The 56,100-nt window shown below is 72.2% G+C and carries 52 protein-coding genes (1 of these 52 cut by a window edge); 18 read left to right on the top strand and 34 right to left on the bottom strand.

The window, feature by feature from the left end; genetic code table 11:
* The 3 genes in view from ACZ63D_RS24445 to ACZ63D_RS24435 are tightly spaced (each overlapping or abutting the next) and all read right to left on the bottom strand, a layout consistent with a single transcriptional unit that may run on beyond the window.
* Positions 1-661, bottom strand: the 5' portion of a protein-coding gene (locus ACZ63D_RS24445) for an NADH-quinone oxidoreductase subunit B family protein (RefSeq protein ID WP_465356657.1). It extends 98 nt beyond the left edge of the window; the window shows 661 of its 759 coding nt (coding positions 1-661); the start codon lies at positions 659-661; its stop codon lies beyond the left edge, outside the window.
* On the bottom strand, positions 661-1,473 hold the full coding sequence (locus ACZ63D_RS24440) for an FAD/NAD(P)-binding protein (protein ID WP_465356656.1): 813 nt from the start codon (positions 1,471-1,473) through the stop codon (positions 661-663). Before ACZ63D_RS24440 ends, ACZ63D_RS24445 begins: the two co-directional genes overlap by 1 nt.
* Positions 1,470-2,591, bottom strand: a complete 1,122-nt coding sequence (locus ACZ63D_RS24435) for a 4Fe-4S dicluster domain-containing protein (RefSeq protein ID WP_465356655.1) — start codon at positions 2,589-2,591, stop codon at positions 1,470-1,472. Before ACZ63D_RS24435 ends, ACZ63D_RS24440 begins: the two co-directional genes overlap by 4 nt.
* Before the next feature lie 161 nt (positions 2,592-2,752).
* On the opposite strand from ACZ63D_RS24435, the gene hypF reads away from it, so the two are divergent.
* Genes hypF through hypE form a run of 4 tightly spaced genes read left to right on the top strand, consistent with a single transcriptional unit; the run spans position 2,753 to position 7,467 of the window.
* Complete coding sequence (gene hypF, locus ACZ63D_RS24430) at positions 2,753-5,035, top strand: carbamoyltransferase HypF (RefSeq protein WP_465356654.1); 2,283 nt, start codon at positions 2,753-2,755, stop codon at positions 5,033-5,035.
* A complete protein-coding gene (locus ACZ63D_RS24425; RefSeq protein WP_465356653.1) occupies positions 5,032-5,301 on the top strand; it encodes a HypC/HybG/HupF family hydrogenase formation chaperone in 270 nt (89 codons plus the stop codon). The genes hypF and ACZ63D_RS24425 overlap by 4 nt, the downstream gene beginning before the upstream one ends.
* A complete protein-coding gene (hypD, locus tag ACZ63D_RS24420; protein ID WP_465356652.1) occupies positions 5,298-6,407 on the top strand; it encodes a hydrogenase formation protein HypD in 1,110 nt (369 codons plus the stop codon). Before ACZ63D_RS24425 ends, hypD begins: the two co-directional genes overlap by 4 nt.
* 13 nt (positions 6,408-6,420) lie before the next feature.
* A complete protein-coding gene (gene hypE / locus ACZ63D_RS24415; protein ID WP_465356651.1) occupies positions 6,421-7,467 on the top strand; it encodes a hydrogenase expression/formation protein HypE in 1,047 nt (348 codons plus the stop codon).
* A gap of 9 nt (positions 7,468-7,476) precedes the next feature.
* Here hypE and ACZ63D_RS24410 read toward each other — a convergent pair whose 3' ends face one another.
* Positions 7,477-8,076: an Rv1733c family protein gene (locus ACZ63D_RS24410; protein WP_465356650.1), complete on the bottom strand. Its 600-nt coding sequence runs from the start codon at positions 8,074-8,076 to the stop codon at positions 7,477-7,479.
* A gap of 200 nt (positions 8,077-8,276) precedes the next feature.
* On the opposite strand from ACZ63D_RS24410, the gene ACZ63D_RS24405 reads away from it, so the two are divergent.
* Entirely contained in the window at positions 8,277-8,684 is a 408-nt protein-coding gene (locus ACZ63D_RS24405) for a CBS domain-containing protein (protein WP_465356649.1), read from the top strand.
* A gap of 250 nt (positions 8,685-8,934) precedes the next feature.
* On the opposite strand, the gene ACZ63D_RS24400 is transcribed toward ACZ63D_RS24405, so the two are convergent.
* The 4 genes from ACZ63D_RS24400 to ACZ63D_RS24385 form a co-directional block, all read right to left on the bottom strand.
* Positions 8,935-9,945 carry an Acg family FMN-binding oxidoreductase gene (locus ACZ63D_RS24400; RefSeq protein WP_465356648.1) on the bottom strand — a complete coding sequence of 337 codons (1,011 nt, stop codon included), beginning with the start codon at positions 9,943-9,945 and terminating at the stop codon, positions 8,935-8,937.
* A 95-nt stretch (positions 9,946-10,040) separates the two neighbouring features.
* Entirely contained in the window at positions 10,041-11,606 is a 1,566-nt protein-coding gene (locus ACZ63D_RS24395) for an ABC transporter permease (protein WP_465356647.1), read from the bottom strand.
* A complete protein-coding gene (locus tag ACZ63D_RS24390; RefSeq protein ID WP_465356646.1) occupies positions 11,603-12,502 on the bottom strand; it encodes an ABC transporter ATP-binding protein in 900 nt (299 codons plus the stop codon). Before ACZ63D_RS24390 ends, ACZ63D_RS24395 begins: the two co-directional genes overlap by 4 nt.
* Positions 12,499-13,494, bottom strand: coding sequence for an Acg family FMN-binding oxidoreductase (locus ACZ63D_RS24385; protein WP_465356645.1), 996 nt, complete (start codon positions 13,492-13,494; stop codon positions 12,499-12,501). The genes ACZ63D_RS24390 and ACZ63D_RS24385 overlap by 4 nt, the downstream gene beginning before the upstream one ends.
* A 190-nt stretch (positions 13,495-13,684) precedes the next feature.
* Between ACZ63D_RS24385 and ACZ63D_RS24380 the strand changes: the two genes are divergently transcribed.
* Positions 13,685-14,152 carry a universal stress protein gene (locus tag ACZ63D_RS24380; protein WP_465356644.1) on the top strand — a complete coding sequence of 156 codons (468 nt, stop codon included), beginning with the start codon at positions 13,685-13,687 and terminating at the stop codon, positions 14,150-14,152.
* Between the two features lie 58 nt (positions 14,153-14,210).
* The gene (locus ACZ63D_RS24375; protein WP_465356643.1) at positions 14,211-15,221 is read left to right on the top strand and encodes an Acg family FMN-binding oxidoreductase; all 1,011 of its coding nucleotides are present in this window, start codon (positions 14,211-14,213) and stop codon (positions 15,219-15,221) included.
* 6 nt (positions 15,222-15,227) lie between these two features.
* Here the strand turns inward: ACZ63D_RS24375 and ACZ63D_RS24370 are convergent, their stop codons facing one another.
* Complete coding sequence (locus ACZ63D_RS24370) at positions 15,228-15,869, bottom strand: response regulator transcription factor (RefSeq protein ID WP_465356642.1); 642 nt, start codon at positions 15,867-15,869, stop codon at positions 15,228-15,230.
* A gap of 91 nt (positions 15,870-15,960) precedes the next feature.
* Positions 15,961-17,676 (bottom strand): GAF domain-containing protein, encoded by a 1,716-nt coding sequence (locus tag ACZ63D_RS24365; RefSeq protein ID WP_465356641.1) that lies wholly within the window; start codon positions 17,674-17,676, stop codon positions 15,961-15,963.
* Positions 17,677-17,876: 200 nt separating this feature from the next.
* On the opposite strand from ACZ63D_RS24365, the gene ACZ63D_RS24360 reads away from it, so the two are divergent.
* From ACZ63D_RS24360 to cydD, 3 genes are read left to right on the top strand one after another with little or no spacing between them, the layout of a single operon-like run.
* On the top strand, positions 17,877-19,274 hold the full coding sequence (locus tag ACZ63D_RS24360; protein ID WP_465356640.1) for a cytochrome ubiquinol oxidase subunit I: 1,398 nt from the start codon (positions 17,877-17,879) through the stop codon (positions 19,272-19,274).
* A 14-nt stretch (positions 19,275-19,288) separates the two neighbouring features.
* Positions 19,289-20,305, top strand: a complete 1,017-nt coding sequence (cydB, locus tag ACZ63D_RS24355; protein ID WP_465356639.1) for a cytochrome d ubiquinol oxidase subunit II — start codon at positions 19,289-19,291, stop codon at positions 20,303-20,305.
* Positions 20,305-23,673: a thiol reductant ABC exporter subunit CydD gene (gene cydD, locus ACZ63D_RS24350; protein ID WP_465356638.1), complete on the top strand. Its 3,369-nt coding sequence runs from the start codon at positions 20,305-20,307 to the stop codon at positions 23,671-23,673. Before cydB ends, cydD begins: the two co-directional genes overlap by 1 nt.
* Positions 23,674-23,997: 324 nt before the next feature.
* On the opposite strand, the gene ACZ63D_RS24345 is transcribed toward cydD, so the two are convergent.
* The 14 genes from ACZ63D_RS24345 to ACZ63D_RS24280 all read right to left on the bottom strand — a co-directional run bounded on the left by ACZ63D_RS24345 (position 23,998) and on the right by ACZ63D_RS24280 (position 36,409).
* Complete coding sequence (locus ACZ63D_RS24345) at positions 23,998-26,358, bottom strand: phosphoketolase family protein (RefSeq protein WP_465356637.1); 2,361 nt, start codon at positions 26,356-26,358, stop codon at positions 23,998-24,000.
* Positions 26,355-27,254 (bottom strand): universal stress protein, encoded by a 900-nt coding sequence (locus tag ACZ63D_RS24340; protein ID WP_465356636.1) that lies wholly within the window; start codon positions 27,252-27,254, stop codon positions 26,355-26,357. The genes ACZ63D_RS24345 and ACZ63D_RS24340 overlap by 4 nt, the downstream gene beginning before the upstream one ends.
* The gene (locus ACZ63D_RS24335; RefSeq protein WP_465356635.1) at positions 27,251-27,865 is read right to left on the bottom strand and encodes a CBS domain-containing protein; all 615 of its coding nucleotides are present in this window, start codon (positions 27,863-27,865) and stop codon (positions 27,251-27,253) included. Before ACZ63D_RS24335 ends, ACZ63D_RS24340 begins: the two co-directional genes overlap by 4 nt.
* A gap of 94 nt (positions 27,866-27,959) precedes the next feature.
* The gene (locus ACZ63D_RS24330) at positions 27,960-29,084 is read right to left on the bottom strand and encodes a CHAD domain-containing protein (RefSeq protein WP_465356634.1); all 1,125 of its coding nucleotides are present in this window, start codon (positions 29,082-29,084) and stop codon (positions 27,960-27,962) included.
* Positions 29,081-29,485, bottom strand: coding sequence for a hypothetical protein (locus ACZ63D_RS24325; RefSeq protein WP_465356633.1), 405 nt, complete (start codon positions 29,483-29,485; stop codon positions 29,081-29,083). Before ACZ63D_RS24325 ends, ACZ63D_RS24330 begins: the two co-directional genes overlap by 4 nt.
* Positions 29,482-30,372 carry a universal stress protein gene (locus tag ACZ63D_RS24320; RefSeq protein ID WP_465356632.1) on the bottom strand — a complete coding sequence of 297 codons (891 nt, stop codon included), beginning with the start codon at positions 30,370-30,372 and terminating at the stop codon, positions 29,482-29,484. The genes ACZ63D_RS24325 and ACZ63D_RS24320 overlap by 4 nt, the downstream gene beginning before the upstream one ends.
* On the bottom strand, positions 30,359-30,640 hold the full coding sequence (locus tag ACZ63D_RS24315) for a DUF1918 domain-containing protein (protein WP_465356631.1): 282 nt from the start codon (positions 30,638-30,640) through the stop codon (positions 30,359-30,361). Before ACZ63D_RS24315 ends, ACZ63D_RS24320 begins: the two co-directional genes overlap by 14 nt.
* Positions 30,641-30,671: 31 nt before the next feature.
* Positions 30,672-31,244 (bottom strand): CBS domain-containing protein, encoded by a 573-nt coding sequence (locus tag ACZ63D_RS24310; protein WP_465356630.1) that lies wholly within the window; start codon positions 31,242-31,244, stop codon positions 30,672-30,674.
* Positions 31,245-31,277: 33 nt separating this feature from the next.
* Entirely contained in the window at positions 31,278-32,108 is an 831-nt protein-coding gene (locus ACZ63D_RS24305; protein ID WP_465356629.1) for a universal stress protein, read from the bottom strand.
* Between the two features lie 70 nt (positions 32,109-32,178).
* Positions 32,179-33,033, bottom strand: coding sequence for a polyphosphate kinase 2 (gene ppk2, locus ACZ63D_RS24300; RefSeq protein ID WP_465356628.1), 855 nt, complete (start codon positions 33,031-33,033; stop codon positions 32,179-32,181).
* Positions 33,034-33,038: 5 nt separating this feature from the next.
* Positions 33,039-33,677: a CBS domain-containing protein gene (locus ACZ63D_RS24295; protein ID WP_465356627.1), complete on the bottom strand. Its 639-nt coding sequence runs from the start codon at positions 33,675-33,677 to the stop codon at positions 33,039-33,041.
* A 142-nt stretch (positions 33,678-33,819) separates the two neighbouring features.
* Positions 33,820-34,536, bottom strand: coding sequence for a TylF/MycF/NovP-related O-methyltransferase (locus ACZ63D_RS24290; RefSeq protein ID WP_465356626.1), 717 nt, complete (start codon positions 34,534-34,536; stop codon positions 33,820-33,822).
* A complete protein-coding gene (locus tag ACZ63D_RS24285) occupies positions 34,524-35,399 on the bottom strand; it encodes a universal stress protein (RefSeq protein WP_465356625.1) in 876 nt (291 codons plus the stop codon). The genes ACZ63D_RS24290 and ACZ63D_RS24285 overlap by 13 nt, the downstream gene beginning before the upstream one ends.
* Complete coding sequence (locus ACZ63D_RS24280) at positions 35,399-36,409, bottom strand: Acg family FMN-binding oxidoreductase (protein WP_465356624.1); 1,011 nt, start codon at positions 36,407-36,409, stop codon at positions 35,399-35,401. Before ACZ63D_RS24280 ends, ACZ63D_RS24285 begins: the two co-directional genes overlap by 1 nt.
* A 445-nt stretch (positions 36,410-36,854) precedes the next feature.
* Here ACZ63D_RS24280 and ACZ63D_RS24275 point away from each other — a divergent pair, with 445 nt between their 5' ends.
* The 5 genes from ACZ63D_RS24275 to gap all read left to right on the top strand — a co-directional run bounded on the left by ACZ63D_RS24275 (position 36,855) and on the right by gap (position 41,041).
* Positions 36,855-37,115, top strand: a complete 261-nt coding sequence (locus ACZ63D_RS24275) for a hypothetical protein (protein WP_465356623.1) — start codon at positions 36,855-36,857, stop codon at positions 37,113-37,115.
* A 100-nt stretch (positions 37,116-37,215) separates the two neighbouring features.
* On the top strand, positions 37,216-38,673 hold the full coding sequence (locus ACZ63D_RS24270) for a bifunctional aminoglycoside phosphotransferase/ATP-binding protein (protein WP_465356622.1): 1,458 nt from the start codon (positions 37,216-37,218) through the stop codon (positions 38,671-38,673).
* Positions 38,674-38,769: 96 nt separating this feature from the next.
* The gene (locus tag ACZ63D_RS24265; protein ID WP_465356621.1) at positions 38,770-39,285 is read left to right on the top strand and encodes an FAD-dependent oxidoreductase; all 516 of its coding nucleotides are present in this window, start codon (positions 38,770-38,772) and stop codon (positions 39,283-39,285) included.
* Positions 39,225-40,028: a hypothetical protein gene (locus ACZ63D_RS24260; protein WP_465356620.1), complete on the top strand. Its 804-nt coding sequence runs from the start codon at positions 39,225-39,227 to the stop codon at positions 40,026-40,028. Before ACZ63D_RS24265 ends, ACZ63D_RS24260 begins: the two co-directional genes overlap by 61 nt.
* A complete protein-coding gene (gene gap / locus ACZ63D_RS24255; protein WP_465356619.1) occupies positions 40,025-41,041 on the top strand; it encodes a type I glyceraldehyde-3-phosphate dehydrogenase in 1,017 nt (338 codons plus the stop codon). The genes ACZ63D_RS24260 and gap overlap by 4 nt, the downstream gene beginning before the upstream one ends.
* 47 nt (positions 41,042-41,088) lie before the next feature.
* Here gap and ACZ63D_RS24250 read toward each other — a convergent pair whose 3' ends face one another.
* Complete coding sequence (locus ACZ63D_RS24250; protein WP_465356618.1) at positions 41,089-41,760, bottom strand: CBS domain-containing protein; 672 nt, start codon at positions 41,758-41,760, stop codon at positions 41,089-41,091.
* 145 nt (positions 41,761-41,905) lie between these two features.
* On the opposite strand from ACZ63D_RS24250, the gene ACZ63D_RS24245 reads away from it, so the two are divergent.
* A complete protein-coding gene (locus ACZ63D_RS24245) occupies positions 41,906-42,145 on the top strand; it encodes a PLDc N-terminal domain-containing protein (protein ID WP_465356617.1) in 240 nt (79 codons plus the stop codon).
* Here the strand turns inward: ACZ63D_RS24245 and ACZ63D_RS24240 are convergent.
* Positions 42,075-43,004 carry a universal stress protein gene (locus tag ACZ63D_RS24240; protein WP_465356616.1) on the bottom strand — a complete coding sequence of 310 codons (930 nt, stop codon included), beginning with the start codon at positions 43,002-43,004 and terminating at the stop codon, positions 42,075-42,077. The two genes, ACZ63D_RS24245 and ACZ63D_RS24240, sit on opposite strands and share 71 nt — an antisense overlap.
* A gap of 211 nt (positions 43,005-43,215) precedes the next feature.
* Here ACZ63D_RS24240 and ACZ63D_RS24235 point away from each other — a divergent pair, with 211 nt between their 5' ends.
* Together ACZ63D_RS24235 and ACZ63D_RS24230 are read left to right on the top strand one after the other, a co-directional pair.
* Positions 43,216-43,812, top strand: a complete 597-nt coding sequence (locus ACZ63D_RS24235) for a hypothetical protein (protein ID WP_465356615.1) — start codon at positions 43,216-43,218, stop codon at positions 43,810-43,812.
* Positions 43,813-43,870: 58 nt separating this feature from the next.
* A complete protein-coding gene (locus tag ACZ63D_RS24230) occupies positions 43,871-44,908 on the top strand; it encodes an alcohol dehydrogenase catalytic domain-containing protein (protein ID WP_465356614.1) in 1,038 nt (345 codons plus the stop codon).
* A gap of 85 nt (positions 44,909-44,993) precedes the next feature.
* Here the strand turns inward: ACZ63D_RS24230 and ACZ63D_RS24225 are convergent, their stop codons facing one another.
* From ACZ63D_RS24225 to ACZ63D_RS24190, 8 genes are read right to left on the bottom strand one after another with little or no spacing between them, the layout of a single operon-like run.
* Positions 44,994-45,695, bottom strand: a complete 702-nt coding sequence (locus ACZ63D_RS24225; protein WP_465356613.1) for a CBS domain-containing protein — start codon at positions 45,693-45,695, stop codon at positions 44,994-44,996.
* 10 nt (positions 45,696-45,705) lie between these two features.
* Positions 45,706-46,209 carry a universal stress protein gene (locus ACZ63D_RS24220; RefSeq protein ID WP_465356612.1) on the bottom strand — a complete coding sequence of 168 codons (504 nt, stop codon included), beginning with the start codon at positions 46,207-46,209 and terminating at the stop codon, positions 45,706-45,708.
* A gap of 26 nt (positions 46,210-46,235) precedes the next feature.
* On the bottom strand, positions 46,236-48,479 hold the full coding sequence (ppsA, locus tag ACZ63D_RS24215) for a phosphoenolpyruvate synthase (protein ID WP_465356611.1): 2,244 nt from the start codon (positions 48,477-48,479) through the stop codon (positions 46,236-46,238).
* A complete protein-coding gene (locus tag ACZ63D_RS24210) occupies positions 48,476-51,148 on the bottom strand; it encodes a cation-translocating P-type ATPase (protein ID WP_465356610.1) in 2,673 nt (890 codons plus the stop codon). The genes ppsA and ACZ63D_RS24210 overlap by 4 nt, the downstream gene beginning before the upstream one ends.
* Positions 51,145-51,783: a hypothetical protein gene (locus ACZ63D_RS24205; RefSeq protein WP_465356609.1), complete on the bottom strand. Its 639-nt coding sequence runs from the start codon at positions 51,781-51,783 to the stop codon at positions 51,145-51,147. Before ACZ63D_RS24205 ends, ACZ63D_RS24210 begins: the two co-directional genes overlap by 4 nt.
* Complete coding sequence (locus ACZ63D_RS24200) at positions 51,780-52,190, bottom strand: hypothetical protein (RefSeq protein WP_465356608.1); 411 nt, start codon at positions 52,188-52,190, stop codon at positions 51,780-51,782. The genes ACZ63D_RS24205 and ACZ63D_RS24200 overlap by 4 nt, the downstream gene beginning before the upstream one ends.
* Positions 52,156-53,280, bottom strand: a complete 1,125-nt coding sequence (locus tag ACZ63D_RS24195) for an acetate/propionate family kinase (RefSeq protein ID WP_465356607.1) — start codon at positions 53,278-53,280, stop codon at positions 52,156-52,158. The genes ACZ63D_RS24200 and ACZ63D_RS24195 overlap by 35 nt, the downstream gene beginning before the upstream one ends.
* Positions 53,281-53,301: 21 nt before the next feature.
* Positions 53,302-55,947 (bottom strand): bifunctional acetate--CoA ligase family protein/GNAT family N-acetyltransferase, encoded by a 2,646-nt coding sequence (locus tag ACZ63D_RS24190; protein WP_465356606.1) that lies wholly within the window; start codon positions 55,945-55,947, stop codon positions 53,302-53,304.
* Between the last annotated feature and the right edge of the window lie 153 nt (positions 55,948-56,100).

Raw genomic sequence — 56,100 nt, 5'->3', positions numbered from 1 at the left:
GGATGAGCACCGGCGTGTTCGGCTTCGCCATCGGGCCGAAACAGCCGAAGCAGCCGCGCCGGACGCCTGGGCACAGTGCGCCGCAGCCAGCGCGGGTGACCGGGCCGAGGCACGGCGTTCCGCCCGCGACGAGCACGCAGGTGAGCCCGCGCCGTTTGCATTCGGTGCAGACGCTGGTGTCCGGCAGATCCGGCTGTCTCCCGGCCAGCAGCGCGGTGATCGTGCCGAGCAGCTGGCCGCGGTCGATCGGGCAGCCGTGCAGCTCGTAGTCGACCGGGACGTGCGCCGAGATCGGGGTCGAGGTCGCCAGGGTTTCGACGTACTCCGGATGTGCGTACACAATGGACGCGAACTCCCCCACGTCGGCGAAGTTCCGCAACGCCTGAACGCCGCCCGCGGTGGCACAGGCCCCGATCGTCACCAGGACTTTCGAGATCGCCCGGACGTGCTGAATCCGCTCCAGATCTCCCGGCGTGGTCACGGATCCTTCGACCAGCGACACGTCGTACGGCCCCGGAAGCACGGCGCTGGACGCCTCGAGGAAATGCGCGATCCGCACCTGCTCGGCCAGCTCCAGCAGTTCGTCCTCGCAGTCGAGCAGCGTCAGCTGGCAGCCGTCGCAGGAGGCGAATTTCCATACCGCGAGCGTCGGGGCGGCCATCACAGCTCCTTCACCGCGAGCAGCGGGCCCGCGACCGTGTAGTCGACGACCGGGCCGTCCCGGCAGACCAGCAACGGCCCGAGCTGGCAGTGCCCGCAGAGCCCGATGCCGCATTTCATGGCCCGCTCCAGCGAAACCCGGATCGCGGCCGGCGGAATCTCCTTGTCCCGCAGCACTTCCGCGCACGCGCGCATCATCGGCTCCGGGCCGCACAGGAACGCCCGGGTCGCCGGCGGGTCGAGCGTCAGCTGCGCGAGCGGTGCGGTCACGAAGCCGACCGGGCCGGACCAGCCCTCGGCCGGACGGTCGACGGTGCGGATCACCTCGACGTCGTGCCGCCGCGTCCACGAGTCCAGCTCGTGCGGGAACAGGAACTCCTCCGGGGCACGAGCGCCCGCCACCACGACGAGCCGCCGGTAGCGGTCGCGTTCCTCCAGCACCGCGGCGAGCACCGGGCGCAACGGGCACAGCCCCGCGCCGCCCGCGACGATCACGACGTCGCACCCCGCCGCGTCCTCGACGTCCCAGCTGGTGCCGTATGGCCCGCGCACGCCCACGACGCTTCCCGGGGCCAGGTCGTGCAAAGCCCGGCTGACCGCGCCGACCGCGCGGATCGTGTGCTCCGGCCCCGGCCCGCTGACCGAGATCGCCACCTCGCCGACCCCGTGCGCGTAAAGCATCATGAACTGCCCGAGCCGCGCCTCGCCCACCGCTTCGCGCACCGGCTCCAGCCGCAGAGTGACCGAGTCCGCGGTCTCCACGACGCGGCCGGACACCCGGTACGGCACCGGAAGCATCGGCTCCGCGGTCATCCGGCCGCTCCGGTCAGCTTCGCCGCTTCCTCGGTGATGTCGATCCCGGCGGGGCACCAAGCGATGCACCGACCGCAGCCGACGCAGCCGGACGAGCCGAACTGCTCGTGCCAGGTGCCCAGCTTGTGGCTGAACCACTGCCGGTACCGGCTCGCCCCGGACGTCCGGACGCTTCCTCCGTGCACGTAAGAGAAGCCGAGTTCGAAGCAGGACGCCCACCGCTGGCTGCGCCCGGCGAGCCCGCCGGAGAGGTCGGTGTGGTCCTCGGTGGTGGTGCAGAAGCACGTAGGGCACACCATGGTGCAGTTCGCGCAGGTGAGACACCGGCTGGCGACTTCTTCCCACTGCGGGGATTCCCGGCCTTCCCGGATCGCCGCGGGCAGGTCGGCGCCGGGCATCGCCCGGCCCATCCGGCCCGCCGCCGCGCTCACCTCCGCCCGGGCTTCGCTCACCTCGGACGGTGCGGCCGGGCGCGTGCTGATCCGTTCCAGCAGCCGCTGGCCCGCCGAGCTGCCGGATTCGACGACGAAGCGGTGCTCGCCGTCCCCCGCGCGTTCGGTCAGGGCGAGGTCGTAGCCCGGACCGGCGGCGGGTCCGGTGCCCATCGACGCGCAGAAGCACACTCCGCCCGGTTCGGTGCAGTTCACCGCGATCAGGAACAGTTCGCTCCGGCGCCGCCGGTACGCGCCGTCCGGATGCGCTCCCGCGCCGAGCACCCGGTCCAGAATCGCGATCGCGGCCAGGTCGCAGCCGCGCACTCCGAGGAACGCGTAGCGGACGTCCTCGGGCTCGTCCACAGTGAACCGGCCGTCCGGAGCGGCTTCGAAAAGCTTGCGGTGCGGCGGGTGCAGATAGCGTTTCCACGCTTGCGGACCGGCCGAATGGGCGAACACCGCGCTGTCGGCACGGCGGTGCACTCGATACTGCCCGGGTCCGGTCGCGACGCCCCAGCCCGCGGGCAGCTGCGCGGCGGAATCCAGTTCCGCCAGGACGATCGCGTCGTCCCGGAGGGTCGGGCCGATCACCCGGTACCCGTCTTCGATCAGCGTGCCCACGAGCGCGTCCAGTCCGGCGAGGCCGATGGTCGCCGCGCCCGCCGTTTCCTGTTCAGCCTCCACTCCGCCACTGAACCGGGAGGACCCGGCCGCGGCCTAGAGCCGAAGGTCACCGGGGAAGCCGATCAAGGGACCAAAGACACTTCGCCGGGTGCTTCCTGCCCCTGTCCGCGGGGACCGCGGCCGCGAGACGGTGACGCCGGAGCGTGCGGCAGGAGGGCAGGATGGCGGAGATCCCGGGCCGCGGCCGGGTGCGGATCGACGTACGGGGCACCGTGCAGGGCGTCGGATTCCGGCCGTTCGTGCACCGGCTGGCCACCGAGCTGGGACTCGACGGCGACGTGCGCAACGCGGGCGGCCGCGTCGTGATCCGCTTGGCGGGCAGCCGGATCGGCGACTTCCTCGCGAGTCTCGCGTCGGCCGCGCCGCCGCACGCTCGCGTCACCGGGGTCGACGTGACCGGACTCGCCGACGGCGACGTGCTCGCCTCCGGGTTCCGGATCGCGCCGAGCACCGCGGGCCGCGGCGGCGAGGTCCCGCCGGACCTGGCGACCTGCCCGGACTGCGTCCGCGAGCTGTTCGACCCGGCCGACCGCAGGCACCGTTACCCCTTTCTGTCCTGCACCGCGTGCGGGCCGAGGGCGACCATCCTCCGGCGGCTGCCCTACGACCGGTCCCGCACCTCGATGCGGTCCTTCCCGCTCTGCCCGGCCTGCGCGGCCGAGTACGGCGATCCGGCCGACCGCCGTTTCCACGCCGAGCCGATCGCCTGCCCGGACTGCGGACCGCGGCTGGCGTGGTCCGCGGCCCGCGGCGAGGACGCCCTCGCCGCGGCGTGCGCGGTGCTCGCCGACGGCGGAATCGTCGCGGTGAAGGGGCTCGGCGGCTACCAGCTGGTGTGCGACGCCGCCGACGAATCCGCGATCCAGCGGCTCCGCCGCGGCAAAGCACGGCCGGCCAAACCGCTCGCGGTCCTCGCCGACGGTCTCGCCGGCGCCCGTGCTCTGTCCTCAGTGGACAGTGCGGCGGCGGAGCTGCTGACCTCGGCCGAGGCTCCGATCGTCCTGCTCCCCCGCCGCTCCGGCGCTCCGCTCGCCGAGGGGATCGCGCCGGGGCTCGCCGAGGTCGGCGTGTTCCTCGCGACGACTCCGCTGCACCACCTGCTGCTGGCCGCGCTTTCCCGGCCGCTGGTCGTGACGAGCGGCAACCGGTCCGGCGGTCCGATCGTCACCGACGACGCCGACGCGCGCACGACGCTCGGGCCGATCTGCGACGGCATCCTCGCCCACGACCGGCCGATCTGGTCCCGCTACGACGATTCCGTCGTCCGGAGCTCCGTCGGCCGCACCAGCCTCGTCCGCCGCGCGCGGGGATACGCGCCAGCAGCGCTGCCCTTGCCGTTCTCCGCGCCGGAACCCGTGCTGGCTCTCGGCGCCCAACTGAAGCACACGTGCACGCTCGCCCGCGACGGGCTGGCGCATCTCGGACCGCACACCGGAGATCTGGAGAACGCCGAGACGTTCACCGCGTTCAAGCGCAACGCCGGGGATCTGCTCCGCTGGCACGAGGCCGCGCCGGAGTGGTGCGCGCACGACCTGCACCCCGGCTACCTGTCCACCCAGTACGCCCGCCGCTGGCCGGAGACGCGGCGGATCGCCGTGCAGCACCATCACGCGCACGTCGCGGCGACCGCCGCCGAGCACGGCGTGACTGGGCCGTTCGTCGGGGTCGCGCTCGACGGGCTCGGGCTCGGCACCGACGGAACGTTCTGGGGCGGCGAGGTCTTTCTCGCCGAGCACCAGGGCTTTCAGCGCTTCGGCCGGTTCGCGACCGCCCCGATGCCCGGCGGGGCGGCCGCGGTGCGCCGCCCGGCCCGGATGGCCTTGGGCTACCTCTACGGGGCAGAATCGTTCGGCACTCCGTTCCCGGAACACCTCGCCGCGACCTTGCTGTCCAGAGTGGACGATCGCGAACGGTCCGTGGTCCGGACCGCCATCGCGCGCGACCTCAACTCTCCTCGCGCCTCCAGCGCTGGCCGGCTTTTCGACGCGATGAGCGCGTTTCTCGGTCTCTGCGACGACAACAGCTACGAGGGCGAAGCCGCTGTCCGCCTCGAAACCGCCGCGGCGGGCCACAACGCCCGCGCCCCGCTGGATTGGGAATTGCACGAGCAGGACGGCCTCTGGGTCTACGACCCGGTGCCCACCTTGTGCGACGCACTGCGGTCCGCGCGAAACGCGCCGGCCGGCGAGGTCGCCGCCCGGTTCCACCGCACGGTGGCCGAGGTCGTCGTCGCCATGGCAGCCAAGGCAGCCGCCGCATTGGGCACCGAGATCGTCTGTCTCGGCGGCGGAGTGTTCCAGAACAGCCTCCTGACTGCTCGCGTCCTCGCCGGGTTGTCGGGCGCTGGGCTGCGCGCGCTCGCGGGCGAGCGAGTCCCGATGAACGACGGCGGCATCAGCTACGGCCAGGCGGCGGTCGCCTGCGCCCGGATGAGCGGGAGGTGAGTCCGATCTGCCTGGGAATTCCCGGCCGGATCGTCGAGGTGGCCGACGGCGCGGCACTGCGCATGGGCACCGTCGACTTCGACGGCGTACGGCGGCCAGTGTGCCTGGCCTACGCGCCCGACGCGGACGTCGGCGACTACGTGATCGTGCACGTCGGGTTCGCGATCAGCCGGGTCGACGAGGCGGAGGCCGCCAAGACCCTGGCGGTGCTCCGCGCGATCCCCGACGCGCTGGAAAGCGAACTCGGACCGGGGGCCGCGCGGTGAAATACCTCGACGAATACCGGGACCCGGTGCTGGCGCGGCGGCTGCTGGCCGAACTGCGGGCGACCGCGACCCGGCCGTGGGCGATCATGGAGGTCTGCGGCGGACAGACGCACACGCTGGTCCGCCAGGGCATCGACGAGCTGCTGCCCAGCGGGATGCGGATGATCCACGGGCCCGGCTGCCCGGTCTGCGTGACTCCGCTGGCGACGATCGACAAGGCCGTCTCCCTCGCCGCGCGCCCGGACGTCGTCTTCACCAGCTACGGCGACATGCTGCGGGTGCCCGGCACGGCCGGGGATCTGCTCGGCGTCAAGGCCAGGGGCGGCGACGTCCGGGTGGTGTACACGCCGCTGGACGCGGTGGCGATCGCGCGGGACAACCCGGACCGGGAGGTGGTGTTCTTCGCCGTCGGCTTCGAGACCACCGCTCCGGCCAACGCGATGGCCGTGCTGCACGCCGCCGCCACCTCCGTGCCCAACTTTTCGGTGCTGGTGAGCCACGTTCTGGTGCCGCCCGCGATCACCGCGATCCTCGACGCGCCGGACAACCAGGTGCAGGCCTTCCTCGCCGCCGGGCACGTGTGCGCGGTGATGGGCTGGACCGAATACGAACCGATCGCCGCGAAATACGGAGTGCCGATCGTCGTGACCGGCTTCGAGCCGCTCGATCTGCTCGAGGGCATCGTGCTCGCGGTGCGGCAGCTCGAAACCGGCCGCGCGACCGTCGAAAACCAGTACGCACGCGCTGTCCGCCGCGGCGGGAACACCGCGGCCCAGGACGCCGTGCGTCAGGTTTTCCGGATCACCGCACGAACCTGGCGCGGGATCGGCCCGATTCCCGAGAGCGGACTCGCGCTGACCCCCGCTTTCGCCGCGTACGACGCCGAGCAGCGTTTTCCCGGCGGCGAAACCCACGCCGTCGAAAATCCGGACTGCATCGCCGGGCAGATCCTTCGCGGCACCGCGGTGCCCACCGACTGCTCCGCCTACGGCACCCGCTGCACCCCGCTCACCCCGCTGGGTGCGCCGATGGTGTCCGCGGAAGGAACGTGCGCGGCTTTCCACCACGCCGGACGGCGGCGGTCCACTGTGGATGTTCCGCGATGACGGAGGTACTGCGATGACCACGATCGACCCGGACCGCCTCACCTGTCCCGCCCCCGCTGCCGAGACCGAACGGGTGCTGCTCGGCCACGGCTCCGGCGGCAGGCTGTCCGCCGATCTGCTGGCGACGGTCGTCACCAGCGAACTCGGCGAGACCGGACCGCTCGAAGACGCCGCGCTCGTCGGTTCCCGCCTGGTGGTCAGCACGGACGGATTCGTGGTCACGCCCAGGTTTTTCCCGGGCGGCGACATCGGCTCGCTGGCCGTGCACGGCACGGTCAACGACCTCGCGATGCGCGGTGCCCGACCGATCGCGCTCACGCTCGCCTACCTTCTCGAAGAGGGCTTGCCGCTGGCCGAACTGCGCGCGATCACCGCCTCTGTCGCGGCGGCCGCCCGCGCCTGCGGAGTCCGCGTCGTCACCGGCGACACCAAAGTCGTCAGCCATGGCGCCGCCGACGGCTGCTATGTCACGACCACCGGGATCGGAGAGCTGCTCCCCGACGCCGCCCCGACCGCGTCCGGCGGGAAGCCGGGAGACGTCGTGCTGTTGTCCGGGCCGATCGGCGCGCACGGCACCGCGATCCTCAGCGTCCGCGAGGGGCTCGAATTCGACTCGGACATCCGCTCCGACAGCCAGCCGCTGCACGGGCTCGTCGCAGCGATGATCGCCGCTGGAGGACCGGACGTGCACGCGTTGCGCGACCCGACCCGGGGCGGTCTCGCCTCCGCGCTCAACGAACTCGCCGAGGCGTCCGGTGTCACCGTCGAGATCGCCGAAGCGGACATCTCGGTGCCCGTTCCGGTCGCTTCGGCGTGCGAACTGCTCGGGCTCGATCCCTTGCACGTGGCGAACGAGGGCTGCCTCGTGGCCTTCGTCGCTCCGAACGCCGCCGACGCGGTCCTCGCCGCGATGCGCGACCATCCGGCCGGACGCGCCGCACAGGCGATCGGGGTCCTCCGCCGCGGCGGAGGACCCGCGCCCGTCGTCGCCCGCACTCTCCTCGGCTCGACCCGCATCGTCGATCTGCTCATCGGCGAGCAACTCCCGCGGATCTGCTGACCGCCGTCCTTACGAATGGGTGCGCTTTTCCCGTTCGGCGTCCCATTCGCGCTGCCATTCGGCCATCCGGTGCCGGTTCAGCCCGAACACCGTGCCGCCGTACACCAGAGCCAGGACCAGGCACACCGACACCCACAGCCCCAGCGCCGCGCACACCGCGTCGACCAGCACCGCCGCGGCGCTCAGCGGCGGCGCCACCGGATTTCCGGCCCGGTCCACCCAGATCGTGATCTGGTCGCCGCGCCGGGAGCCCTCGTCTGCGGCCACCTTGCCGACCCGGCGCGAGCCGTCGGGAGCCTGCCAGGCCGCGTCGGTCGGCGCCGAGTTCGCGACGACGCCGCTGCGCCCGCTCGCGGTCGCTGCCGGTCCGTCGGCCAGCAACACCGCGGTCGACACGCTGCGCTGCGCCACCTGCTCGGCCGAAACCGGCTTTTGGGCCGCGTAGAGCTCGGAGCCCGCCGCCGCCGCGAACGGGACCGCGGCCAGTGCGAGCACCACCGCCACGAGAAGGAGAGCGGACTGGAACCGGTCCGAGGGCCGGGCCACCGAACGGCGCCCGGGGACGAGCAGGTGCCACCACCGCACCAGGGGGTCAGCCGACGCCTTCATCTCGAGCACCTTTCGGACGGGCTTCGCGTTTTCCGCCACCAGAATCGCCGGAAACGCGGACCCGCCGAAGAGGAATTCCGCCCGGGCGCGCGGGCCGCCGGACCCGCTTCGGAAGGCATTGCGGCAGGGACCAAATACCCTTGGCACACTGGGGTTTCGGGGTGATCGTCGACGCAGGGGCGCGACGAACGGAGACTCCCATGCACGCGCGCGACATCATGACCACGCCGGTGATCGCGGTGACCGCCTCGGTCCCCTTGCCCGAGGCCGCCCGGCTGATGGCCCGGCACGGTTTCACCGCCCTGCCGGTCGTCGACAGCCACGGGCGGCTGATGCGCCTGCTGACCGAGGAAGACGTGATCCGCGCGGGAGTTCCGGGCGAACAGGGCCCGGACGCCGGCGCGCTGCTCAGCGGCCATCGCACGGCCGGGGCGGTCATGCGCACCCCGGCGCTGGGCGCGGCGGCCGACCTGGAGTGCGGCGAGCTGGCCCGCCGCATGGCTGACGCCGGGATCCGCTCGCTGCCCGTTCTGGACGACGGCACTCTCGTCGGCATGGTGACGTTCCAGGACGTGCTCCGGGTGCTTCCCGCGGCTGGAGCCTCCTGAACAAAACTGTTGCCGCCCAGGGGATTCGGGGCATCGGACCCCAGCAGCGGCAGTCACCGCACGGTCCGGCCGTGCGGTGACTTTGCCGACGCCGTTCTCGGCGGCAAGGTCACCGGCTAGCACGCGTGCCGCCGTACACCTCACACGAAACCGCTAGCGCGCCGGGGTTTTCGGCGAACAGGCCCCGAACGCCAACGGCCGCCGCACCAGCCCAATCAGCCACGCGGCGGCCGTGCTTCGAACCAAACGATCACACCGCCGGGACTTCCGGCGCGCTCCGCACCGTCGTCACCTCGCACACCGGCCGCCGTGCGGTCATCTGGGTCGGCAAGCCGTACCCGATCCGCAGCAGCGTGTGCACCTGCCCCAGCCCGCGGAACGCCGCCAGCAGTTGCGCCCGGGTCGAACTCGCCTCGAAAGGCTGCGACAGGAACGACGTCGCCAGGCCCTCCGCGGTCGCGGTCAGCAGGACGCGTTCCATGATCATCCCGCCGCGGACGTCGGCCGCCATGCCCTGGTCCCGGGTGAGCACCGCGGCCAGCACCGGGTCCTGTTCGAACTGCCGCGGCGGGATCGACCGGTTCTCGTGCGACGCGCGCAGCGACACCACTCCCGGGACATCGGCGGGCGGGCCGAACGCGGCGGTGGGCACGCCGTCCGGGCAGTCCGGCGCGCGGCCGGTCCATTTCGCGGTCTCGGCCCGGAAATTCGGGTCCATGGCCTGTTCGGTCTCCGCGCGCCGGATGAGCGCGGAAACCTGCGCGTAGCGTCCCGAAGCGTCCAGGAACTCGAGCTGCCCGCCCTCGCCCAGCGCCGCCGAGCGCAGGAGCGACCGCGCCGCCACCGGAACCGCCCGGTCGGACAGCGGGCGCCGGTTGGTGTGCCGCCGGAAGACCGCCTCCGCGAGCTTGCGGTCCACAGTGGACGGACGGGTGTTCCCTTCGATCGAAACCACTGCCAGCAGGTCGCGATCGGCCGGGTCCGGGACGATCCGCACGCGGCTGCGCACGCCGTTGACCCGCAACGTCAGCATCAGATTGCAGACGGCCGCGCCGCAGGACAGCCGGGCTTCGCGCCCGGCCGGGTCGGCGACCGGAAGGATGCGGTCGCGGTCCAGCCGCACCTCGATCCGGGGCCCGTCGACAACGAACCGCCACGGTTGCGTGTTCTGCGGGGACGGAGCGCGCACGGCCGCCGCGAGCGCTTGGTCGACGACTAGAGGCAAGGGAACATTCATCGCGGTCTCCGGGTCGGTGGGCACTGGAACGAGCGTCGCTCCCGGCGGCTCCGCGCAGTAGCGGAGCCCGTCCCGAATTCGTGGGACCTACGGCCCTGCCCGCACGCGGGGCACGACCGTCACGCGGTCAGGTCGCGGCGGCCGAAGGCAGCGAATCCGGCCCCGCCGAGCAGCGTCGCGACGGCGACGAGCCACAGCAGCGGCCCGATGTCGACGATTCCGCCGGGGACATGCGGAACGTGGGCGAACGGCGAGATACCCAGCACCCAGCCGGGCGCGTGCAGCAAGGGGCCGAACTCGCCGAGGACGAGGAACGCCGCCAGCGCGGCCCAGGACAGCCAGCCCGCGCGCGGCAACGCGCCGAACACCGCGAGCGCGAGCCCGGTCACCGCCCACACGCCGGGCAGCTGCACGACGGCCGCACCGACCAGTCGCGAAACCTCCCCGTGCGCGAGGCCCGCGGCGACCGCCTCGGCGAGCAGAGGCGCGGCGGTGGCCGCCACGGCGACGGACACCGCACCGGCGGTCAGCCGCGCCCGCGAGACCGGCCCGGCCAGCACGACGGCCGCCCGGCCGCTCGATTCCTCGGTCCGCAACCGTCCGATGAGGACGATCGCGAGCGCCGACGCGAGCACCCCGGACACGCCGAACTCGGCCGCGAGGAACGCGTCGGTCAGCCCTTGTTCCCCGCCGAGAGCGGCGATCAGCTGCCGGGCCTGCGGAGTCGAGAAAAAGGTGCCCAAAGAACCGGAGAGATTGCCGACGACCAGTCCCAGCACCGCGAACGCCAGAGTCCAGGACACCACGGCGCTGCGGTCGAGCCGCCACGCCAGCCCGGCCGGACCGGACAGCACACGGCCTGCGCTGGCGGCTCCCCGGCGGCCGGCGAGAAGACCGGCGCCCAGATCGCGGCGCCGGGAGAGCGCGACCGCCGCCGACCACAGCAGCAGCGACGCCCCGAGCGGAAGCGCCAGCACCCACCACCGGTCGCCCGCGAACGGCCGCGCCTGCCCGGCCCAGCCGAGCGGGGAAAGCCAGGACAGCCACGCGGGTCCGCTCGCGTCGCCGACCGCGCGCAGCAGGTACGCCGCGACGAGCGCGAACACCGTGATCTCCGACGCCGCCCGGCCGCTTCGCGCGACCTGCGCCGCGACCGCGGCCACCGCGCCGAAGACCAGGCCCGCTGCGGCCCAGCCGAGCCCGAAGGCCACCGAACCACCGAGCGGAAGACCCGCCGCGACGAGTCCGGCCGCCGCACCCGCGCCGAGGCCGAACGCCGTCACCACCAGGATCGCGCCAGCCGCGGCAAGTCCGGTCTGCCGTCCGGTCGAGGCCCCGCGCAACAGCTCCCAGCGCCCGGTTTCCTCGTTGGCCCTGGTGTGCCGGACAACCGTGAGTGTTGTCAGCAATGCGACCAGCGCGGCGCCGAAGGCAGTCAGCTTGAAGACCGCGGTCGCGCCGGCGGTCGGCTCGGCGACCGGGCCGTACAGCGCCACCAGCGCGGGCACGGCGTTGATGCTCGCCGCTGCCGCGCGGCGCGCCGCATCGGTCGGGTACACCCCCGCGGTCGCCGCCGCGGCGGCGGCAGTCATCGACGCGGACACCAGAATCCACACCGGGAGCCGCACCCGGTCCCGGCGCAGGGCGAGCCGGATCAACGCGCCGGCTCCCGCCACGGCGTTCACGCGGACACCGTTTCCGGTTCGCGGTAGTGCCGCAGGAAAAGTTCTTCCAGCGTCGGCGGGCGGCTCTCGATGCTCCGCACCTCGCGCCTGCCCAGCTCCGCCAGCACGTCGCTCAGCGCGGCGTTGTCCACGCTCAGGTGCACCAGCCCGGCGTCGGCGGCGAGGTCGTGCACCCCGGCCAGCCGCGCGAGCCCGTCCGCGGACCCGGCCAGCCGCACCGTCAGCGACGTCCGGGTGAGATGACGCAGCTGGTCGAGAGTCCCGCTGTCGACGACCTTCCCGGCGCGCAGGATGCTCACCCGGTCGCACAGCGCCTCCGCCTCGGCGAGGATGTGGCTGGAGAGCAGGACGGTCCGGCCGCGCGAACGCTCCTCGCGCACGCACTGCCGGAACCGCTCGGCCATCAGCGGGTCGAGGCCGCTCGTCGGCTCGTCCAGCACCAGCAGTTCGGCGTCGGCCGCGAGAGCCGCGACCACGGCGATTTTCTGCCGGTTGCCCTTCGAATACGCCCGCACCCGCACGCCCGGGTCCAGCTCGAACAGCTCCAGATACCGCGTCCGGCGCACCGGGTCGATCCCGCCGCGCAACCGGCCGAGGAAGTCGATCGTCTCGCCGCCGGTGAGATCCGGCCACAACGCGACTTCCCCCGGAACGTAGGCCAGCCGCCGGTGCAGTGCCACCGCGTCCCGCCACGGATCGCCGCCGAACAGGCGCATGCGGCCCGCGTCGGCGCGCAGCAGCCCGAGCAGCAGCCGCAGAGTGGTCGTCTTGCCGGCCCCGTTCGGGCCGAGAAAGCCGTGCACCTCGCCGGATTCCACCGTGAGGTCCAGTCCGGACAGGGCGCGCGTGCGACCGAACGCCTTGTGCAATCCCGAGATTTCGATGACAGCGTTCATTCCGGTCCTCCGGGAAGGTCGAGGAGCAACAGGTCGCGGTCGGGCAGCCGGGGCGACGGCGGGGCCGCGGAAACCGGGTGCCCGCACCGGAAGATCGCCTGCGGGAACCCGGGAAGACCGAGCCTCTCCGCGAGCCGCTCCCGGAATCCGGTCAGATGCAGCGGCTGGGTCAGCACGGAACCGGCCAGGCCCTGCACGGTCGCCTCCAGCCAGACCCGCTGGAGCGCGGCGCCCGTGTCGAGATGCGCTCGCCGCGTGTCGTCGCCGGTGCAGAACACCACCAGGGTCTCCGCTGCGAGCCGTTCGGCGAGGCGGAGGTCGTCCGGGACCGGTGTCGTCCGGCGGACGAGCCCCGCCGCGGGCAACGGGGCGTCGCTCAAGGCCGTCTCCGGAACGCCGTCGACGGCGCCCAGCGCGTGCCTGCCGAAGGTGTGCGCGGTCCAAGTGTCCAGTTCGCGCTGGTAAGCCGCGTCGGAGCGGAAAACCCGGGTCGCGAACCCGAACATCTCGGCGAGCGCTTCGAAATTGTCCGGCACCACCGCGTGCACCGTCGGTTCTTCAACCGCGGCGAGCAGTTCGGCGAGGTCTTCCTTGGGCACCGGCTCCGGGCCGAACTCGTGGCGATAACTCCGGCGGCGGCCGATCGCGTGGTACCGCAGCAAGTTCTCCGGCGAGCGCCCGCCGCCGGGTCTGGTGTGGACAGTCGCGACCACCTCGCCCTGTCCGGGGAAGGACGTGGTGAATTCGCGCCGCAGCGCCCGCGCGGCGATCTGCAAGTTCGCGAGCGCGGCCCCGCACGAGAGCAGCCGGTCGCGGCCGTCGGGGTCGTGCCAGAGCAACCCGATGTCGGTGCGCTCGAAGAGATCGATGTCGGCGCCGCGGACGCGCAGCCGCCAGGGCTGGCTGTTGTGCACCGACGGGGCCCGGCCGACCGCGCGGACGAGCGCGGCCGTTTCGGCGGGGACGAGGTCGGCGGTCGCCGTGGTCTTCATGGCCACTCCCGGAACCGGGATCCGTTGTCCCGGTTCGTTCATGCTGGCAACTCGCCTGCCTGAGGTGCTGGGGCCGAAAGTCATCGCGGGTACCGCAGACGTCCTCCGGTGCGGCGATGACCTCCGGCCCTGTCGCGGCCCGCGCTCGCTGCCGCACGATCGGCAGCAACCAAGAGAAAGGTGCGGGCGGATGAACTCTCACAGCCGTCTCATCGTCGTCGGCGCCGACGGTTCGGCGCACGGCGACGCTGCTTTGCGCTGGGCGCTGCTGGTCGCGGCGCGCCCCGGGGACCGCGTGCACGCCGTCGTGGTCCAGCCCGCGGAAGAACTGCTTCCCGGAACATCGCTGGCGTTCCAGCCGCACGGTCGCCGTCCCGGCGGGCATTCCCTTCCGCAGGAACACATCGCGAAGATCCGGCGGGAGCTCCCGGACGCGCCGGAGGTCACGGTCGCGACGCCGCACGGCGATCCGGCGACGGAACTGGTGACCGCGTCCACGGACGCGGACCTGCTGGTGGTCGGCGCGCACGGGGCCGGGCTGACCCGCGAACTCCTGCTGGGCAGCGTCTCCCGGGAGTGCGTGCGGTACGCGCGGTGCCCAGTGGTGGTGATCACGCCGGAAGCGGCGCAGCGGCTGGTGCCCGCGTCGGCGAAATAACCGAGCCTTCCGCGGCGGAGGATTCCGCACCGGGAAGACGCAGTCAGGAGGGACGGCTGTGCATGATGCAGAAACCCGCCTCGCGCGGTTCGGGAGGCCGGTGGCCCCTGCCGGACGGCTCAGCGCCGACCAGGTGACTTCTGTGCTGCGTTCGGCCACGCTCGCGCCGTCCACGCACAACACGCAGCCCTGGCTGTTCGCCAGCGGACCGGCGGGCATCGAACTTTACGCCGACGCGGATCGCACGCTGCCGGTTGCCGACCCGGACCAGCGAGAGCTGCTGCTGTCCTGCGGGGCCGCGCTGTTCAACTTGCGCACCGCGATCCACGCGATCGGGATCCAGCCCGCCACCACCCTGCTGCCCCGCCGCGACGATCCCGACCTGCTCGCACTCGTCCGGCCGCGGGCCAGCGCCTCGATCGACCGCAGGCTCGCCGCACTGGCCAAAGCCATCCCCCGCCGGCACACCAACCGCACGCCGTTCTCCGCGGAGCCGGTTCCGGCCGAGACTGTCGGGCTCCTGCGGCACGCCGCCGAAATCGAGCACGCCTGGATGCCTCAGCTCGACGACGAGCAACTCGCCGCGCTCAAAGAACTCGTCCGGGAAAGCCACCGCATCCAGCTGGCCAACCCCGCCTTCGTCGCCGAATGGAGCCGCTGGACCGGACGCGGCCGGGCCAACCGCGACGGCGTGCCCTTCGCCGCCGGCGGCGAAACCGCCGCGGACGACGCCTGGGTCCTGCGCGATTTCGGCGGTGCCACCCGTGCCCAGGGCGCGTCTCCCCTGGTCGTCGTCATCGGGACGTTCGGCGACACCCCGACCGACCGGCTGCGCGCCGGACAAGCCATGCAGCGCGTCCTGCTCAGCGCGACCGCGGCCGGAATCGACGCGTCGTTCATCTCCCAGCCGGTCGAGGTGCCCGCGATCCGCGCTCAGCTGCGAGACCTGCTCGGCGGCGGATTGTGGCCGCAGATCGTGCTCCGGTTCGGCTACGGCACCCCGGTCGCCTGGACCCCGCGCCGGGCGCTGGAGGACGTCCTGCTCGATCCGCCTCCGCTCAGCGCCTGACCCGCCCTACTGCCGTCGGCTGCGCAGTTCGGTGGCGAGCACCGCGGCCTGGGTGCGGCGTTCCATGCCGAGTTTCGTGAGCAGCCGCGACACGTAGTTCTTGACGGTTTTCTCCGCGAGGAACATCCGCTCGGAGATCTGACGGTTGGTCAGTCCTTCGCCGATCAGCTCCAGCAGCGTGCGTTCCTGATCGGACAGTTGCGCCAGCGGCCCTCGCTGCTTCTCCGCGCTGTCCCGCAGTTTCGCCATCAACGCGGCCGCCGCGTGCGCGTCCAGCAAGGACTTGCCCGCGCCCACGTCAAGCACCGCGGACACCAGGTCGAGGCCCTTGATGTCCTTGATCACGAACCCGCTGGCCCCGGCCATGACGGCGTCGAGCATCGCCTGCTCGTCGGTGTAGGAGGTGAGCATGAGGCATTTCAGGCCGGGCATTCGCGACCGCAACTCGCGTGCCAGCTCGATGCCGTTGCCGTCGGGCAGCCGCACGTCCAGCACCGCCACGTCCGGCTGCATCGCCGGAATCCGCGCGAGCGCCTGCGACACGTTCGCCGCCTGGCCGACCACCTCGATCGCCTCGTCCTCGTCCAGCAGGTCGGCGACCCCGCGCCGGACCACCTCGTGATCGTCCACCAGGAAAACCCGCAACATTGGTCCTTCTCCTGCCTCAGGCACAACGGCGCTGTGCGACCGGAACCCGAGCGTACGACCGGATGGCCCTTCCCGGCGGTGCCGAAAGTCCTCAGTCCGCGGCCGAAGATCCTTCCGGCACCGGAATCGACCAGATCAGCCGGGAGCCGTCGGCCGCGGTCAGGGTCCCGCCCCGGCGGCTCGCCTGCTCCGCCAGCGCGGCCAGCTCGTCCGCCGCGACCACTGCGAGGTCGTCGGCGGCTTCGTAGCGGACCGTCACGGTGACCCGCGTCCGTTCGACCCGGATCTCCGCCTCCACCGCTTCCACCGAGGCATGCCGGGAGACCAGCCGCAGCGCCTCGTCCAGGAACGGCACCACCGCGTCGGACGGGACCTCGTCGAGTTTCCCGGTCACCCGGGTGGACACGGCGAACCCCAGCGCGGCGCCCGCTTCGGCCACTACCCGCAGCACCTGGCCGCGGGTCGGCTCGGGCGAGCGCGGAGGCCCCTCGTCCGGCTGGAAGACCATGCTGTGCGCCTGGGCGATGATGTCGTCCAGTTCGGACACCGTCTCGCGCAGCCGGGCGGCGACGATGGGCGACCGGGCGAGCCCGGCCGTGGTCTGCAGCGACAGCCCGGCCGAGTACAGCCGTTGCAGGATGTCACGCTGCAACCCGGCCGCGATGCGGTCGCGTTCGTCGTGCAGCGCCGCGACCTCGCGTTCGGCACGGGCCCGCGCGAGTTCGATCGCGACCGACGCCTGGCCCGCGAACCACGCCGCCATCTCCAGGTCGTCCTCGCTGAACGCCGCGCGGCCGGTCAGCCGGGCCGCGGCCAGCACCGCGGGCGGATCGTCGCCGTCGGCGAACGGAACCAGCAGCACCGCGTGGAGGTTGAGGTCCGCGCCGGACGGCCGGAGCAGCCACGCCAGCTCGTCCGGCCAGGAACCCAGTCGCGGCTCGCCGCTCTCGACCGCCGCCCGGAGCGCGGCGGGCTCTTCGGCCGCTTCCTCTCCCCCCAGCTCCTCCGACCCGGAACCGAGCGTGCGCTCGACGCGGACGCGTCCGCCCGCCGCGGTCGGGCGAAGGACGGCGACGAGATCCGCGGAGGCCAGGTCGCGCAGGCATCCGACGACAAGCCCCAGCGGATCCGTCATTTCCGCCGACAGCAGTTCCCTCGTCACCGCTGCTGACGCACGCAGCCACTCCTGCTGGCTCCGCGCCGTTTCGTACAGCCGCGCGTTCTCGATCGCGCTCCCCGCCGCCGCGGCCAGCGCGAGAGCCAGCTGCTCGTCCTCGGCACTGAACGGGCCGCGCTCGCCGTCGGCGCAGTAAAGATTGCCGAACACCTCGCCGCGCACGCGGATCGGCACGCCGAGGAAGCTCGTCATCGGCGGATGCCCCTCGGGGAACCCGGCCGAACGAGGATCGTCCTGCAGCCGGGGCAACCGGATCGGCCGCGGGTCCTCGATCACCGCGCCGAGCAGGCCCTTGCCCTCGGGCAGCCCGCCGATCCGCTCGACCGCGCCTGCGTCCATCCCGACGTGCACGAACTCGGTCAGCCGCCCGTCCGGGCCGATCACGCCCAGCGCCGCGTACCGCGCCCCGACCAGCTCCTTCGCGGCTTCCGCGATGCGCCGCAGCAGCGACGGCAGCGCGAGCCCGGTCGTGATGGTCTGGGTCGCGCGCAGCAGGCCGCGCAGCCTGCCCTGGGTGCCCATGACCTCCTGGGCCCGTTCGACCAGCTGGGCCAGCAGCTGGTCCAGCTCCATCCTCGGCTGGTCGGGGAAGGTGAGCCCGGCCTGCTCCGGTGCGTCCCGCTGGCTCACCCTCGCTCCTGCCCGTCGGATGCGCGTTCCCTTGCCTGGCCCCACAGGCGGTCAATGCAGTTTCCCGGCTGCCGGAAACACCGTCAAGCACGGCCGAAGTGCCCTGCGTCCGCCAGGGAGATGACCAAGGACCCTCACCGCGGCGCCCCCGCTCGCCGGATGCTCACGACGACCTTTCCCGCAGCGAGCTGGAGGCCCGCATGAACGCCCTGGACCTGGCGCGGTGGCAGTTCGGGATCACGACCGTCTACCACTTCCTCTTCGTCCCGCTCACCATCGGCCTGTCCTTCCTCGTCGCAGGCATGCAGACCGCGTGGGTCCGCACCGGCGACGAACGCTGGCGGCGGATGACCAAGTTCTGGGGCAAGCTGTTCCTGATCAACTTCGCCCTGGGCGTCGCGACCGGCATCGTCCAGGAGTTCCAGTTCGGCATGAACTGGTCGGACTACAGCAGTTTCGTGGGCGACATTTTCGGCGCCCCGCTCGCGATCGAGGGCCTGCTGGCGTTCTTCCTCGAATCGACGTTCCTCGGCCTGTGGATCTTCGGCTGGGACCGGCTGCCGAAGAAGCTGCACCTGGCCACGATCTGGCTCGCCTCGATCGGGACCGTGCTGTCGGCCTACTTCATCCTGGCCGCGAACTCGTGGATGCAGCATCCGGTCGGCTCCGAGGTGAACCCGGCGACCGGGCGCGCGGAGCTGAAGGACTTCGGCGCGGTGCTGACCAACTCGACCGCGCTCGGCGCCTTCGCGCACACGATCACCGCCTGCTTCCTCACCGGCGGCATGTTCGTCGTCGGCGTCAGCGCCTGGCAGCTCAAGCGCAAGCGCGACATCGACGTGTTCCGGCCGTCGATGAAACTCGCGCTCGTCACCGTGCTCGTCGCGAGCCTCGGCGTGATCGTCACCGGCGACCTGCAGGCCCGGCTGATGACCCAGCAGCAGCCGATGAAAATGGCCGCCGCCGAAGCGCTCTACGACACCGTCTCGCCCGCGTCGTTCTCGCTGTTCACGATCGGCTCGCTCGACGGCTCGCAGGAGAAGTTCAGCATCCGCGTCCCGGGCGTGCTTTCGTTCATGGCGACCGGGCGGTTCGACGGCCAGGTCGAGGGCATCAACAACCTCCAGGCCGCCGAACAGCAGAAGTACGGCCCCGGCGACTACCGGCTGGACATCCCGGTGACCTACTGGACGTTCCGGCTGATGATCGGCTTCGGGTTCCTGTGCCTGCTGCTGTCGGCGGCCGGGCTGTGGATGTTCCGCCGCGCCCGCAGCCCGCGCGCCCGCTGGTTCCTCCCGGCCGCGACGCTCGCGCTGTCGTTCCCCTTCCTGGCCAACAGCGTCGGCTGGATCTTCACCGAAATGGGTCGCCAGCCGTGGTCGGTGTTCGGCGTGCTCACCACCGCCAAGTCGGTCTCCCCCACGGTTTCCGCCGGGAACGTGCTCACGTCGCTGATCGTCTTCACCGTCCTTTACGGAGTGCTCGCGGTCGTCGACGGCGTGCTGATGGTCCGCTACGCCAAGGCCGGTCCTCCGCCGCCCGAGGTCGCGGACGCCCCCGAATCCGACGAGCCGCGCCCCGCGGCCTTCGCCTACTGAACCGGAGCATCGACATGGCGCTGACCGACGTCTGGTTCCTGCTCATCGCGGTCCTGTGGACCGGCTACTTCGTCCTCGAAGGATTCGACTTCGGCGTCGGGGTCCTGCTGCGCGTGCTCGGCCGCGACGACACCGACCGCCGGGTGCTGATCAACACCATCGGCCCGGTCTGGGACGGCAACGAAGTCTGGCTGCTCGTCGCGGGCGGAGCGACCTTCGCCGCCTTCCCGCTCTGGTACGCGAGCCTGTTCTCCGGCTTCTACCTGGCGCTGCTGCTGGTCCTGGTCGCCCTCATCGGGCGCGGCGTCGCCTTCGAGTTCCGCGGCAAGATCGACAGTCCCCGGTGGCGGAACACCTGGGACTGGATCATCACGCTCGGCTCGGCGGTGCCCGCTCTGCTGTGGGGCGTCGCGTTCGGCAACATCGTGCGCGGAGTTCCGCTCGACGCCCAGCACCACTTCACCGGCACCTTCTTCACCCTGCTCAACCCGTACTCGCTTCTCGGCGGACTCGCGACGCTCACCGTGTTCACCTTGCACGGCAGCGTTTTCCTCGCGCTCAAGACCACCGGGCACGTGCGCGACCGGGCACAGGCGCTCATCGCCCCGCTCGGCGCCGTCGCGCTGCTGTGCGGGGGCGGGTTCCTCGCCTGGACCGCGCTCGACCACGACCTGCGGACCTGGGTGTTCGCCGCCGCGGCGGCAGTGCTGCTCGCCGCCGGGATCCTGCTGGGCATCCGCGGCCGCGACGGATTCGCGTTCCTCTGCACCGCTCTGGCGATCGTCGCCACCACCGCGACGCTGTTCTGGTCGCTGTACCCGGCGGTGCTGCCCTCGACGACCGACCCGGCGTTCAGCCTCACCACCGCCAACGCCTCGTCCACCCACTACACGCTGCAGATCATGTCCTGGGTCGCGCTCGCGTTCACCCCGATCGTGCTGGCCTATCAAGCCTGGACGTACTGGGTGTTCCGCAAGCGGGTCGGACGGCACTCCATTCCGGCAGGCGCCGGGCTCCCGAGCGCGCGCTGATGCGGCCCCTGGACCCGCGGCTGCTGCGGCTGGCGAGCGCGGTGCGGCCGTTCATCGCCGGCTGCGCCGCGCTCGGCGGACTGACCGCGTTGCTCGTGCTGGCGCAGGCGGAATTGCTGGCGAGCAGCGTTTCCCGAGCTTTCCTCGACGGCGCGACGCTGTCCGCGCTCGCCGTCCCGGTGGCGTTGCTGGCCGGAGTCGTCCTCGCGCGCGCCGGGGTCGCCTGGCTGTCCGAGACGGCCGCGCACCGGGCCTCGGCGAAGGCGTTGTCGCAACTGCGCGACGCCGTCGTCGGTGCGGCGCTGCGGGCGGGCCCGCGTTCGGCCACGCGCTCCCCCGCCGAAATCGCCTCGCTGGCCACGCACGGCGTCGACCGGCTGGACGGATACTTCGCCCGCTACCTCCCGCAGCTGCTCGTCGCCGCGATCGTACCGGCCGTCGTCAGCGCCCGGATCCTGTTCGCCGACTGGACCGCGGCGTTGATCGTCGCCCTCACCGTGCCGTTGATCCCGGCGTTCATGATCCTCATTGGACTGTTCACCCAACGCGACGTCCGGCGGCAATGGCGCACGCTTTCCGTGCTGGGCGACCATTTTCTCGACCTCGTCGCCGGTCTGGGCGTGCTGACCGCGTTCGGTCGCGCCCGCGCGCAACGGGCCACGCTGCGGGTGATCTGCGAGCGCTACCGGACGCAGACCATGCGGACGCTGCGGGTCGCGTTCCTCTCCGCGCTCGCGCTGGAACTGCTCGCGACGCTGTCGGTCGCGGTCGTCGCCGTGTCGATCGGGTTGCGGCTGCTCGCCGGGGACCTCGACCTGCACACCGCGCTCGTCGTGCTGATCCTGGCCCCCGAGGTGTATCTGCCGCTTCGCGCGGTCGGCGCCCGCTTCCACGACAGCGCCGAAGGACTCGCCGCCGCCGAGGAGATCGTCGCGCTCACCGAAGAATCCCCCGAGCCTGAGCCAGTCGCCCCGGCACGCGCGCACGACGTGCTGTGCCTCGAAGACGTCACCGTCACTGGCCGGTCCGGGCCGATCCTGGACAGCTTCTCGCTGACCGTCGTGCCCGGGGAGGTCGTAGGGATCGTCGGCCCTAGCGGCGCGGGGAAATCCACGCTGCTGGACGTGCTGCTGGGCTGGCGCGATCCGGATCGCGGCCGGGTGGTCGCGGGAGAAACCGATCTCGCCGACCTCGGCAAGGCGACCTGGCGCCGCGGCATTTCGTGGGTCCCGCAACGGCCGCATCTTGTCGCCGGGACCGTCGCGCAGAACATCCGGCTCGGTTCGCCGCACGCGAGCGAAGCCGAGGTCCGCGCGGCCGCCACCGCCGCCGCCCTCGACGTCCCGCTCGACGCGAGCGTCGGCGAGCTGGGCGCGGGTCTTTCCACCGGACAGGTCCGGCGCGTCGCGCTGGCCCGCGCGATCCTGCTCGACCGGCCGCTGCTGCTGCTCGACGAACCCACCGAAGGCGTCGACGCCGAAACCGAGGCCGCGATCCTCGATCGGCTCCCGGCGGTGCTGAACGGGAGGACGGCGATCGTCGTCACGCACCACCCCGCCGTACTCGCCCTGTGCGACCGCGTCGTGACCGTGCCCGCTGCGCGACCGGCCGCCTCCCCCGCTCCTGCTCCGGTGCCTTCTCCTGTTCGCGTTCCCGCTCGCGCCCTGGCTCTCGCCGAGCACGAACCGGACAACCCGCCCGGGATTTGGCGGCCGTTGCTGTCCGCGCTGCGCCCGCACCGGTTGCGCCTGGCGCTGGCCTGCCTCATCGCGACCGCGGCGCTCGGCTGCGGCGTCGCGCTGACCGCGACCTCGTCGTGGCTCATCGCGACCGCCGCCCTGCACCCGCCAGTGCTGAGCCTGATGGTCGCGATCGTCGCCGTGCGGACCTTCGGGCTGGCCAAGGGAGTGCTCCGCTACGTCGAACGCCTGCTCACCCACGACGTCGCTCTCCGCGTGCTGACCGAACTCCGCGTGCGGGTGTGGACCCGGCTCGTGCGGATCGGCCCCGCGGTCACCGCCCGGCTGCGCCGCGGCGAACTGCTGCACCGTCTGGTGTCCGATGTGGACAGTCAGCAGGACCTCGTGGTGCGCGGGCTCGTGCCCGCCGTCGCCACCTTCACTGTGCTCTCCGCGACCGCCGTCACCCTCGGCGTCCTCCTTCCCGCCGCCGGCCTCGCCGCCGCCTTGGGACTGGGACTCGCCGCGATCGCGGCACCGGCGGTCACCGCGGTCGCCACCCGGCGAACCGAACGAGCGACCGCGCGGCTGCGCAGCGAACTCAGCGCCCGCACAGTGGAACTACTGCAGGCCTCAGCCGACCTGCTCGCCTTCGACGCCGCCGAATCCCGGCACGCAGGCCTGCGCGACCTCGACGCCCGCGCGACCGCCGCGGCGCGCCAGTCCGCCGCCCGCCGCGGGCTCGGCAGCGGAATCGCCGTGCTGGGAGTGGGGTTCACCGCCGTCGCGTGTCTCGTGTTGGGCATCCTCGCCGTGCGAGCCGGAACGCTCTCCGGCCCCGCATTGGCAGTACTCGTTCTGACTCCGCTCGCGACCGCCGAACTTGTCGCCGGGCTTCCCGAGTCCGCACAACGGCTTCTCGGCAGTCACGCCGCCGCGCAACGGCTCGCCGCGCTCGACCAGACACCAGCGCCGCACCGCGAACCAGTCAGCCCACGCCAGCTCCGCACCGCCGACAAGCTCGCCGCGGCGAATCTGTCAGTCCGCTGGCCCGCTTCCCCCCGCGACGCCGTCCACGACGTCGAGCTCACCATCGGCCACCGCGAACGTCTCCTGCTCACCGGCCCCTCTGGTGCCGGAAAGAGCACCGTGATCGCCGCGCTGATGCGCTATCTCGACCCGTCCTCCGGCGAAATCCTTCTCGACGGCACCGACACCCGGGACTTCCCCAGCGACGCCGTCCGCGCCCAGATCGCCTGGTGCGGCACCGAGACTCATCTTTTCGACAGCACCCTGCGCGAAAACCTGCGCCTCGCCCGGCCCGGCGCGTCCGACGCCGAGATCCGGGCAGCGCTGGAGCTGTCGCAGCTGGGACCTTGGGCCGCCAGCCTGCCCGACGGCCTCGACACCGCGCTCGGACTGCACGGGACTCCGGTGTCCGGAGGGGAACGCCAGCGCATCGGTATCGCGCGGGCATTGCTGTCCGCCCGGCCGATCGTGATTCTCGACGAGCCCACCGCGCATCTCGACGCGCCTACGGCGAAGGCCTTGGCGGCCGATGTTCTCGCCGCGACTCAGGATCGGTCCGCGTTGATCGCGACGCACCGGCCGGGAGAGTTTCCTGGAGTGGCTGAGTACCGGATTCCTGCGCGGACCGCGGCGGAGGCTAGGCAGGGGTCCCGCGCCTAGGCTCGCTCCTGGCTGAAGTCCTTGAGGGTTCCCCTCAAGGACTCATTCATGGACCGCCCGGCTTCTCGCGTTGGCAGGAAGGCGGGGCGGCGGTCTCGCGCCCCATCGTTGAAGGCTTGACCGCCGCGCGGCGAGGATCCGGAAGATTCGCTGCCGCAGACTGTTCCCCCACACGCCAACGATTCCGCCGTACGCCAGGCAAGGAAAGCCATGGTCTTGATCTGGAACGGATCCCGGCGACGGAGGGCCAGCTTTCCCACTCCCAACCTCGAAGGGCGGGTGCGCGGCAACCCGCACACCCGCCCTCTCGCTCCTACCGGCCGATCACCGCCCAGGCCAGCGCCACTCCCGCACCTCCGGCAGGTCCTCACCGTGCTCGATGATCCAGTGCCGGTGCCGCTCCTGCGTCCGCGTCATCCGCTGGCGCAGCGGCCCGGTCGTGGCCAGCAGTCCCGGCACCCGGTCCAGTACGTCGATCACCAGCTGGTACCGGTCCATCCGGTTGCGCACCAGCATGTCGAACGGCGTCGTCGTGGTGCCGTGTTCGGTGTAGCCGCGCACGTGCAGGCCGGCGTGGTTCGTGCGGCGGTAGGCCAGCCGGTGGATCAGCCACGGGTAGCCGTGGTAGGCGAAGATCACCGGACGGTCCGGGGTGAACAGCGCGTCGAACTCCCAGTCGCTCAGCCCGTGCGGATGTTCCGCCTCCGGCTGCAACCGCATCAGGTCCACCACGTTCACCACGCGGACCGCCAGCGAAGGCAGTTCCTCGCGCAGGATCGCCGCCGCGGCGAGGACTTCCAGGGTCGGGGCGTCGCCCGCGCACGCGAGCACGACGTCCGGTTCCCGGTCCGCGTGCGTGCTGGCCCATTCCCAGATGCCCAGGCCGCGGGCGCAATGCAGTGCGGCCTCCTCCGCGTCGAGCCAGTCCGGCGTCTCGTTCTTGCCCGCGACCACCACGTTGACCAGGTCCCGGCTGCGCAGGCAGTGCGCGGCCACTTCCAGCAGCGTGTTGGTGTCCGGCGGGAAGTACACCCGCACGACCTCCGGGGCCTTGTTCGCCACGTGGTCCACGAAACCCGGGTCCTGGTGGGAAAAACCGTTGTGGTCTTGCCGCCAGACGTGCGAAGTGAGCAAGTAGTTCAGCGACGCCACCGGTCGCCGCCACGGGATTTCGCGGTGTACGCGCAGCCATTTGACGTGCTGGTTCACCATCGAATCCACGATGTGCGCGAACGCCTCGTAACAGGAGAACAGCCCGTGCCTGCCGCTCAGCAGGTAGCCTTCGAGCCAGCCCTGGCAGAGGTGTTCCGAGAGCACCTCCATGACGCGCCCGTCCGCCGCGAGGTGGTCTTCGGGCGGCCCGGGCGGCAGCTCCCAGGTTTTCGCGGTCACGTCGTACACCGCGTCCAGCCGGTTCGACGCGGTTTCGTCCGGCCCGAACAGCCGGAAGTTCGCGCGTTCGGCGTTGCGGCGGAACACTTCCCGCAGGAATCGGCCCAGTGCCCGGGTCGGTTCCGAGGCGCTCTCCCCCGGCGCCGGGACTGGCGCGGCGTGCTCGGCGACCGGCGGCAGCGAGAGCGGGCGCAGCAGCACGCCGCCGTTCGCGTGCGGGTTCGCGCCCATCCTCCGCGAGCCGCCCGGGATCAGCGCGGTGACCGCGGCGGTCGGGCGGCCCGACGCGTCGAACAGCTCTTCCGGCCGGTAGGACCGCAGCCAGTTTTCCAGCTGCCGCAGGTGCGCCGGATCCTCCCGGACCCGGGTCAGCGGGACCTGATGCGCCCGCCACGTCCCCTCGACTCGCTGACCGTCCACTGTGGCCGGTCCGGTCCAGCCCTTCGGCGAGCGGAGCACGATCATCGGCCACGGTCCCCCGCCGCCGCGGCGCAGCAGCGCCAGGTCGGCGACCACCGCGTCCAGCGCGGCGGCCATCGCCTGGTGCATCGCCACCGGCTCGTCACCCTCGACGTACACCGGCTCCCAGCCCGCTCCGCGCAGCAGCGAGTCCAATTCGGACGCCGGGATCCGGGACAGCACCGTCGGATTCGCGATCTTGTAGCCGTTCAGGTGCAGGATCGGCAGCACCGCGCCGTCGCGGCGCGGGTCGAGGAACCGGCTGGCCTGCCAGCTCGTCGCCAGCGGGCCGGTCTCCGCCTCGCCGTCGCCCACGACGCACGCGACGAGCAAGCCCGGATTGTCGAACGCGGCGCCGAACGCGTGCGCGAGCGAGTACCCCAGTTCGCCGCCCTCGTGAATCGACCCGGGCACGTGCGGGGACACGTGGCTCGGCACCCCGCCGGGGAACGAGAACTGCCGGAACAGCCGGTCCATCCCCTCCGCGTCGCGGGAAACCTCCGGCCACAGCTCCGAATAGCTGCCCTCCAGCCAGGTGCTCGCCAGCAGCGCGGGGCCGCCGTGGCCCGGCCCGGTCACGAACATCGCGTCGAGGTCGTGCGCCAGGATCGCGCGGTTGAGGTGGGCGTACACGAAATTCAGGCCGGGCGAGGTGCCCCAGTGCCCGAGGAGCCGGGGCTTGACCTGCCCCGGCTCCAGCGGTTCGCGCAGCAGCGGATTGCCCATCAGGTAGATCTGGCCCGCGGCGAGGTAGTTCGCGGCCCGCCACTGGGCGTCGACCTGGGCCAGTTCCGCTTGGGTGAGCGTCGCGGCGGGAACGTCGAGCGCCGTCACCGGTTCCGCTCCGGCCGCACGACGAGCACCGGGCACGAGGAGTGGTGCACCAGCGCCTGGCTGGTCGAGCCGAGCAGCATCCCGGCGAAACCGCCCCGTCCGCGGCTGCCGACGACCACCAGCTGCGCCCGGTCGGACTCGTCGAGCAGCACGTGCCGCGGCCGGTCCCGCACCAGCTTCCGGCGCACCTCGACGTCGGGGTACTTCTCCTGCCAGCCCGCGAGCCGCTGTGCCAGGAGCCGTTCCTCCGTGGGCTGCAGGGATTCCCACTGCGGCATGAGCCGCGCCGTGCTTTCGGTCGAGTCGTAGGTCACGTCGGCCCAGGCGTGCACCGCGACGAGCGGGGCCTGCCGGAAGCTGGCCTCCTCGAACGCCGCCGCGATCGCCGCCTCGCTGTTCGGGCTGCCGTCGACGCCGACGACCACCGGGCCGTCCTGCGGCACCGGGCCGTCGCCGTGCCTTCCGCGCACGACCGCCACCGGACAGCCGGCGTGGCTCGCCACCGCCGCGGTCGTGGCCCCGACCAGCATGCCGGTGAAACCACCGGTCCCGGTGCGGCCGAGCACGACCATCCGGGCCTTCTTGGAGCGGTCGATCAGCAAGGCCGGCGCGGAATCGGTGAACACCTCGCTGCGCACCGCGAGCGAGGGCGCCACGGACAAGGCCAGCTCGCGCGCCTCGGCCGCGATCCGCTCGCCGGCCTGCTGAATGCCGTCGAAGAGCATCTCGCTGCCGGCGATACCGCCGCCGTAGACCAGCCCGGCCAGCTGAAGGCAGTGCACCAGTTCCAGTTCGAAATCGCGTCCCGCGGCCAGTTTCGCGGCCCAGCGGACGGCGTCCGCGGCACCGTCCGAACCGTCGATCCCGACGAGCATCGTCCGAGTCCGGTCCGTCATCGTCCCACCTCCTGTTCCGCGGACACGGTGTCCGCTCCGACCACGCCGGGCACCGCAAGTGCCAGCAGTGTCGCGACGTGGCGATCGGTTTCGTCGTCGTAGCGGTCGACGATTCGCACGACCCCGTCGTGCACCTCGACCTTCCAGCGGCCGGTCCCGCCGTAGATCTCCAGCCGGTGCCGGACGTCCGCGGCGATCGCGTGGTCCTCCCTGGCGAGCACGCGCACCACGTCGCCGCGCGTGACGATCCCGACCAGCCGGCTGCCGTCGACGATCGGCATCGCCCGGATCTGGGCGTCCACCAGCGCCTGGCACAGGTCGGCGACGTCGGTTCCGGACGACATCGCCGTCGCCGGCGAGGTCATCACCGCGCCGACGGTCGCGTCGACCGCGCCGGGGTGGTGCGGATGCCGGTACTCCCACCGCGCGTCGGACGGGATCCGGTCGCGGATCAGGTCGGCCTCGGTCACGATGCCGATCAGCCGGTCGTCGTCGTCCACCACCGGCAGCGCGGTGAAGCCGTGCTCGGAGAGAATTTCCGCCGCCTCTTTGGCCGGCGTCCACGCATGCACCGTCTCGACCGGTGCGGACATCAGATCGCGTGCGCGCATCAGGTCCGTCCTTTCCTTGTGCTGCCTCGAAAATAGGCAACGGAACCGGTCCGGCACGCCGGTCCGGAGTCACCGGCGCGAAGGACCAATGGCCTCAACGCCGCAGCGGAGCCAGCTGCCGGTACGCCTTGCGCCACGCGGCGGGCAGCGCCGCCACGCACTGCTCGGCGCACCGGATCTCGGCTTCCCGGACCAGCGCGTGGGTTCTCGTTCCCGCACCCGACTCGGCAAGCGACTGGAGCCGTTCCTGCGCGACCACGGCGTCCTGATGTTCGCCGAGCAGTTCTTGCAGGCCCCGCAAGCTCTTCAGCACTTCCTGGCGGTCGACCGGCAGGGCAGTGCCCGCCGCCTCGACCGCGTACCGGAGGCGCTTCACGCTCTTGCGCACCGCGTGCACGGCGGCCGCGCCGTCCGGCACCGCGCCGACCCGTGCCTCGGTTTCCGCGACGACGGACCAGACCAGGTCCGGAAGCACCTTCTCCGCTGAGCGTCGCGCTCGTTTTCCTTGCGCGCCAGGGCTTTGCTCGCGTAGCACAACCAGGAAAACGTCCAGCGCGTTCAGCAGTTGCAGGTACCGCGGCGAGTCGAGGACGATCGCGCATTCGGCGGCCGCTTCCTCCGCTTGCGCGGTGAAAACCTGCTCGGCGCCGGTGCGCACGTTGTCCGCGACCGACCCGGGCGGCAGCTTGTCCAGCGCGGCGAAGAACCGATCCCGTTGCACCTCAACGTCTCTGGCCGGTCCGACGCTCGCGCCGAGCCAGCGCAACGGCGACCGGAATCTCCCGGCGAGCCGTCCGCCGAGCACCGGCGCGAAAGTCCGCAACGTGGCCCGGATCCGCCGGGCGGCCACCCGAAGATCGTGCACGCCCTCGGGCTCTTCCAGCCGCACCGCGAGGTCGGCGCGCGCGAGTGCTTCGACCTGGCTTTCCAGATAAGCGAGCACCACCTGCCGTGCCGTACCGGACTTCGCACCAGCGCCCCGCTCCTCGGCGGCCTGCCTTGGCATCGGCACCAGGTCCAGGTCCCGGCTGTACGCGCGGACCAGCCTCGCCAATTCGTGCGGCACCTGTTCCACGCCGGGAGCCTCGACGCGGCAGCCGCGGCCGTCGCCGAGATCGAGCTGCCACGCACTGCCCGCGCGGCTGATCGCCATCCCGTGCCGCCGCAGCCGCAGGCTGGTCGTGTCGTAGTACGTCACCGGCCGCGCCGCGCGGGTCATGACGGCACCGCCCGCTGCGCGAGCCTGCTCAGCAGGACCAGCAGCACGACCAAGGCGAGCGTCACCCACTGCACCGGCTCCCGGAAGCCCAGCACGGCGAACTGGATCGCGAGCCAGCCGGCGAGCACGACACTCGCGGCGTAGCCGAACCAGTGCGCTTCCGGGTCACCGCGCCACGCCGCCAAAGCGGCCCAGCTGAGCGTGCCGCCAATCGCGAGCACCAGCGCCAGCCCGGGCAGCTCCCAGCTGGACAGTCCGAGCGGTCCGAGAGCCGCGACCGGCAGCCGGAAGCCGGGCGCGCCTGCCATCAGGCAGACGCCGCCGACCAGGGCGCTGGCCGCGAAGACCGTCTCGTACGTCGCGAGCACCCGCTGCGCGGTCCGGCCGCGTGCGGTGATCACGGCAGCCTCCTCGGCCGGACGACCGCCACCGGGCAGGTCGAGTGCGCGAGCAGGGCCTGGCTGGTCGAGCCGAGCAGCATCCCAGTGAACCCGCCCCGCCCGCGGCTGCCGACGACGACCAGCTGAGCGTTCTCGCCGTACTCCAGCAGGGTGCGCACCGGCCGTCCGCGCACGATCTCGACGTCGATCCGCAGGTCCGGGTATTTCTCCCGCCACAGCGCGAGCTGGCCCTCGATGCGGCACCGCTCGCCCGCGGCGACCTCGTCCGGCACGATCTCCATGGTCCGCAGGGAACCGTCCGGGCTCAGCTCGTTCCAGGTGTGCACGGCCGTGAGCGAGGTATTCCGCGCGAACGCCTCGGCACAGGCGAACCCGAGCGCGTCGTCGCTGTCGGCCGAGCCGTCCAGCCCGGCCACGACCGGCCCGGCCAAAGGCGGGACGTCGTCCGGCATCCGGCCCCGCACGACCACGACCGGGCAAGGCGCGTGCGCCGCGAGCGCGACCGCGGTCGAACCGACCAGCAGCCCGGTGAACCCGCCGAGCCCGCGCGAACCCAGCACCGCCAGCTCGGCGCCGCGGCTTTCCCGCAGCAGCACGGCGACGGGGTTCCCCTCGGCGACGACGCGCTCGATCCGCACCGCGGGGCGCTGCTGCCGGACCGCGGCCTCGGCCTCGTCGAGCCAGTTCTCCGCCTGGCCCTGGAACCCGCTGCGCACCCCGGTCACGAGCGGCCCGGTGATGCCGGGCGACGGGATCAGGAAGGCCTGCACCAGCCGCAGCGTCGCGTCCCGGTGTTCGGCTTCCGCGGCCGCCCACACGGCGGCGTGGCGCGCCGAGACGGAACCGTCGATCCCGGCCAGCACCACGTTTTCGTCAAGTCCGGGCATCATGTGCTCCTCTCCTGGCCCGCCGCAGCAAGCGCAGCCGCTCGAACCGGTTGCGGTCGCTGCGATCCTGTTCGGACACCTCGGCCTCGGTGAGCACGATCGCGTCCGATCCGGGGAACACCGTCGTGACGCGGTCGTCGGCGAGCCAGCGCACCGTGAACGGCGGGCTGCCGTCCGGCTTTCCGGTCGCGACGATCCGGCCGCGCTGCTCCGGCAGATCCAGCCGGACGCCCTTCACCACCAGCCAGTCACCGGGCTGTGCACGCATTTCTCCTCCTCGGTCCGGATGTCCGCGGAACTCACCGCGGCACGGAAAGCTCGACTGTCAGCACGCCTTCGACGGTGCGCGCGAGTGCGGCGACGAGCCGGCGTTCGGCTTCGTCGGCGAACGCGCCGCGGACGGCCACCCTTCCGCCGGCGACGGACACGTCCCACTGGCCCTGATGGCCGCCGTAGTCGCTCAGCAGCGCGCGCAGCCGGGACGCGATCGCGTCGTCGTGGCGGACCAGCGGAGCCAGCAGGTCGCGGCGGCTGACGATCCCGGCCAGCTCGCCGTCGTCGACGACGGGCACGCTGCGCAGCCGGTCGATCAGCATCCGCGCCGCGATGTCGCTCCCGTCGGCGTCGAGGTCCACGGTTTCGACCGACGTGGTCATGACGGCGTCCACCCGCAGCTCCGGAGCGACCGGCTCGCCGGTCAGCACACCCGCCAGCGCGTCCGCCTCGGTGAAGATGCCGACGACCCGGTTCTCCTCGTCGACCACCGGCAGCGCCGCGACACAGTGCTCGGTCAGCAGCGCGATCGCTTCGCGGACCGGCGTTCCCGGCCCGACCCGGACCACTGGCCGGGTCATGATGTCCCGTGCTCGCACGGCTTTCTCCTCGCTTTTCGGGGGATCGGCGGCTCAGTGCACCACCGCGACCGGGCACGCCGAACGCGCCAGCAGCCGGTTCCCGGTGGACCCGAGCAGCCCGCCCGCGACCGGGCCGCGGCCGCGGCTGCCGATCACGACCAGTTGCGCGTCCTCGACCGTCATCAGCGCCCGCGCGGCCGAACGTTCCCGCACCGCCAGCGTGCGGACCTCGACCGACGGGTATTTCTCCGCCCAGGCGGCGATCCGCTCGCGCAGCGCGCGTTCCTCCGCCTCGGGACGGTCGGGTTCGTCGAACAGCGACCCGTGCCACGTGTGCACCGCGACCAGCCGCGCGTGCCTGGCCGCCGCCGTGTCGAAGGCGAATTCCAGAACGCGCTCGTCCTCGTCCACCCCGTCCACGCCGACCACGACCGCACCGTCTGGCGCCGCGCGTCCGCGCACGACCACCACCGGGCAAGACGCACTCGCCGCGACCCGCAAGGCGACCGAGCCGATCGCCGCACCGCGCAGCCCGCCGAGCCCGTGCGAACCGAGCACGATCAGCGAGACCGTCCGGGAGAGTTCGATGAGCAGGTCGGCCGCGAGCCCGACGCGGGCGACCACCTGGGTCCGCACTCCCGGCGCGGCGTCCTCGGCCACCTGCGCCGCCCGGCTCAGCCAGCGGTGCGCGCGCCCGAACAGCGCCCGCTGCTCGGCGACTTTCCCGGAAACGTCCACGGTCTCGCCGATCCCGGCGTGGAACAGCTCCAGCCGGCAATCCCGCAGTCTCGCCTCCGCGGCCGCCCAGCGGACCGGAGCAAGGGACATCTCCGATTCGTCGATTCCGACGACCACCACGTCGCCGGGCTTGTTCGCGGTCACCGTTCGCCTCCCGTTCCGCCGCCGGTCCCGGCGGCCCCGTTCCACCATCGCTCGCCGCCGCCAGCGGGAGTCAGGGCCCGAAGTCCTTTCCCCCGGGGACGAAAGCGGAATGTTGTTTCCCCAGGGTCGCCGCGTGGTCGGGCACCTCGCGCAGCAGCCGCCGGTCAGTCCGCGCGTAGCCGGAATCGTGGGCCCGGCGCGGCAGTTTCACCGGCGGCGGCGCGATTTCCCGGTACGGCACGCTGGCCAGCAGGTGCGCGATCATGTTGAGCCTGCCGCGCCGTTTCTCGTCGCCGTCCACGACGTACCACGGCGACTCCGGGGTGTCGGTGTGCACGAACATGTCGTCCTTGGCGCGCGAGTAGTCGTCCCATCTCGGCACCGATTCGAGGTCCACTGTGGACAGTTTCCAGCGGCGGAGCGGATCTTCGATGCGCGCGCGGAACCGCCGTTCCTGTTCGTCCCGGCTCACCGAGAACCAGTACTTGCGCAGCAGCAGCCCGTCCTCGACCAGCAGGCGTTCGAAGATCGGGCACTGCCGCAGAAACCGCTGGTACTGCTCGGGAGTGCAGAATCCGAGGACCCGCTCGACGCCCGCGCGGTTGTACCAGCTGCGGTCGAACAGCACGATTTCCCCGGCCGCGGGCAGCTGCGCGACATAGCGCTGGAAGTACCACTGCGTGGTCTCCCGGTCGGTGGGCCGCGGCAGCGCGGCGATCCGCACCACGCGCGGGTTCAGGTGTTCGGTGAAGCGCTTGATCGCGCTGCCCTTGCCCGCCGCGTCGCGTCCCTCGAACACCACGACGAGCCGGGCGCCCTCATGGCGCACCCATTCCTGCAGCTTCACCAGTTCGATCTGGAGGCGCGCCAGCTCCGCCTCGTAGACCGCCCGGGGCAGCCGAGCCGTCCCGCGTTTCGCGGACATTCGCGTCAGGCGACGTCGTCCCACACGTAGTCGAGTCCGTTGCGGACCGCGACCACGCCGGGAACGGCTTCGATCAGCCGGGTGACCGGATCGATCTCGCTGCGCCGCTCCACGCGGCCGGCGACGGTGACCACCCCGGCGTGCACCATGGCGCGGACCCGGTCCGGGCCGAGGCGCAGCGTCTCGAAGAGCACGCCGGTCACCACGTCCCGTTCGATCTCGGGGTCCGGGCGGGTCAGCGAGCGCAGGACGTCGCGCCGGGCGACGACCCCCGCCGGACGGCCGTCCCGGACGACGAACAACCGTCGCAATCCGGTTTTCTCCAGCTTGGCCGCCGCCGCGGACACGGTTTCGTCCGCCGCGACCGTGACGACCGGGCTCGTCATCACCTCGCGCGCGCTCCGCGCCTCGGCTTTGCGTGCTTCCCGGCGGCGCCACCACCGGAACTGGCCGCCCCGCACGATCGGCAGCAAGTCCTTTTCGGACACCACGCCGACGAGGACCCCGGCGTGGTCGACGACCGCGACCGCGCTGATCCCTTCCCGGGCCAGCATCGCGGCGATTTCTTTCACCGGCGTCTCGGCCCGCACGCAGACCGGGCGGGGCGTCATCACCTCGGAAACCGGTGTCGTGATCGTCTTCATCATTCCTCCGCAGTCCTGCGCCCGCCGGTGGGTCCGGCTCGTTCTTGCCTTGTGCTGCCTAGAAAATAGGCATCGGGACCGTTCTGGCACGCCGGTCCGGGGTCATCGGCTCGAAGGACCAACGTCCTCAGGACGCCGCGCGTCAGGTCCGGGCGAGCAGGCGCAGCTGGAGGTTGGCGCCATCGTCGACAGCGAAGGCACCGCGATGCTCGCGCAGGAACTCGTCCACCGCGGTCCGGCAACCGCCGTAATCGTGGTAGTCGTCGAGCATCAGCGTCGCGCCCGGAGAGAGGCGAGGCAGGACCGCGTCGAGGCAGAAGCGAACCGGGTCGTACCAGTCGCAGTCGATATGCGCGAAGGCGACCGCGCTGCGGGTGTAGCCGGGCCAGGTTTCCTCGAACAGTCCGCGATGCAAGAAGATCCGTTGCTCGTCCACCGGGCGGCCGTAGCGGGCGAAGGTCGCCCGCACCTGTTCGTAGAGGTCGGTGCGGTAGCCGTAGTAGAGATCGCCGCCGATGCCGGGTGAGTCGCCCGCGGCGATCACGCGGTAGCGCTGCTTGGATTCGGCGTCGTCCTTCTCGGACGTCGGCTCCGGGATCCGCGCGAACACGTCGAAACCGTGGAACTGCCGTTCGGGCGTGGCATGGCGCGCCAGCAGCACCGACGAACCGCCGAGCGCGATCCCGAACTCCAGGAGATCACCCGGCACGCCGCGCCGCGTCACGTCTTGGACGGCACGAGTCAGCCGTGCGAGCTTTTCGGGGCTCAGGTACGTGAGGCGATCGCGGAGCACCGCGCGGGCTTCGGCCGGAAGCAGCGCGACGCGTACCTGGTGGGCGATCGAGCTCAACGCCCGCATCGCGCCTCCGCGGACCGGACGACCAGCACCGGGCATCCGGCGTGGTGCAGCAGCGCGTGGCTCGTCGAGCCGAGGACCATGCCGGTGAACCCGCCCCGGCCCCTGCTGCCCAACGCCACGAGCGAGGCCCGGCCGCTCCATTCGAGCAACCGGTCGCGCGGCCGGTCCTGTTCGACGACCTGCTCGACGACCACATCCGGGTAGCGCGCGCGATGCCCGGCCAGCCGTTCCGCCAGCAGCCGGTGCTCGGCTTCCCCTGCCTCGAAAGGAAAATCGCGATCGCCGAACAGCCGGGTGCGGTCGCCGTCGATCCAGGTGTGCAGAGCGACCAGCGGGACGCCGTGCACCGAGGCTTCTTCGAAAGCGCAGGCGACCGCCGCGTCGCTGAGCGGGCTGCCGTCGACTCCGACGACTACCGGGTCCTTCGGGCGGACCGTGCCCCGGACGACAACGACCGGGCAGTGCGCGTGCGCGGCGAGATCGATGTCCGGCGAGCCGGCGAGAAGCCCCGACAGCGTGCCGGTCGGTTCGCCCAGCACCAGCAATCGCGCTTTCGCCGACGCTTCCCGCAGCGCGACCTCGGGACCCGCCGGGCTGGTCTCGAATTCGATCCGGACCCCCGGTTCGACCGCCGCGAGATCATCCCGGACGGTGCGCAGCAGATCCTCCGCGGCGGCTTCCTTCGCCTTCAGCCAGTCCACGGGCGGATACCGTCCGCCGGCGAAGCTGCCGTCCGCGAAGCCGAACGCCGTCAGGACAGTCAGCGGAACGTGCCGCAGGACCGCTTCGCGCGCCGCCCACCGGGCAGCCGTCGCGGCGGACTCGCTCCCGTCGACGCCGACCAGGACCGCACTCGGGTCCATCACCGCTCCCGCCACTTCTGGCCGAGCACCTCGGCTACGCCGCGGCGCAGGCTCGCCGGGGTCACCCTCGTCGACCGCCCCAGCCGCAGCATCGCTTGCGGGAACCCGGAAAGCTGATAGTCCTCGCACAGCGCCGAGCGCACCTCCGGCACCCGCAGCGGCTGCGTCAGCACCGCGCCCGCCAGGCCGAGGGTGACCCCTTCGAGCCAGCTTCGCTCGACCGCGTAACCGGCGCGGATGTGGTCGATCCGCGCGTCGTCGGCCGTCGTGAACAGCAGGATCGTTTCCGCCTCCAGCCGTTCCCGCAGCACGGTCAGGTCGGGCACGATCGTCGCCCGGCGCACCAGCCCGGCCCACGGCAGTTCGCCGGGCGGCAGCGCGGAGAACCGGATTCCCGCGCCATGCCGGTGCGAGGCCTCGTCCCGGATCGTCCAAAGCGCGAGTTCGCGTTGGTAGGCGTCGTCGTCCTGGAGGGCGCGCGCCGCGTGTTCGAAGAGTTTCGCCAGCCGGTCCATTCCGCTCATCCGGGTCGCCTCGACGCCGGTCGCCACCGCGGCCTGGAGCACCCGCGCGGTCTGCGCCGTGCTCACCGGCACCCCGGTGAACGCCCCGCGATGGCTGCGCCGCACCATGATCGCCCCGTACCGCTGCAGGTCCTGGTCGGTCGGCGGCAGCGGCTCGGCCGCTTCGACCCGGGCGGCGACGTCCGGCTGCTCCGGGTACGGCAGCACGCGCACTTCGGCCCGGCGGCCGAGGACCCGCACGGCCAGTTCCAGGTTCGCCAGCGCCGTCCCGCAGGACATCGCCAGGTCGCGGCGGAGGGGATCGTGCTGCGGAAGGGCGACGTCGGTGCGCTCTCGCAGCAGGACGGCGCCGTCGATCAGCTCGACCCGCCAGGGCTGCGTGTTGTGCACCGAGGGGGCGCGCAGGACTGAGCGGCCCAGCACCTCCGCTTCGGCGAGCGTCCACTCGCCGGACCGGCGGACGGTCGCAGTGGCTGTCTTCTCCATCGCGGTCACTCCTGTCGTTACGGAATCAGCCAACCGCGCGAAGCCCCTTCCGCGCTCCGGCCGCAAGCCACCGCTGGGAGGGACCAAGGTCACCGCCTCGAGGGCCAGGCCCAACGGCGATGTCCCGCCGTCCGGGCGGCAGCGCGCGCCGCATCGGACACTCCGGCGCGTACCCGTGGGGCTGGTGGGCGCACGCGGTTGCGCTTCCGAGACACGGCGTCGCGGTCGCAGCGATCGGCACGGCATGGGACCTCGCTACCTACGTCAACCCGCCGTCGCGCTCCGAGCCCCGCGTCCTGGTGGACATGGTCGCCCACTGGGCAGAGGGCGAACGCACCCATGAGGCGCCGCACCACCTGAACGCGCTCAACGGCCGCGCGGCCTACTCGGCGGGCGCGCCGCGCTCAACGGCGGCGACCCGTTCGGCGTTGAGGTGTTCAGGCGGATGCTGGAGGGCGCGGTCGTCCGCCCGTCCGCCACGGCGGATCGCTTCACGCCGACCGCCGCCCGTGACAGGTTCCCAGCCTTCAACGGGGCACGCACGAGCGACGAAGTGCGCGAAGCGGCCGAGAAGGGCGGGATCATGCTTCGGCTCGTCGCGCTGGAAGCCACGCGGCGCGGCGTGGAGTTCCCCGCGCCCAAGGACATGTTCACGCGCCGAGCGCGAGCGGGCGACGCGGGCTCAGCCCCAGGCGCTGCCGGTTGATGGCCCGTCGTTCGCAGGGACACTCCCCAGGCCCAACGGCACCGGCGAGAGGACCAAGCGCCCTTCCCGGCGGTCCGCGCGCCCCGCGAAGGTGGTCAGCATGACCGGAACGCAACCGTGGGCAACAGTCCGGGAAACGCACAGCGGCGCGGTTTTCTTCGCCGGGGACCGTGCCTGGAAGCTCAAGAAACCGGTGAACCTCGGCTTCCTCGACTTCACCGACCCGGCCGTCCGCGAGCGGGTGTGCCGCCGCGAGGTCGAACTCAACCGCAGGCTCGCGCCGGACGTCTACCTCGGGGTCGCGGCCGTGACCGGCCCGGACGGCGCGGTCTGCGACCACCTCGTGGCCATGCGCCGGATGCCCGACGACCGGAGGCTGTCCGAGCTGGTGCGGCGCGGTGAACCGCTCTCGGCGGTAATCCGCGCGCTCGCCCGGCTGCTCGCGGCCTTCCACGCGGGAGCGCACCGCAGCCTCGAGATCGACGCCGACGGGACGCGCGACGCGGTGCGCCTCCGCTGGCACGCGAGCTTCGCCCAGGTGCGCCCGTTCCACGGGGTCGTGCTGGACGCGGCGACCGCCAAGGAAATCGAGAGCCGCACCGACGCGTTCCTCGCCGGGCGCGCTCCGCTTTTCGCCCGCCGCATCGCTGAGCGCCGGGTCGTCGACGGCCACGGCGACCTGATCGCCGACGACATCTTCTGCCTCGAAGACGGACCGCGCGTGCTCGACTGCCTGGAATTCGACGACCACCTCCGCCACGTCGACGGACTGGACGACGTGGCTTTTCTCGCGATGGACCTCGAACGGCTCGGCGCACCTGCGCTCGCCGCCGAACTGCTCGACGCGTACGCCGAATTCTCCGGGGACAACGCTCCCCCGGCGCTGCGGCACCACTATCTCGCCTACCGCGCCTTCGTGCGCGTCAAGGTCGCCTGTCTTCGCCACGCACAGGAGGATCCGGAGGCCGCGGAGCTGGCCCGCGCGTACGCGGAAACAACGCTGCGCCACCTCCGGGCGGGCGAGGTGCGGGCGGTGCTGGTCGGCGGGCTCCCCGGTTCGGGAAAGTCCACTGTGGCCGGAGGGCTCGCCGACGCGCTCGGCGCGACCCTGCTGCAGAGCGACCGGATCCGCAAGGAACTCGCGGGAATCGACCCGGAACACCACGTCCCGGCGGACTACCGGCAGGGGATCTACACCCCCGGATGGACCGCACTGACCTACAGCGAACTCGGTCGGCGCGCGGGCGAACTGCTCGAACTCGGCGAGACCGTCGTCCTGGACGCGTCCTGGACTTCCGCTTCGGAAAGGGACGCGATCGCCGCGGTCGCCGAACAGGCCGGCGCGACGCTGTCCGCACTGCGCTGCGTAGCACCGGACGACCTGCGCGAGCGCAGGCTGTCGACCCGGGCCGGAGCGCTGTCCGACGCCGGACCCGCCGTTTCCCGCGAGATGGCGGAGGACGCCGCTCCGTGGCCCGCGGCCTTTCCGCTCGACACGACCGGAAGACCGGCCGAAACGGTGGAAAACGCGCTCGCGCTTCTCGCCCGGGGCATGTGACGGGAGGACGAACGTCCCTCGCCCTGCCCGCCAACGTCCCTGCCGCACCTCCGGCCAGCGCGGGCACGGTAGGCGGTGCGAACGGGAGGAGACACCATGACACGCACGGAAGTCGTCGTTCTCGGCAGCGGTTTCGCCGGTCTGGAAACGGCTTTCCGGATCCGGACCAGGGCGGGCGAGGACGACGTGGGGATCACTGTCGTGTCCGAACGCGACGATTTCCTGCACCGCCCCGGGTTGGTCCGGCTGCCGTTCGGCGCGGGCGAGGAACCGCTGCACGTGCCGCTCGCCGGCGCGTTCCGGCGGCGCGGGATCGCGGCGGTGATCGCGACGGCCGAGGGAATCGACCTCGACCGGGGGCAGGTGCACACCTCGCGCGGCCCGATGGCCTACGACCAGCTCGTCGTCGCCACCGGAGCGGCGAGCAGGCCGGAGGAGATCCCGGGCTCGCCGAGCACGCGCATTCGATCGCGGCTCCGGGCGCGCTGCACCGGCTCGGCGAGGATCTGCGCTGGGCCGCCCAGAACGCCCGGCACGGCCGCCCGCAGCGAGTGCTTTTCGCACTGCCGCCGGGCAATCACTGCGCCTCGGCGCTGTACGAGATCGCGCTGATGCTCGACACGTGGCTGCGCCGCAAGGAAATCCGCGACAACGTGGACCTCGCCTTCGACACCTGCGAGGACACCTTCGTCCAGGCCTTCGGCCCCAAGCTGCACGCGCTCGTTTCCCACCAGTTCGAAGCGCGCGGCATCGACAGCCGCACCGCGACGGCACTGACCGAAGCGACCGAACGCAGCGCCGTTTTCGCCGACGGCTCCGTGCGGGAATTCGACGTGCTCGCCACGTTCCCGCCGCAGGCCGCCTCCGTCGGCTACGCCGGCCTGCCCACCGACGACCGGGGCTTCCTGCGGTGCGACCCGGTCACCCGCGCGGTGACCGGGCACCCGGAGGTATACGCGCCTGGCGACGCCGGGGATTTCCCGCTGAAGCTCGCCTGTCTCGCCCTGCCGCAGGCCGACGCGGTCGCCGCGGCGATCCTCGCGCAGCGGGCCGGGACGCCGCTGTCCGCCCGGCCGGTCCCGGTCGTGCGGCACGTGCTGGACATGCTCGACGACGCCGCCTTCGCGCAGATTCCGCTCTCCCCCGGCGATCCCACGCGCATCGACGAGGCGTCGGCCCGCTACTGGGTCAGCAGCGGCGTCTTCTGGCGCGCGGGCGCGCGGCTCTCCGAGACAGCGCTGTCCGCCCGGTTCCGGCTCGGCCTGCCCTTCCGCGCCGGCGCGGGACGGGCGTATTTCCACCGCAGTCCCGAAAACACTCACCGGAAGACCGACACCCTGATGGAGAAACCATGACCGTTCGCGTAGGCATCAACGGATTCGGCCGCATCGGCCGCGATTTCCTGCGCCGCGTCCTGGAACGCCCGGACAGCCCGATCGAAGTGGTCGCCGTCAACGACGTCACCACCCCGGACGCGCTCGCCCACCTGCTCGCGCACGACTCCACCTACGGCCCGCTGCGGCTCCCGGTGCGGGTGATCGGCGACGCGATCGAGGCGGGCGACCAGATCGTGCAGGTGACGTCCGAGACCGAACCGGCGAACCTGCCGTGGCACGAATTCGGCGTGACCGTCGTGATCGAATCGACCGGGCGCTTCCGCACCCGCGAGGCGGCCGCCGGGCATCTCGAAGCGGGCGCGCGGAAGGTGATCGTTTCCGCTCCGGGCAAGGGACTCGACGCGACGCTGGTGTTCGGCGTCAACGACGGCGACTACGCCCCGGCGCGCCACCACGTCGTCTCCAACGCCTCGTGCACCACGAACTGCGCCGCACCGATGGTCAAGGTGCTGCACGAGGCGTTCGGCGTCCGCCGCGGCCTGCTCACCACGATCCACAGCTACACCGGGGACCAGGCACTGCTCGACCGGCCGCACCGCGACCCGCGCCGGGCCCGGTCCGCCGCGGTGAACCTGATCCCGACGAGCACCGGGGCCGCGCGGGCGATCGGCGAGGTGATCCCGGCGCTGGCGGGCAAGCTCGACGGGGTCGCGATCCGGGTCCCGGTCGAGGACGGTTCGCTCACCGACCTGACCGTGGAACTCGAGCGGGACGTCACCCGCGACGAGATCAACCGCGCGTTCGCCCAGGCCGCGGACGGGCAGCTCAAGGGAATCCTCCGCTACACCGACGCGCCCCTGGTGTCGCGCGACATCATCGGCGACCCCGCGTCGTGCGTCTTCGACTCGGAACTCACCAAGGCCGACGGGCGCCTGGCCAAGGTCTTCGGCTGGTACGACAACGAATGGGGCTACGCGGCCCGCACCGTCGAACTCGCCGAGCTCATCGGGCGCAGCATCGACCAGGGCTGAAACCGTGATGGCCGCCCCGGCAGTGCCGGGGCGGCCATCACGCTGCCTCATTTCCGGGAGCCGGCTTGGTGCCCGTCCCCCACGTATTCGAGCCGGTTGCGCACCCCGACCACACCGGGGAGCGCCTCGGTCAGCCGCTCGGCGCGCAGCACTTCGCCCGGACTGTCCACGGTTCCGGACAAGGTGACCACGCCGTCGTCGACCCGCACGGAAGTCGCCGCCGGGTCGGCCCACAGCGCTTGGCGCAGCACCCGGCGTTCGACCAGTTCCTTGATTTCCGGGTCCGGCCGGAGGAAGACCGCGAGCACGTCCCGGCGGGCGAGCACCCCGGTGAGCGCCCCGGAACGGTCCACGACGAACAACCGGCGCTGGTTCGCCTCGACCATCCGCCGCGCCGCGGCGGCCAGCAGCTCGTCCTGCCCGACGGTGTGCACCGGGGTGCGCATCACCTCGGCGGCAGTCCGGCCCCGCGCTCTCGCCCAGCCGCGGCGGCGAGCGGCCGCGGCGAAAAAGCCCGGCCGCGGCCCTTCGGCGCGGCGGTCGTACCGGGCGAGCAGTTCTCTCTCCGAAACCACGCCGACCGGACGCCCGGAACCGTCGGTCACCGGCACTGCGGAAATACCGCCGGCGAGGAGATCGACCAGTTCCTTGAACGGCGTGCCCGGCGCGGCGGTCACCACCGGCGAAGTCATCACATCCGAGACCAGCAGTCCGGTCATCGCAGCACCTCCGTGTTTTCCCTGCACCGTAGGCGTTTCCGTACCGGAGCTGCCGGGGTCCGCGGTCCCGTCCGGCCGGGCCGTTCGCCCCTTTTCCGAACGCCGCGCGGCGGTGTTGCCTGGAGCGCGACCGGAGGAGAAGCCCATGCGAGCACACCGGAAGCTGTCCGACCTGTCCCCCGCGCGGCGGCGGGCGATCCTCGCCACCGCCGCGCTGCAGGTGCTGCTGGCCGCGGCCGCCTGGTGGGATCTCGCGAAACGGCCCGAGGACCGGGTCAACGGACCGAAATCCGCCTGGGCGGTCGCGATCGCGGTCAACTTCGCGGGTCCGCTGGCGTATTTCCGCTGGGGCCGGACGGTTCCTCGCCGGAACTGGCGACGATGACCGGGCACAGCGCGTAGGACATCACCGCCTGGCTCGTGGACCCGAGCAGCAGCCCGCCGAACCCGCCGCGCCCGCGGCTGCCCACGACGAGCAGCCGCGCCCGGTCGGCCAGATCCAGCAACTGCTCGGCAGGCCGGCCGCGGACGACCAGCTGCCGCACGTCGACGCCGGGGTATTTCTCCGCCCATCCGGCGACCCGCTCGGCGAGCACCACGTGCGCCTCCTGCTCGATCCCGCTGTCGGCGTTCCAGCGGTTCTCCCGGAAGATCGCCGACAGCAGCCGGTCGTCCCAGCAGTGCACCGCGGTCAGCGGAGCGTTCCGCCACGCGGCTTCCTCGAACGCCGTCCCCAGTGCCAGTTCGCTCGACGGCGAGCCGTCGACTCCCACCACGACCGGCCCGGAGGCCGGCGGCTCCTCCTCGCCCGCGTGCGGCCGGACGAGCGCCACCGGGCAGGCCGCGTGCGCGGCGAGGGAGACCGACACCGAGCCGAGCAGGATCCGGCCCAGCGGGCGCAGTCCGGGCGTTCCGAGCACCAGCAGCGCCGCCCCGCGAGACTGCGCGACGAGACACTTGCCGACGATTCCGCGCAGCAGAACCAGATCCGGGGTCAGCGCGGGTACCGCCTCCTGGGCGGCGTCGCGGGCGGCGCGCAGAATCCGGTGCCCGCGCGCGGTGAGCACCTTGTCGAAGTTCTCCAGCGTCCGCAACGGGCGGGGGAAGTCGAGCGCCAGCTCGTCGAGCACGTGCACGAGCCGCAGCGGAACACCGCGTCCCGCCGCGGCGCGCGCCGCCCAGCCGACCGCGTGCAGGGAAGCCAGCGAGCCGTCGACCGCGGCGACGAGTGCGGGTTCGGTCATCAGTGCCGCCTTTCTTGTGTCCAGCCACGTTTTCCCTCCGGACGGTAGGCGCGGACGCCACCTGGCGGCAGCGGCGTCGGTCCCCAGGTGCGTGGACCTTCGGCCCCTCCGCGAGGGGCCTCGCCCAACGGCCCGCGCAGCAAGGACTTTCGGCTCCAGAGCCGTCCTCCCCGGCGGACCACACTCGGGCCGGAAAGGAATGGAGGTCCCCATGTCCGTCAAATCGCAGCACAGCAAACCCCCGGCGAGCCGGATCCCCGCCGAGCACTCCGAAACGATCGCGCAGCCGCCTCGGGCGAGCTACGGCGCCCGGTCGCTCGCGGTACTGCGGATCGCCACCGGCTTCCTGTTCCTGTGGCCCTTCGCCGACAAGCTGTTCGGCCTCGGCTACGCCACGCCCGCCGCCGGCGCGTGGATCCGCGGCGGCTCGCCCACCAACGGATTCCTGAGCAAGGTCGACGTCGGCCCGTTCGCCTCGATGTTCCACGCGTGGGCCGGAACCTGGTGGGCCGACTGGCTGTTCATGCTGAGCCTGCTCGGCATCGGGCTCGCACTGGCCGTCGGAGCCGGACTGCGGATCGCCGCGGTCTCCGGCACCTTGCTGATGCTGCTCATGTGGGCCGCGGAATGGCCGTTCGCCCGCACCACCGGCGCGGGTGCGCCCACGCACTCGACCAACCCGTTCCTCGACTACCACCTCGTCTACGCCCTGGTCCTGATCGCACTCGCCGCCGCCTGCGCCGGCGACACGTGGGGAATCGGCCGCCGCTGGGCCGCCTTCGTCGGCGACCGGACTTGGTTGCGCTGAACCGTTCACGGGCGTCCGCCGTACTGGCGGACGCCCGCAGTCCTGTGAAGGAGCGACTGTGAAGGCACTCGTGTACGACGGCCCCGGACGCCGGTCCTGGACCGACCACCCGGACCCGGAAATCCTCGCGCCCACCGACGCGATCGTCCGGATCGACACCGTCACGATCTGCGGCACCGATTTGCACATCTTGAAAGGCGACGTCCCCGAGGTCGAACGCGGCCGGATCCTCGGCCACGAAGCGGTCGGCACCGTCGTGCGCACCGGCGACGCGGTCACCTCGGTCAAGCCGGGCGACCGCGTGCTCGTGTCCTGCATCAGCGCGTGCGGCCGCTGCGAATACTGCCGCCGCGGCAGCTACGGCCAATGCCTGGGCGGAGGCGGCTGGATCCTCGGCCACCTGGTCGACGGCGTACAGGCCGAATTCGCGCGGGTCCCGTTCGCCGACACCTCCGTCTACCGGCTGCCGGACTCGGTGAGCAACGAAGCGGCACTGCTGCTGGCCGACATCATCCCCACGTCCTACGAGGTCGGAGTCCGCAATGGACAGGTCGGCCCTGGCGACGTGGTAGCGATCGTCGGCGCGGGCCCGATCGGCCTCGCGGCGATCACCGCGGCCCGGCTCTACAGCCCGTCGTCGATCATCGCGATCGACAAGGAACCGGCCCGCCTCGCCGCGGCCAAAGCAGCCGGTGCCGACGTGACGGTCCAGCCCTCGGAAGCGGAAACCGCGGTACGCGAAGCGGGCGGCGGACTCGGCGCCGACGTGGCGGTAGAGGCAGTAGGCGTCCCGGAAACCTTCGAACTGTCCGCCGAACTCGTCCGCCCCGGCGGCCGGATCGCGAACATCGGCGTGCACGGCAAACCGGCCACGCTGCACCTCGAACGGCTCTGGATCCGGAACGTCACCATCACCACCGGACTGGTCGACACTTCCAGCACGCCGATGCTGCTGCGGATGCTGGCCGCCGGACACCTCGACGTGAGCCGGATGGTGACGCACCGGTTCGGGCTGCAGGAGATGGACGAGGCGTACGACGTTTTCGCGCATCCGCAGGAGAGCGGTGCGTTGAAGGTCGCGCTGTTCCGCGAGTGAGCTGCTGCGTTGCGCCGAAGGTCCGTGAGGGGAACCCTGAGGGAATCAGATTCCTTCAGGGTTCCCCTCACGGACCTTTCCCGCTTCACGGGCGATGGATCGACCGGTCCGGGAACATCCCGCCCGCCGCGGGCTCTCCCGGCCGCAGGTAGCGGTCGTCCATCTCCGCCCGCAGGTGCTCCCGCACCTCCACCACGCCGTCGACCCGGCTGACGAGGGCCTTGATCACCCCGACCATGCTGTACCGCTCCACCACCCCGCTCAGCGACACCACCCCGTCGTGCACGGAGACGTACAGGGTGGACGGATCGACGCACATCTCCCGCTTCAAGACCTCGTCGCGCACTTCCTCGCGAATCTCGTTGTCCGGACGCAAATACGCCCGCACGAGGTCCGCCCGAGCCACGATCCCGGCGAGCGTCCCGTCGGCCTCGAGCACGGGCAGCCGATGCACCCGGTGGGTCTCCATCAGCTTGGCCGCGCGCACGACGTCGTCCTCCACACCCACCGTGACGGCCGGCGTCGTCATCAGATCGGCCGCGAAGAGCGCTTCGGCCTTATGCCTGCCGCGGCGTGCCCGCGGTCCGATGCCGTGGTGGTCGACCTCGCGCTCCAGCAGGTCGCCGCTCGAAACGACGCCGAGCACCCGGCCGTCCTTGTCGACGACCGGCGCGCCGCCGACGCCGCGTTCTTCCAGCAGCGCGGCGACGGCTTTGAACGAGGTGCCCGGTGCGACCCGCGCGACGTCGGTCGTCATCACCGAGCGGATCTGGCGTGTCCGTTTCATCTTCCGCTCCTCACAACAGGGGCCCGGGGTAGTACGCGCCCGCGGCCGCCTCCGGCAGCGGTTCGCGTTCTTCGGCCGACCGGGCCGGGACGATGACCACCGGGCAGCGTGCGTGCCGCAGGCAGTACTCGGAGACCGAGCCGACCAGCATCCGCAGCACCCGGCTGTGCCCGTGGCTGCCCAGCACCAGCATCGCCGCATCCGCCGATGCGCGGACGAGGCTTGGGCCCGGGGCGCCGTCGATCGTGCCGCTGCGCACCGGCACATCCGTGACGTCGGCACGCGCCTCGTCCAGCACGTGGTCCAGTTCGTGCTGGTACCGGGACGCGATTTCGTCCGGCGAACGGGTGACAGCCGATTCCAGGTCGGCGAGCGGGTCGAACGTCCAGGCCCGCAACGCCACCACGGTCCGGCCGCTCGACTTCGCCTCGGCCAGCGCCCAGCGGACCGCGGCGGTGCTGGGTGCCGATCCGTCGACGCCGACGACGATTTCCTGTTCCTTCGCTGTGCTCATGGTTTCCTCCGCACACTTTCCGGCGCTCAGCGCGCCTTTTCCAGCAGGACGCGGCGTTCGGCCGCGGCGATCGCGCCGCGGGCCGCCCCGATCGCGTCCGGGTTGACCGAGATCGACGTGATCCCCGCGCGCACGAGATGTTCGGTGAACGCCGGGTTCGTCGAGGGCGCCTGGCCGCACAGCGACGACGTGATGCCGCGCGCCCGGGCGGTGCTCACGATGCGGGTGATCGCGTCCAGCACCGCGGGATCGGCCTCGTCGAACAGTTCGGCGCACACCGCCGAATCCCGGTCGACGCCGAGCATCAGCTGAGTGAGGTCGTTGCTGCCGATCGACACCCCGTCGATGCCGAGCCCGGCGTACTCGCGCAGCCAGTAGACGACCGACGGGACCTCGGCCATGATCCACCGGTGCAGCCCGCGCTGGTTGCCGAGCGGGCTCGCGTCCACCGCCTCCAGGCACGCCTCCAGTTCCCACTTGGTGCGCACGAACGGGATCATCAGGTGCAGGTTCGGCGTCCGTTCCCGGACCCGCGCCAGCGTCCGCAGTTCCAGCGCGAACAGGTCGTGCTCGCGCACGTACCGGTAGCAGCCGCGGTAGCCGATCATCGGATTGTTCTCGACCGGTTCGTACTCGGCCCCGCCGTCGAGGCCGCGGAACTCGTTGCTGCGCAGGTCGGTCGCCCGGTAGACGACCGGTCGCGAGCCGAACGCGCTCGTGATCCGCAGCAGCGATTCGGCCATAGCGTCCACAAAGGACTCTTCCTCGCCGCGGGCGAGCAGTGCGCGCGGATGCCGTCCGCCGAGCGCCGAGGTCAGCAGGAATTCGGCGCGGAGCAGGCCGACGCCGTCCACCGGTTGGGCCGCCACCTCGGCGGCGTGGTCGGGCATCGCGAGGTTGACGTACAGCCGGGTGCCGATCGCCTCGGCCGCTGCCGGTGCGGCAACGGGGGTCGTATGCACCGTCTCGTGCACGAGCGCTCCCGCGCGCACCTCGCCTTTCGTTCCGTCGACGGTGATCAGCGTGCGATCAGCGAGCACCCGGGTGGCGTCGCCGGTGCCGACGACGCACGGCACGCCCAGTTCGCGGGCGACCACCGCGGCGTGACACGTCATCCCGCCGCCGTCGGTGACCAGCGCCGCGGCGCGGCGGATCGCCGGGACCCAGTCCGGGGTCGTCATCGGAGCCACGAGCACCTCGCCGTCGCGCAACTGCTTCGCTTCGGCTGGGTCGTGCAGCACCCGGACGGCGCCGCTGCCTTCACCGGGCGAGGCCGCGAGCCCGGTGACCAGCACGCCGGTGGCGCCTTCCGGAACCGGCGGAAGGGTGGTGATCGGCCGCGACTGCACAAGCCACGTCTTGTGCTCGGCGATCGCGAACTCGATGTCCTGCGGCACGCCGTAGTGGTCCTCGACCCGGCACGCGAGCCGGGTCAGCTCGAGCACGGCGGTGTCGCTGAGCACCCGCCGGCCGCCGAGCTGCGCGGTCAGCGCGACCTTCACGTCTCCCCCGCCCGCTTCGGGGATGATCTTGTGCGACTGGGAGCCGATCCGCGCGCTGAGCACCCGCAGGTCCTCTTTGGCCACCACGTAGGTGTCCGGGTCCACCGCACCGCTCACGATCGCCTCGCCCTGGCCGAACACCGCCTCGACCACCGCCCGGTCGCGGTCGCCGGTGCGCGGGTCGGCGGTGAAGATCACGCCGGACCGCTCGGCCGGGATCATCCGCTGCACGACCACGGCGATCGCCGGTTCGCCGGTGAACCCCCGGCTCGCCCGGTAGCTCACCACGCGCGGCGAGAACAGCGACGTCCAGCAGTCGACCACTCGCGCGGCCAGCGCTTGTTCGTCGACGACGTTGGTGTAGCTGGCGTTCATGCCCGCGAACGAGGCCTCGCTGCCGTCCTCGCCGGTGGCCGACGAGCGCACCGCCACCACCGGCCGGTCGCCGAGCGCCCGGTAGGCGCTGCTCACCTCCGACGCCAGTTCCGGGGGCAGTCCGGCGGAACGCACCAGCTCCCGCAGCCGCTCGCACGCCGTCGTCAGCTCCGCCACATCGTCCACAGTGGTCAGTGCCTTCGCGTGCAGGTCGGCGATCTCGGTGCGGACCCCCGCCGCCTCCAGCGCGGACCAGTACGCGTCACGGGGGACGACGAATCCGTCCGGCACCGGGTAGCCCGCGCCGATCAGCTCGCCGAGATTCGCCCCCTTGCCGCCCACGGTCTCGGCGTCGGGAAGCCGTATCTCGGCCAGTTTTCGCACGTGTGTCATGACAATCCTCCTCGGGTACGGCGGGTCAGCAGGCGGAACAGCTCGTCCGCGCCCCAGACCAGCACCGGCATCGGCAGCAGCACCGCGTAAACCCACGCGGGCAGCGCCGCGGTGCCGAAGACGTCCTGCAACCAGGGCACGTAGATGAGCGCGGCGGCGAAAACCAGCTCGAACGCGATGCCGCCGAGCAGAAGCTTGTTGGTTCCCAGGCCGATCGCCCGCAGCGACACCCGCTCGGTTCGGGCGGCGAACGCGGTGCCGATCTGGCAGAACACGATCGCGGCGAAGCTGGCCGTCGTGGCTTGGAGATAAGCGTGGTGCAGCGGCGCGCTGTCCGAGACGTCCGCGCCGGGATGCCAGCCCGCGGCGTACAGCACCGCGAAGTAGGCACCGAGCACGAGCGCCGCCGAGAGCACGCCCATGATTCCCCACGCCCGCAGGAGCATCCGGCCGGTTACCACGCCTTCGCGGCGCGAGCGCGGCCGGCGGGACATCAGCCCGGGCTCGGCGGGTTCCCGGCCGAGCGCGAGCGCGGGCAGCGTTTCGGTGCCGAGGTCGATCGCGAGGATCTGCAACACCGTCAGCGGCAACGGGATCGCACCACCGGAGATCGCGAACAGCAGGAACGGCAGTACTTCCGGCACCGCGTGCGCGAAGATGTAGAGCACGAATTTGCGGACGTTGTCGAATACCCGGCGGCCCTCGCGGACCCCGGCGACGATGGTCGCGAAGTTGTCGTCGGTCAGCACCACGGTTGCGGCTTCCTTGGCCACGTCGGTGCCGCTGACGCCCATCGCGACGCCGATGTCGGCCCGCCGCAGCGCCGGAGCGTCGTTCACCCCGTCGCCGGTCATCGCGACGACCTCGCCGCAGTCGCGCAGCGCGTCCGCGATGCGCAGTTTGTCCTCCGGTGCCGCGCGGGAGAACACCACCTCGTCGCCTCCGACGAGCACCGAGTCGAGATCCTGCTCCGGCATGCGCGCGAGCGCCGTGCCGTCCACCACCCGGTCCGCGCCGATGCCGACCCGCCGGGCGATTTCGGCCGCGGTCCGCCCGTTGTCCCCGGTCACAACGTGCACGGTGATCCCGGCGGAATGGCAGTCCGCGACCGCGGCGGCGACCTCCGGACGGGGCGGGTCGACCAGGCCGACGAAACCCAGCAGGCACAATCCGTTTTCTGCTTCGGCACGACTGCTCGGAAGCGCCGCAGCCTCCCGCCGGGCGACGGCCAGCACCCGCAGCGCGCGCCCGGCCATGCTGTCGACGAGCGCCGCCAGTTCCGCCCGCCGGTCCTCGGTCAGTTTCCGCCTGCCCGGTTCCGTGGTGCACAACGGGAGCACCTGTTCGGGCGCACCCTTCACCGCCACCACGAGCCCGCCGCCGATCAGGTCCACTGTGGACATCCGCTTGAGCCGGGGATCGAAGGGGTACAGCGCTTTTCGTGCGGCCTCGCGGGCGTTCGCGGTCACGTCCGCGCCTTGCTCCGCGGCGAATCGCAACAGCGCGAGTTCAGTCGGATCGCCGGAATCGCCGGCAAGGTCCGCGGTGCTGCACCGCGCGAGGACTTCGGCGGTCTCGCGCGGGGACGCGGATGCCGCCCCGTCCGGGCCGCGCAGTTCCTCGACCCGCATCGAGTTCTGGGTCAGCGTGCCGGTTTTGTCGGTGCAGATCACGGTGGTCGAACCCAGCGTCTCCACCGCCGACAGCCGTTTGACGAGCGCTCCCGCCTTCGCCATCGACCGCACCCCGGCCGCGAGCGCGAGCGTGATCGTCGGCAGTAATCCCTCGGGCACGTTCGCCACCAGCAGGCCGATCGCGAACACGAAGGCGGCCGACCACGACAGCCCGGCCGCGACGCCGAGCGGCAGGAATCCGATCCCGACGACGACCGCGACTCCCGCGATCAGCCACGCGACCCGCCGCACCTGCCGTTCCAGCGGGCTCTCCTCGCGGCCGATCCGCGCCGAGAGCGAAGCGATCCGGCCGATCTCGGTGCGCCGCCCGGTCGAGTGCACCACCGCCCGCGCCGAGCCCGCGACACAGACCGTGCCGCTGAAGACCAGCACCGGGGAATCCAGCGGACGGTCGGCGTCGTCCACGGCGTCGGCGGTCCGGGTCACCGGAGCCGATTCGCCGGTGAGCATCGACGCGTCGACGTCCACCGTCCCCTCGATCAGCCGCGCGTCCGCCGGGATCCGGTCGCCCTCGGCGAGCAGGACGACGTCGCCGCGGACCAGTTGGGCCGATTCGAGATGCACCAGCGCGCCGTCGCGCAGCACCGCGCTGCGTTCCGGCAGGTACTTCCCCAGCGCTTCGACCGCCCGCTCCGCCTGCTGTTCCTGGAAAAACGCGAGCAGGCCGTTCAGGATGATCACCCCGACGATCGCGATCGCCAGGTTGGTCGTGCCGGCGAACCAGGCCAGTCCGGCCGCGACCCACAACAGCAGGGCGAGCGGATGGACCAGCTGGCGCAACAGGGCGAGCGGCCAGTGCCCGCCGCCCTTGCGCGGCAGTTCGTTCGGACCGTAAGCCTGCAGCCGCCGGGCCGCTTCCCGGGCGCTCAGGCCGTCCGGCGACGAGCGGAGGTCCCGCAGTAGCAACCCGATCGGCTCCCGTGCGTCGACCTCCGGCTCCGCTGTCGCGGGCGGCGTGCGCAGATGCGTGGTCATCGGGCTCCCTCAGCTTCGAACACGAGAAGAACCGCTTGCGGCACCCTGCCCTGGTCCCCCGGACGCACCTCGGACGTCAATCCGCGGACCGCGGCGGCGACCCGCAGCGTGTGCACCGCCGCGCCGACCAGCACGCGGTCGACGCCACTCGCGCCTTCGGCGGCCACCGCGAGCCCTCGGCCGCTCGCGTGCCGCGACACCCGGGTGCGCGGCCACGAGTTCTCTTCCGCCAGTCCGGCGAGCACGACGGGATCGGTGACCGGCACCGCACCGCGGCGCGGGGGTCCGGAAACCGCGCGAAGAGCGAGATAACGCTCCCAGTCGCGCGTGGTCGCCGGGTCGTCCGCGCCGGGGGTCACCGCCGCGACCACGTCCGGCCGGCCCGGGTCGTCCGGGAACGACAGCACCGGGCGGATGCCCAGTCCCCGCAGCACGATCCAGGCGGCGGACAGCGCGGTGCCGCATCCGGCGAGCACGTGGCCTCCGCCGGGATCGTGCCGGAGCCGGCCGACCCGGGCGATCGCGAGTTCGCCGGGCCGGGTCTCGACCACGAAACGGCGCACGTCCAGCCGGGCCAGCGCGTCCACGAGCACCGCCCGCGCGCAGCGGTCCCAGGCGAAAGCCACGTCGGTCATCCGAGCGCTCCGGCGGCTTCCGGCCTCGGCCTCGGGATCGAGGGCGCTGCCCGGCAGGTCGCCAGCACGGTTTCGGCGTCGGTCACCGTGACCCGGTCCGCGAGCCCCGCGGGCGCGGCCACCGGCAGCCCCGGCTCCGGCGGGACGAGTGCCACCGGGACCTGTTTCCGCAGCGCGCAGACGACGCCGAACTCGCGCGCGGTGATCTCGTCCCCGACGCCGCGGACGTCCACGGCGAGCACCGGCGGATCGGCGCGATCGTCGAGCGGGCACGAGCGGCCCGGCACGAGGGCGCGGCAGATCCCTTCCCGCGAATGGCACCGGCTGACCCGGCACCCGTTGTCCCGCAACGGCTGGCAGAGCGCGTCGCAGTCACCGAACTTCGCTTCGGTCAGCAGTACGTGCACGGTGCACCTCATTTCCGAGAGCTGCGAGCACGGCTTCCGCGCCGCAGGCGAGTTCCAGGTCTTCCCGGGCGCGGACCACGAGCACCGGCGCGGCCGAGCCAGGCGCGCTGATCACCCGGTCCGCGTCGGACCGCTCGAGCGCCTCCACCCGCACGCCCAGCACGCCCAGGCCGCGGGCGACCTCGGCGACGGTCTCCGGCTGGTATTCCGCGACCCCGCCGGTGAAGACCAGCGCGTCGAGCCGGCCGAGGCTGACCGCCGCCGCCCCGATTTCCCGGCGGAGCCGGTGCACGTAGACCTCGATCGCCAGTCCGGCGTCGGGGTCCCCGGCCGCGGCCGCCGCGGTCACCTCGCCGAGATCGCCGCTGGTCCCGCTCATCCCGGCGAGGCCGGACCGGAGGCACAGCACGTCGGCCAGCTCGTCGGGTCCCATCGGCGCGGTTTTCATGACGTGCAGCAGCAAGCCCGGATCGATCGAGCCGGACCGGGTCGCCATCGCGGGCCCTTCCAGCGGGGTGAAGCCCATCGACGTGTCCACGCTCCGCCCGCCCCGCACCGCGGTCACCGAAACCCCGGCCCCGACGTGCGCGCAGACCAGTTGCAGCTCGGCTGCGGGCCGCCGCAGCAGTTCCGCGGCACGGCGTACCGCGTACTGCACCGACAGCCCGTGAAACCCGTAGCGGCGCAACCGGTTCTGCCGCGTCCATTCCCGTGGCAGCGGATAGTGCGCGGCCGCGTCGGGCAGTTCCGCGTGGAACGCGGTGTCGAAGCAGGCCACCACCGGTACGCCGGGCAACAGCTCCCGGACTTGCCTGGCGACCTCCAGCGACAACGGCTGGTGGATCGGGGCCAGCGGGACGAGGCGGTCGAGGTTCGCGATCACCCGGTCGGTCACCAGCACCGGCGCCTTCTGCGAGCCGCCGTGGACGAACCGCACCGCCACCGCGTCCGGCCGGGGCCAGCGCCACACGGCGTCGGCGACAGCGCTGGACGATCCGTTCTGCCAGGCCGCCCAGCCGACCGCGGCGCCGTCGTGCACGAGCGCCGCCTTCAAACTGGAGGACCCGGGGTTCAGGGTCAGGATTCGCACTGGATTCTCCTCGCGGTCGCCTCAGCCGGACAGCTTGCGCAGATACGGATCGGCGGGTTTCCGGCGCTCCAGCCGGATCCGGACGTCGAGCGCGGCACAGCCGTCCGCCCGCGCCGCCACCGGATTCAGGTCCAGTTCCGCCAGTTCCGGCACGAGCGTCGCCAACCGGCCGGTTTTCAGCAGCAGCTCGCGCACCGCCGCCCGGTCGATGCCGGACGCCCACAGCGCCTCGGCCGAGCGCAGGCCGTCGAGCAGCAGGTCCGCGTCCGGTCCGGTGAGCGGGGCGAGCCGCGCGGCGCGGTCGGCCACCAGATCGGTGTCGACCCCGCCCAGCCCGAACACCACCAGTGGGCCGAACACCGGGTCCGAGCGCACGCCGACGAGCAGTTCGCGGCCGCGGTCGGCCATCGGCTGGACCACCACGCCGCGCAGCGCCGGGCCGAAGCGCGTCAGCAGCAGCCGGTACGCGTCCCGCGCGCCGGACGGCCCCTCGACGCCGAGCAGCACCCCGCCGCCGGCCGTTTTGTGCAGCAGCCCCTCGGCGTCCGCCTTCACCGCGAGCGGTCCGTCGAACTCCTCGGCGGCGCGGACGGTCTCGGTCTCGTCGCGGGCGTAGCGGGTCGGGACCAACGGGATTCCCGCGAGCCCGAGCAGTTCCGCCGCCGCGGCGGGCGACAACCAGCCTTCGCGCTCCGCTGCTCGTGCCGTCGCGAACTCTCGCAGCGCGGCGGCGTCGATCTCCGGCAGCGGCGTGGCGTCGGTCCTGGGCCGGGCTAGCCATTCCGCGTACTCGGCCTGACGGGCGAGCACGAGTGCGGCAGTGGCCGGATCGTCGTAGCACGCGGTGACCGCGGGTCCGTCCGCGCACAGCGGCGACACCCGTTCCCGCTGCCCCGGCCGGACGGCGAGCACGGTCTTGTCCGCGCCCGGCAGCACGTCGGCAAGCGCGGACGCGGGATCTCCGACCGCGGTCGGGACTGTCGCCGCGATCACCGCGTCGACACCGGGGTCGGCGAGCACGATCCGCACTGCCTGGCCGAATTTCTCCGCCGGAACCGCCGCGGTTGTGTCCACCGGGTTGTGCACCGCGGCTTCAGCGGGCAGCAGTTCGCGCAGGCTCGCCGCGGTCTCCGCCGAGAAGCCCGCCATCGTGAGTCCTTCGCGCTCGCACGCGTCGGCCGCCAGCACCCCGGCTCCGCCAGCGTTGCTCAGCACGGCGACCCGCCTGCCGTGCGGAAGGGGTTGCCAGGAAACCCCGGCGAGCACATCGACCAGTTCGGCGACCGTGTCGACGGCGATGATGCCCGCCTGCGCGTAAAGCGCGTCGCGAGTCACCGCGGGCGTCGCCGCGGCGGCAGTGTGCGAAGCGGCGGCGCGCTGGGCGGTCCCGCCGCTTCCGGCCCGCACCGCGAGCACCGGCCGGGTCCGCGCGAGCCGCGCGGCCAGCCGGGCGAATTTCCGGGGATTGCCAAAGGATTCGAGGTACAGCACCACGGTCTCGGTGCGCCGGTCGCTCGCCCACCACAGCAGCAGGTCGTTGCCGCTCACGTCGTATTTGTCGCCGGTCGAGACCAGCGAGGAAAGCCCGAGGCCGAGCCCGGTCAGCGCCTCGACGAGCGCGATCCCGACCCCGCCCGACTGCGTCGCGACGCCGATGCTCCCGGCCCGCGGGCGGCGGGCGAGGAACGTCGCGTCCACCGGACAGGACGGATCCGTCGAGAGCACGCCGAGGCAGTTCGGGCCGACCAGCCGCATGCCGTGCCCGCGCACCGCGTCCCGGACCCGCTCGCCCGCCGCGGTCCCGGTCAGCCCGGACGAAACGACGACCGCCGCGGCCACCCCGCGTTTGCCGCATTCCTCGACCGCGTCCGCGGCGGCTTCCGCGGGAAGGCAGACCACCGCCAGCTCGGGAGTCCGGGACAGGTCGGCGACCGACGGCGCGCAGCGCACGCCGAGGATCTCTTCCGCCACCGGGTGCACGACCTCCACCGAGCCGGGAAAACCGCTGTCCAGCAGGTTCGCCAGCACCGCGTGCCCCACCGAACCGGGCCGCCTGCCCGCGCCGATCACCGCGACCGAAGCCGGACGCAGCAGATGCGCCAGGCTCGCCGCCTCGGCGACCTCGTCGCGGCGGGCGAACGCGTCCGGATAGCGGTCCTCGCCGTCCAGCCAGATCGTGACCGACCATTCCGGGCCCTCGTGGTCGATCTCGTACGGGAGGCCGAGTTCGGCGAACACCCGGATCACTTTCGCGTTCTCCGCGAGCACTTCGGCGACGAACCGGTCGATGCCGTGCGCCCGGGCAGCCGCGGCGAGGTGTTCGAGCAGCAGCGTCGCGATCCCGTGCGTGCGCTGGTTCCCGTCCACGACGAGCGCGATCTCGGCCTCGGCGCCGCGCCCGATCCGCTCGCAGTGCGCGACCCCGGCCAGCGTCCCGCCGAGGAAGCAGCCGACCGCGGCGTGGCTCTCGTCGGACGTTCCGGCGATCTCCGCCGCCATTCTGTCCACAGTGGACGGCAACGGCCCGAAGAACCGGAAATACCGGTCCCGCTCCCCGAGACCGGTGTGCAGCCGCAGCACGGCCTCGGTGTCGGCCGGTCCGAGCGGACGCACCAGGCCGACCTGTCCGTCGGCCAGCAGCACCCGTGCGGGCTGGTCCGCGCTCATCGGAACTCCTCCCTGCGCGAAGCGGGGGGGGGGGGGGGGGAAGGGACCGCCCCCCCCCCACCCCCCCTCCCCTTCCCCACGGCGCTAAAAGGGCTCTTCCTTCTCCTTTCCTCCCCCCAGCCTCCCAAACCCCGAAAGACCTGGCAGTTCCCC

It is taken from the genome of Amycolatopsis sp. NPDC104775, assembly GCF_055583325.1.
This window is presented reverse-complemented; position numbering and strand designations above follow the sequence as displayed.

Coding starts and splice junctions, on each gene's coding strand:
- hypF (WP_465356654.1), top strand. CDS start 2,753: ATGGCGGAGATCCCGGGCCGCGGCCGGGTGCGGATCGACGTACGGGGC.
- gap (WP_465356619.1), top strand. CDS start 40,025: ATGACCGTTCGCGTAGGCATCAACGGATTCGGCCGCATCGGCCGCGAT.
- ACZ63D_RS24315 (WP_465356631.1), bottom strand. CDS start 30,640: ATGCGTGCACAGCCCGGTGACTGGCTGGTGGTGAAGGGCGTCCGGCTG.
- hypE (WP_465356651.1), top strand. CDS start 6,421: ATGACCACGATCGACCCGGACCGCCTCACCTGTCCCGCCCCCGCTGCC.
- ACZ63D_RS24405 (WP_465356649.1), top strand. CDS start 8,277: ATGCACGCGCGCGACATCATGACCACGCCGGTGATCGCGGTGACCGCC.
- ACZ63D_RS24285 (WP_465356625.1), bottom strand. CDS start 35,399: ATGGACCCGAGTGCGGTCCTGGTCGGCGTCGACGGGAGCGAGTCCGCC.
- ACZ63D_RS24245 (WP_465356617.1), top strand. CDS start 41,906: ATGCGAGCACACCGGAAGCTGTCCGACCTGTCCCCCGCGCGGCGGCGG.
- ACZ63D_RS24210 (WP_465356610.1), bottom strand. CDS start 51,148: ATGACCACGCATCTGCGCACGCCGCCCGCGACAGCGGAGCCGGAGGTC.
- ACZ63D_RS24220 (WP_465356612.1), bottom strand. CDS start 46,209: ATGAGCACAGCGAAGGAACAGGAAATCGTCGTCGGCGTCGACGGATCG.
- cydB (WP_465356639.1), top strand. CDS start 19,289: ATGGCGCTGACCGACGTCTGGTTCCTGCTCATCGCGGTCCTGTGGACC.
- ACZ63D_RS24205 (WP_465356609.1), bottom strand. CDS start 51,783: ATGACCGACGTGGCTTTCGCCTGGGACCGCTGCGCGCGGGCGGTGCTC.
- ACZ63D_RS24225 (WP_465356613.1), bottom strand. CDS start 45,695: ATGAAACGGACACGCCAGATCCGCTCGGTGATGACGACCGACGTCGCG.
- ACZ63D_RS24390 (WP_465356646.1), bottom strand. CDS start 12,502: ATGAACGCTGTCATCGAAATCTCGGGATTGCACAAGGCGTTCGGTCGC.
- ACZ63D_RS24335 (WP_465356635.1), bottom strand. CDS start 27,865: ATGCGCGCACGCGATCTGATGTCCGCACCGGTCGAGACGGTGCATGCG.
- ppsA (WP_465356611.1), bottom strand. CDS start 48,479: ATGACACACGTGCGAAAACTGGCCGAGATACGGCTTCCCGACGCCGAG.
- ACZ63D_RS24280 (WP_465356624.1), bottom strand. CDS start 36,409: ATGGAGAAGACAGCCACTGCGACCGTCCGCCGGTCCGGCGAGTGGACG.
- ACZ63D_RS24440 (WP_465356656.1), bottom strand. CDS start 1,473: ATGACCGCGGAGCCGATGCTTCCGGTGCCGTACCGGGTGTCCGGCCGC.
- ACZ63D_RS24250 (WP_465356618.1), bottom strand. CDS start 41,760: ATGACCGGACTGCTGGTCTCGGATGTGATGACTTCGCCGGTGGTGACC.
- ACZ63D_RS24295 (WP_465356627.1), bottom strand. CDS start 33,677: ATGAAGACGATCACGACACCGGTTTCCGAGGTGATGACGCCCCGCCCG.
- ACZ63D_RS24360 (WP_465356640.1), top strand. CDS start 17,877: ATGAACGCCCTGGACCTGGCGCGGTGGCAGTTCGGGATCACGACCGTC.
- ACZ63D_RS24380 (WP_465356644.1), top strand. CDS start 13,685: ATGAACTCTCACAGCCGTCTCATCGTCGTCGGCGCCGACGGTTCGGCG.
- ACZ63D_RS24290 (WP_465356626.1), bottom strand. CDS start 34,536: ATGCGGGCGTTGAGCTCGATCGCCCACCAGGTACGCGTCGCGCTGCTT.
- ACZ63D_RS24385 (WP_465356645.1), bottom strand. CDS start 13,494: ATGAAGACCACGGCGACCGCCGACCTCGTCCCCGCCGAAACGGCCGCG.
- ACZ63D_RS24270 (WP_465356622.1), top strand. CDS start 37,216: ATGACCGGAACGCAACCGTGGGCAACAGTCCGGGAAACGCACAGCGGC.
- ACZ63D_RS24410 (WP_465356650.1), bottom strand. CDS start 8,076: ATGAAGGCGTCGGCTGACCCCCTGGTGCGGTGGTGGCACCTGCTCGTC.
- ACZ63D_RS24265 (WP_465356621.1), top strand. CDS start 38,770: ATGACACGCACGGAAGTCGTCGTTCTCGGCAGCGGTTTCGCCGGTCTG.
- ACZ63D_RS24275 (WP_465356623.1), top strand. CDS start 36,855: ATGCTGGAGGGCGCGGTCGTCCGCCCGTCCGCCACGGCGGATCGCTTC.
- ACZ63D_RS24235 (WP_465356615.1), top strand. CDS start 43,216: ATGTCCGTCAAATCGCAGCACAGCAAACCCCCGGCGAGCCGGATCCCC.
- cydD (WP_465356638.1), top strand. CDS start 20,305: ATGCGGCCCCTGGACCCGCGGCTGCTGCGGCTGGCGAGCGCGGTGCGG.
- ppk2 (WP_465356628.1), bottom strand. CDS start 33,033: ATGTCCGCGAAACGCGGGACGGCTCGGCTGCCCCGGGCGGTCTACGAG.
- ACZ63D_RS24320 (WP_465356632.1), bottom strand. CDS start 30,372: ATGCCCGGACTTGACGAAAACGTGGTGCTGGCCGGGATCGACGGTTCC.
- ACZ63D_RS24340 (WP_465356636.1), bottom strand. CDS start 27,254: ATGACGGACCGGACTCGGACGATGCTCGTCGGGATCGACGGTTCGGAC.
- ACZ63D_RS24190 (WP_465356606.1), bottom strand. CDS start 55,947: ATGAGCGCGGACCAGCCCGCACGGGTGCTGCTGGCCGACGGACAGGTC.
- ACZ63D_RS24370 (WP_465356642.1), bottom strand. CDS start 15,869: ATGTTGCGGGTTTTCCTGGTGGACGATCACGAGGTGGTCCGGCGCGGG.
- ACZ63D_RS24240 (WP_465356616.1), bottom strand. CDS start 43,004: ATGACCGAACCCGCACTCGTCGCCGCGGTCGACGGCTCGCTGGCTTCC.
- ACZ63D_RS24330 (WP_465356634.1), bottom strand. CDS start 29,084: ATGACCCGCGCGGCGCGGCCGGTGACGTACTACGACACGACCAGCCTG.